The 56227-nt window shown below is 45.2% G+C and carries 62 protein-coding genes (1 of these 62 running past the window's edge); 33 read left to right on the top strand and 29 right to left on the bottom strand.

The features are described 5' to 3' along the window. Positions 1-7, top strand: partial view of a hypothetical protein gene (locus AC4EG4_RS06255; RefSeq protein ID WP_490987269.1) — the end only. The gene continues 281 nt to the left of window position 1, outside the view; only the last 7 of its 288 coding nucleotides appear in the window; its start codon lies beyond the left edge, outside the window; the stop codon is at positions 5-7. A gap of 47 nt (positions 8-54) precedes the next feature. On the opposite strand, the gene AC4EG4_RS06250 is transcribed toward AC4EG4_RS06255, so the two are convergent. Then, entirely contained in the window at positions 55-672 is a 618-nt protein-coding gene (locus tag AC4EG4_RS06250) for an NUDIX hydrolase (protein WP_490987268.1), read from the bottom strand. Positions 673-823: 151 nt separating this feature from the next. Between AC4EG4_RS06250 and AC4EG4_RS06245 the strand changes: the two genes are divergently transcribed. The 6 genes from AC4EG4_RS06245 (at position 824) to AC4EG4_RS06220 (ending at position 4812) form a co-directional block, all read left to right on the top strand. Further along, positions 824-1240: a GNAT family N-acetyltransferase gene (locus AC4EG4_RS06245; protein ID WP_490987267.1), complete on the top strand. Its 417-nt coding sequence runs from the start codon at positions 824-826 to the stop codon at positions 1238-1240. A gap of 270 nt (positions 1241-1510) precedes the next feature. Beyond that, entirely contained in the window at positions 1511-1984 is a 474-nt protein-coding gene (locus AC4EG4_RS06240) for a GNAT family N-acetyltransferase (RefSeq protein ID WP_490987266.1), read from the top strand. A gap of 22 nt (positions 1985-2006) precedes the next feature. Further along, on the top strand, positions 2007-2924 hold the full coding sequence (locus AC4EG4_RS06235) for an alpha/beta hydrolase (protein WP_490987265.1): 918 nt from the start codon (positions 2007-2009) through the stop codon (positions 2922-2924). A 2-nt stretch (positions 2925-2926) separates the two neighbouring features. Continuing rightward, positions 2927-3295: a hypothetical protein gene (locus AC4EG4_RS06230; RefSeq protein ID WP_490987264.1), complete on the top strand. Its 369-nt coding sequence runs from the start codon at positions 2927-2929 to the stop codon at positions 3293-3295. 173 nt (positions 3296-3468) lie between these two features. Then, entirely contained in the window at positions 3469-4380 is a 912-nt protein-coding gene (locus tag AC4EG4_RS06225) for a DUF5996 family protein (protein ID WP_490987263.1), read from the top strand. A 150-nt stretch (positions 4381-4530) separates the two neighbouring features. Next, positions 4531-4812, top strand: a complete 282-nt coding sequence (locus AC4EG4_RS06220; RefSeq protein WP_490978440.1) for a hypothetical protein — start codon at positions 4531-4533, stop codon at positions 4810-4812. A 130-nt stretch (positions 4813-4942) separates the two neighbouring features. On the opposite strand, the gene AC4EG4_RS06215 is transcribed toward AC4EG4_RS06220, so the two are convergent. Continuing rightward, complete coding sequence (locus tag AC4EG4_RS06215; protein ID WP_490987262.1) at positions 4943-6034, bottom strand: FAD-dependent oxidoreductase; 1092 nt, start codon at positions 6032-6034, stop codon at positions 4943-4945. Between the two features lie 17 nt (positions 6035-6051). Continuing rightward, positions 6052-6633, bottom strand: a complete 582-nt coding sequence (locus AC4EG4_RS06210) for a CDP-alcohol phosphatidyltransferase family protein (RefSeq protein ID WP_490987261.1) — start codon at positions 6631-6633, stop codon at positions 6052-6054. Positions 6634-6806: 173 nt separating this feature from the next. Between AC4EG4_RS06210 and AC4EG4_RS06205 the strand changes: the two genes are divergently transcribed. The 6 genes from AC4EG4_RS06205 to AC4EG4_RS06180 are packed head-to-tail and all read left to right on the top strand — an operon-like array spanning position 6807 to position 13396. Further along, a complete protein-coding gene (locus AC4EG4_RS06205; protein WP_490987260.1) occupies positions 6807-8690 on the top strand; it encodes an FAD-dependent oxidoreductase in 1884 nt (627 codons plus the stop codon). After that, complete coding sequence (locus AC4EG4_RS06200) at positions 8687-9343, top strand: TVP38/TMEM64 family protein (protein WP_490987259.1); 657 nt, start codon at positions 8687-8689, stop codon at positions 9341-9343. The genes AC4EG4_RS06205 and AC4EG4_RS06200 overlap by 4 nt, the downstream gene beginning before the upstream one ends. Before the next feature lie 36 nt (positions 9344-9379). After that, positions 9380-10627 carry an ABC transporter substrate-binding protein gene (locus AC4EG4_RS06195; RefSeq protein ID WP_490987258.1) on the top strand — a complete coding sequence of 416 codons (1248 nt, stop codon included), beginning with the start codon at positions 9380-9382 and terminating at the stop codon, positions 10625-10627. Then, positions 10611-11495 carry an ABC transporter permease gene (locus tag AC4EG4_RS06190; protein WP_490978434.1) on the top strand — a complete coding sequence of 295 codons (885 nt, stop codon included), beginning with the start codon at positions 10611-10613 and terminating at the stop codon, positions 11493-11495. The genes AC4EG4_RS06195 and AC4EG4_RS06190 overlap by 17 nt, the downstream gene beginning before the upstream one ends. Beyond that, positions 11495-12310, top strand: coding sequence for an ABC transporter permease (locus tag AC4EG4_RS06185; RefSeq protein ID WP_490987257.1), 816 nt, complete (start codon positions 11495-11497; stop codon positions 12308-12310). The genes AC4EG4_RS06190 and AC4EG4_RS06185 overlap by 1 nt, the downstream gene beginning before the upstream one ends. Positions 12311-12322: 12 nt before the next feature. Further along, on the top strand, positions 12323-13396 hold the full coding sequence (locus tag AC4EG4_RS06180) for an ABC transporter ATP-binding protein (RefSeq protein WP_490987256.1): 1074 nt from the start codon (positions 12323-12325) through the stop codon (positions 13394-13396). Between the two features lie 122 nt (positions 13397-13518). Here the strand turns inward: AC4EG4_RS06180 and AC4EG4_RS06175 are convergent, their stop codons facing one another. Both AC4EG4_RS06175 and AC4EG4_RS06170 read right to left on the bottom strand, forming a co-directional pair. Further along, entirely contained in the window at positions 13519-14805 is a 1287-nt protein-coding gene (locus AC4EG4_RS06175; RefSeq protein ID WP_490987255.1) for an NAD(P)-binding domain-containing protein, read from the bottom strand. 86 nt (positions 14806-14891) lie between these two features. Next, a complete protein-coding gene (locus AC4EG4_RS06170) occupies positions 14892-15209 on the bottom strand; it encodes an ArsR/SmtB family transcription factor (protein WP_490987254.1) in 318 nt (105 codons plus the stop codon). Between the two features lie 174 nt (positions 15210-15383). Here AC4EG4_RS06170 and AC4EG4_RS06165 point away from each other — a divergent pair, with 174 nt between their 5' ends. The 7 genes from AC4EG4_RS06165 to AC4EG4_RS06135 all read left to right on the top strand — a co-directional run bounded on the left by AC4EG4_RS06165 (position 15384) and on the right by AC4EG4_RS06135 (position 21126). After that, positions 15384-15731, top strand: a complete 348-nt coding sequence (locus AC4EG4_RS06165) for an ArsR/SmtB family transcription factor (protein WP_490978429.1) — start codon at positions 15384-15386, stop codon at positions 15729-15731. Between the two features lie 45 nt (positions 15732-15776). Next, positions 15777-16196 carry an arsenate reductase (thioredoxin) gene (arsC, locus tag AC4EG4_RS06160; protein WP_490978428.1) on the top strand — a complete coding sequence of 140 codons (420 nt, stop codon included), beginning with the start codon at positions 15777-15779 and terminating at the stop codon, positions 16194-16196. 20 nt (positions 16197-16216) lie between these two features. Then, a complete protein-coding gene (gene arsD, locus AC4EG4_RS06155; RefSeq protein ID WP_490987253.1) occupies positions 16217-16594 on the top strand; it encodes an arsenite efflux transporter metallochaperone ArsD in 378 nt (125 codons plus the stop codon). Next, positions 16591-18363 carry an arsenical pump-driving ATPase gene (arsA, locus tag AC4EG4_RS06150; protein WP_490987252.1) on the top strand — a complete coding sequence of 591 codons (1773 nt, stop codon included), beginning with the start codon at positions 16591-16593 and terminating at the stop codon, positions 18361-18363. The genes arsD and arsA overlap by 4 nt, the downstream gene beginning before the upstream one ends. Positions 18364-18377: 14 nt before the next feature. Next, a complete protein-coding gene (locus AC4EG4_RS06145; protein WP_490978425.1) occupies positions 18378-18650 on the top strand; it encodes an iron-sulfur cluster biosynthesis family protein in 273 nt (90 codons plus the stop codon). 173 nt (positions 18651-18823) lie between these two features. After that, positions 18824-20416 carry a long-chain-fatty-acid--CoA ligase gene (locus AC4EG4_RS06140; protein ID WP_490987251.1) on the top strand — a complete coding sequence of 531 codons (1593 nt, stop codon included), beginning with the start codon at positions 18824-18826 and terminating at the stop codon, positions 20414-20416. Between the two features lie 152 nt (positions 20417-20568). Then, entirely contained in the window at positions 20569-21126 is a 558-nt protein-coding gene (locus AC4EG4_RS06135; RefSeq protein WP_490987250.1) for a DEAD/DEAH box helicase family protein, read from the top strand. A gap of 23 nt (positions 21127-21149) precedes the next feature. Here the strand turns inward: AC4EG4_RS06135 and AC4EG4_RS06130 are convergent, their stop codons facing one another. The 3 genes from AC4EG4_RS06130 to AC4EG4_RS06120 form a co-directional block, all read right to left on the bottom strand. After that, entirely contained in the window at positions 21150-21680 is a 531-nt protein-coding gene (locus tag AC4EG4_RS06130; protein ID WP_490987508.1) for a DinB family protein, read from the bottom strand. Then, the gene (locus AC4EG4_RS06125; RefSeq protein ID WP_490987249.1) at positions 21677-21889 is read right to left on the bottom strand and encodes a hypothetical protein; all 213 of its coding nucleotides are present in this window, start codon (positions 21887-21889) and stop codon (positions 21677-21679) included. The genes AC4EG4_RS06130 and AC4EG4_RS06125 overlap by 4 nt, the downstream gene beginning before the upstream one ends. Positions 21890-22343: 454 nt before the next feature. After that, a complete protein-coding gene (locus tag AC4EG4_RS06120) occupies positions 22344-23159 on the bottom strand; it encodes a DUF1835 domain-containing protein (protein ID WP_490987248.1) in 816 nt (271 codons plus the stop codon). Positions 23160-23384: 225 nt separating this feature from the next. On the opposite strand from AC4EG4_RS06120, the gene AC4EG4_RS06115 reads away from it, so the two are divergent. The 7 genes from AC4EG4_RS06115 to AC4EG4_RS06085 all read left to right on the top strand — a co-directional run bounded on the left by AC4EG4_RS06115 (position 23385) and on the right by AC4EG4_RS06085 (position 30809). Continuing rightward, positions 23385-23828 (top strand): ASCH domain-containing protein, encoded by a 444-nt coding sequence (locus AC4EG4_RS06115; RefSeq protein WP_490987247.1) that lies wholly within the window; start codon positions 23385-23387, stop codon positions 23826-23828. A gap of 227 nt (positions 23829-24055) precedes the next feature. Beyond that, positions 24056-24565 (top strand): hypothetical protein, encoded by a 510-nt coding sequence (locus AC4EG4_RS06110; RefSeq protein WP_490978418.1) that lies wholly within the window; start codon positions 24056-24058, stop codon positions 24563-24565. A 12-nt stretch (positions 24566-24577) separates the two neighbouring features. Then, the gene (locus AC4EG4_RS06105) at positions 24578-25138 is read left to right on the top strand and encodes a dihydrofolate reductase family protein (protein WP_490987246.1); all 561 of its coding nucleotides are present in this window, start codon (positions 24578-24580) and stop codon (positions 25136-25138) included. Positions 25139-25274: 136 nt separating this feature from the next. Next, complete coding sequence (locus AC4EG4_RS06100; RefSeq protein ID WP_490987245.1) at positions 25275-26483, top strand: Bcr/CflA family efflux MFS transporter; 1209 nt, start codon at positions 25275-25277, stop codon at positions 26481-26483. A 389-nt stretch (positions 26484-26872) separates the two neighbouring features. Continuing rightward, on the top strand, positions 26873-27622 hold the full coding sequence (locus tag AC4EG4_RS06095) for a TerC family protein (protein ID WP_490987244.1): 750 nt from the start codon (positions 26873-26875) through the stop codon (positions 27620-27622). Between the two features lie 38 nt (positions 27623-27660). After that, a complete protein-coding gene (locus tag AC4EG4_RS06090) occupies positions 27661-29064 on the top strand; it encodes a phenylacetate--CoA ligase family protein (protein WP_490987243.1) in 1404 nt (467 codons plus the stop codon). Positions 29065-29207: 143 nt separating this feature from the next. Beyond that, complete coding sequence (locus tag AC4EG4_RS06085) at positions 29208-30809, top strand: pyruvate oxidase (RefSeq protein ID WP_490987242.1); 1602 nt, start codon at positions 29208-29210, stop codon at positions 30807-30809. Positions 30810-30860: 51 nt separating this feature from the next. On the opposite strand, the gene AC4EG4_RS06080 is transcribed toward AC4EG4_RS06085, so the two are convergent. Together AC4EG4_RS06080 and AC4EG4_RS06075 are read right to left on the bottom strand one after the other, a co-directional pair. Further along, entirely contained in the window at positions 30861-32963 is a 2103-nt protein-coding gene (locus tag AC4EG4_RS06080; protein WP_490987241.1) for a putative bifunctional diguanylate cyclase/phosphodiesterase, read from the bottom strand. Between the two features lie 149 nt (positions 32964-33112). Beyond that, positions 33113-33925 (bottom strand): helix-turn-helix domain-containing protein, encoded by an 813-nt coding sequence (locus AC4EG4_RS06075; protein WP_490987240.1) that lies wholly within the window; start codon positions 33923-33925, stop codon positions 33113-33115. Positions 33926-34154: 229 nt separating this feature from the next. Here AC4EG4_RS06075 and AC4EG4_RS06070 point away from each other — a divergent pair, with 229 nt between their 5' ends. Beyond that, entirely contained in the window at positions 34155-34541 is a 387-nt protein-coding gene (locus tag AC4EG4_RS06070) for a VOC family protein (RefSeq protein WP_490987239.1), read from the top strand. Between the two features lie 763 nt (positions 34542-35304). Here the strand turns inward: AC4EG4_RS06070 and AC4EG4_RS06065 are convergent. Continuing rightward, complete coding sequence (locus tag AC4EG4_RS06065) at positions 35305-36537, bottom strand: MFS transporter (protein ID WP_490987238.1); 1233 nt, start codon at positions 36535-36537, stop codon at positions 35305-35307. Positions 36538-36676: 139 nt separating this feature from the next. Then, a complete protein-coding gene (locus tag AC4EG4_RS06060) occupies positions 36677-37000 on the bottom strand; it encodes an ArsR/SmtB family transcription factor (RefSeq protein WP_203339970.1) in 324 nt (107 codons plus the stop codon). Between the two features lie 161 nt (positions 37001-37161). Here AC4EG4_RS06060 and AC4EG4_RS06055 point away from each other — a divergent pair, with 161 nt between their 5' ends. Next, entirely contained in the window at positions 37162-37389 is a 228-nt protein-coding gene (locus tag AC4EG4_RS06055; RefSeq protein ID WP_490978408.1) for a hypothetical protein, read from the top strand. A 54-nt stretch (positions 37390-37443) separates the two neighbouring features. Beyond that, a complete protein-coding gene (locus AC4EG4_RS06050) occupies positions 37444-37605 on the top strand; it encodes a hypothetical protein (protein WP_490987237.1) in 162 nt (53 codons plus the stop codon). 76 nt (positions 37606-37681) lie between these two features. Here the strand turns inward: AC4EG4_RS06050 and AC4EG4_RS06045 are convergent, their stop codons facing one another. The 5 genes from AC4EG4_RS06045 to AC4EG4_RS06025 form a co-directional block, all read right to left on the bottom strand. Next, positions 37682-39685, bottom strand: a complete 2004-nt coding sequence (locus AC4EG4_RS06045; RefSeq protein WP_490987236.1) for an ABC1 kinase family protein — start codon at positions 39683-39685, stop codon at positions 37682-37684. 93 nt (positions 39686-39778) lie between these two features. Next, positions 39779-41041: an MBL fold metallo-hydrolase gene (locus tag AC4EG4_RS06040; protein ID WP_490987235.1), complete on the bottom strand. Its 1263-nt coding sequence runs from the start codon at positions 41039-41041 to the stop codon at positions 39779-39781. Positions 41042-41276: 235 nt separating this feature from the next. Beyond that, positions 41277-41792: a P-loop NTPase family protein gene (locus tag AC4EG4_RS06035; protein WP_490978404.1), complete on the bottom strand. Its 516-nt coding sequence runs from the start codon at positions 41790-41792 to the stop codon at positions 41277-41279. Further along, on the bottom strand, positions 41789-42238 hold the full coding sequence (locus AC4EG4_RS06030; RefSeq protein ID WP_490987234.1) for an SRPBCC family protein: 450 nt from the start codon (positions 42236-42238) through the stop codon (positions 41789-41791). The genes AC4EG4_RS06035 and AC4EG4_RS06030 overlap by 4 nt, the downstream gene beginning before the upstream one ends. Positions 42239-42253: 15 nt before the next feature. Beyond that, positions 42254-42706: an SRPBCC family protein gene (locus AC4EG4_RS06025; protein ID WP_490978402.1), complete on the bottom strand. Its 453-nt coding sequence runs from the start codon at positions 42704-42706 to the stop codon at positions 42254-42256. Between the two features lie 187 nt (positions 42707-42893). Between AC4EG4_RS06025 and AC4EG4_RS06020 the strand changes: the two genes are divergently transcribed. Then, entirely contained in the window at positions 42894-43085 is a 192-nt protein-coding gene (locus tag AC4EG4_RS06020; protein ID WP_490987233.1) for a hypothetical protein, read from the top strand. A 53-nt stretch (positions 43086-43138) separates the two neighbouring features. Here the strand turns inward: AC4EG4_RS06020 and AC4EG4_RS06015 are convergent, their stop codons facing one another. The 7 genes from AC4EG4_RS06015 to AC4EG4_RS05985 form a co-directional block, all read right to left on the bottom strand. After that, the gene (locus tag AC4EG4_RS06015) at positions 43139-43435 is read right to left on the bottom strand and encodes a TIGR04104 family putative zinc finger protein (protein WP_490987232.1); all 297 of its coding nucleotides are present in this window, start codon (positions 43433-43435) and stop codon (positions 43139-43141) included. Positions 43436-43477: 42 nt separating this feature from the next. Next, complete coding sequence (locus AC4EG4_RS06010) at positions 43478-43699, bottom strand: hypothetical protein (protein WP_490978400.1); 222 nt, start codon at positions 43697-43699, stop codon at positions 43478-43480. Between the two features lie 186 nt (positions 43700-43885). Further along, entirely contained in the window at positions 43886-44479 is a 594-nt protein-coding gene (locus tag AC4EG4_RS06005; RefSeq protein WP_490987231.1) for a histidine phosphatase family protein, read from the bottom strand. 231 nt (positions 44480-44710) lie between these two features. Then, complete coding sequence (locus tag AC4EG4_RS06000) at positions 44711-45082, bottom strand: nuclear transport factor 2 family protein (protein ID WP_490987230.1); 372 nt, start codon at positions 45080-45082, stop codon at positions 44711-44713. Positions 45083-45382: 300 nt separating this feature from the next. Continuing rightward, a complete protein-coding gene (locus AC4EG4_RS05995) occupies positions 45383-47296 on the bottom strand; it encodes a PTS fructose transporter subunit IIABC (RefSeq protein WP_490987229.1) in 1914 nt (637 codons plus the stop codon). Next, positions 47293-48225 (bottom strand): 1-phosphofructokinase, encoded by a 933-nt coding sequence (pfkB, locus tag AC4EG4_RS05990; protein WP_490987228.1) that lies wholly within the window; start codon positions 48223-48225, stop codon positions 47293-47295. The genes AC4EG4_RS05995 and pfkB overlap by 4 nt, the downstream gene beginning before the upstream one ends. Beyond that, on the bottom strand, positions 48222-48974 hold the full coding sequence (locus AC4EG4_RS05985; protein WP_490987227.1) for a DeoR/GlpR family DNA-binding transcription regulator: 753 nt from the start codon (positions 48972-48974) through the stop codon (positions 48222-48224). The genes pfkB and AC4EG4_RS05985 overlap by 4 nt, the downstream gene beginning before the upstream one ends. Positions 48975-49166: 192 nt before the next feature. Between AC4EG4_RS05985 and AC4EG4_RS05980 the strand changes: the two genes are divergently transcribed. Together AC4EG4_RS05980 and ptsP are read left to right on the top strand one after the other, a co-directional pair. Beyond that, entirely contained in the window at positions 49167-49436 is a 270-nt protein-coding gene (locus AC4EG4_RS05980) for a phosphocarrier protein HPr (RefSeq protein ID WP_490978394.1), read from the top strand. After that, positions 49433-51151, top strand: coding sequence for a phosphoenolpyruvate--protein phosphotransferase (ptsP, locus tag AC4EG4_RS05975; RefSeq protein ID WP_490987226.1), 1719 nt, complete (start codon positions 49433-49435; stop codon positions 51149-51151). The genes AC4EG4_RS05980 and ptsP overlap by 4 nt, the downstream gene beginning before the upstream one ends. 46 nt (positions 51152-51197) lie before the next feature. Here ptsP and AC4EG4_RS05970 read toward each other — a convergent pair whose 3' ends face one another. From AC4EG4_RS05970 to AC4EG4_RS05950, 5 genes are all read right to left on the bottom strand, one after another. Further along, the gene (locus AC4EG4_RS05970; protein WP_490978392.1) at positions 51198-51917 is read right to left on the bottom strand and encodes a 3-ketoacyl-ACP reductase; all 720 of its coding nucleotides are present in this window, start codon (positions 51915-51917) and stop codon (positions 51198-51200) included. 271 nt (positions 51918-52188) lie between these two features. Continuing rightward, positions 52189-52440 carry a hypothetical protein gene (locus AC4EG4_RS05965; protein ID WP_490987225.1) on the bottom strand — a complete coding sequence of 84 codons (252 nt, stop codon included), beginning with the start codon at positions 52438-52440 and terminating at the stop codon, positions 52189-52191. 4 nt (positions 52441-52444) lie between these two features. Next, complete coding sequence (locus tag AC4EG4_RS05960) at positions 52445-53389, bottom strand: MBL fold metallo-hydrolase (RefSeq protein WP_490987224.1); 945 nt, start codon at positions 53387-53389, stop codon at positions 52445-52447. Positions 53390-53621: 232 nt separating this feature from the next. Then, complete coding sequence (murJ, locus tag AC4EG4_RS05955) at positions 53622-55142, bottom strand: murein biosynthesis integral membrane protein MurJ (RefSeq protein WP_490987223.1); 1521 nt, start codon at positions 55140-55142, stop codon at positions 53622-53624. A gap of 58 nt (positions 55143-55200) precedes the next feature. Continuing rightward, positions 55201-56220, bottom strand: a complete 1020-nt coding sequence (locus AC4EG4_RS05950) for an ATP-grasp domain-containing protein (protein WP_490978388.1) — start codon at positions 56218-56220, stop codon at positions 55201-55203. Between the last annotated feature and the right edge of the window lie 7 nt (positions 56221-56227).

Genomic DNA, 56227 nt, shown 5'->3' with positions numbered 1-56227 from the left:
GGAATGAGTTCTGGATTAGAGAAATAACAGGTCTTAAATTTGTGGGTTACCAAATTACTCAAAAACTGTTGGTTTTGCCGGATTTCTCTCGAAGTCAAAAAGCAGCTTTATCTGGGATGCGATATTTCGATTTAATGAAAGGTCAGGTAAGTCATCTTCAGGAAAGAAATCTACTCCTTGCGTTTCGACACCGCTTTTAGCCTCACCGCCCACAATTTCGCATCGAATGAAAATTTTGTAATAATGAAAGGGTTGCGGAGGATGCGCGTGTTTCCTCATATCCAGCAAAGCCAGTATTTTTGTCGGAACTACGATAAAGCCGGATTCTTCTTCAATTTCTTTAGTAATGTTCTCTGATGGAGACAAGCCGATGTCGCAATATCCACCAGGCAACGCCCATTTGCTGTCAATTTTTTCTCGTACCATCAGAATTTTTCCATGTTGAAAAACAGCACCGCGCACATCCATTTTTGGTGTCTGGTACCCTTTCTCCACCGCAAATAAATCTTTCACCTGCTGCATTTCTATTCCTGTGTGCTCTGACATAATTTCCACACTGATGCTACGCAGCTCCTCGTATCGTTCCAGATCATGTACATCGGTTGCGAAAGTCAATCCAGATTGAGAAAGCGCTTGGATCCGTTGCGCCCATTCCAGCCATTGTAAACTCATTTTCCAGCCTCCTAAAAAATTTGTTTTTATTATCAGACGTTCTATGACCTGCTTGCATCTTATTTAAATATTCTATCGTAACTCACCGAGTTTTAACAATTTCATAAATTCAGTTATTATAAGAAATAAAGAATACTCTTAGGAATTAGAGGTGAGAATTATAAAGGAAATCAAAGCTGCGCAACTTGAGTCGGACTTGGCTGCACTATTTTCATACGTAATACCTGACGACAAAATTGCACAAGAATATGATCAGTATATCTCTTTAGAAAATCGTAAATTATACGGATTTTTTGTTGAAAATATTTTTGTAGGAATGATCGGCATCGAGTATATAACTTTAAGTCATTGTGAACTTAAGCATATTGCTGTGTCTCCAATTCATAGAAAGAAAAGAACAGCAAGTTGCATGATTGACTTTGTGTGCCAGACGCATTCGTTCGATACCCTAACGGCGGAAACAGATATTGAATCTGTAGGATTTTATCGGAATTATGGATTTGATATAACTAGTTTAGGAGAAAAATATGCAGGTGTAGAAAGATTTTTGTGCACATTAAAAAAATGAAGTAAAAAAGGTTCAGTCAATGCGCTGACTTGCTTCTAGAGATGAGGAGACACTTATAGAAAAAGAAGAATTGTTGTCTTTGGTGAGGAGTAATTTTCCGGATTTATCGATTAACGAAATACGCGAGAACAATAGTGGTTGGGATAACAATATCTTGATTATGATTGGGACACTGCCTTAGCAAAACTCTCTCTGCTCCAAGGCAACTATTTATGTGTAAGCGACTTCTTGCGCAATAAAAATAATCCGTAATGGTCAAAGATAGGAGTAATGACAGTGTTATATAGATTTCACACTATGTCACAACAGCAAGCAGAAGAAATCGCCACTTGCTGGCGCTATGAAGGAATATATGCCTTTTACAACATGGATGCAGATCCAGAAGACCTTCAAGAGTTTCTGAATTCCAATGAAAGAGGAGATTCTTATTTTACAGTTACAAAGCAGCAAGAAGTTATAGGATTCTTCAGTTTTAGTCTGTTGACTGACAACAGCGTAGACATAGGGCTTGGAATAAAACCTAGTTTAACAGGACAAGGCAAGGGGTTAGAGTTCATGAAAGCGGGACTCGACTTTGTCAATTCAACTTATCAACCAGAAGAAATCTCACTATCAGTAGCTACTTTTAATGCGAGAGCCATAAACGTCTATAAAAAAGCTGGCTTTATAGAAGTTGCAAGATACATACAGGCCACAAATGGAAACAATTTTGAGTTTATGAAAATGATTTATCAACAAAAATAATGTTTACTGAAAGGAATGGAGAATGAATCAATTTATAGACGTAAACAATAAACGACTGGAAATATCTTTAAAAGGAACGCGAGGGATTCCAATTCTTATTCTTTCCGGTATGGGTTGTTCATTTGAAGAGTGGTTTGAAGTGACAGAACTTCTTGGCCAGTCGAACAGAACGATCATGTTCCATCGGCCAGGTCTTGGAGAAAGTGAGATAGGTGGAGAAAAACGCACTACTTTACAAGTAGTCGAAGAAATCAATCAAGTGTTGCGTATTCTGCAAGTAGAAGAGCCTGTTATTTTACTGGGCCACTCGTATGGTGGACTGTGTGCACAGCATTTTACCAAGCTTCACCCTGAAAAAGTGATGACACTTTTTTTGATAGACGCTACCTCGGTAGAACTGGAACGACTCGATACTTTGGATTTACCCGTACTTAACCAAAGTTCTTCAGATGAGGAATGGTTAGAAGCATGTAAAAAGTACGCTCTGTCAAGTGAACAAGAACTAAAGAAAATGGTTCATCCTGTATTATCGGATGCTCAAAAAAAGTTGCCGCACTCTATACAAACCCAATTAATAGAGTTCCAGCAAAAACCAAACTTATACAAAGCGATGAAATCCGAAACAGAAAATTGGAAAGCAGATGCCAAAGCGATAAAAAAACTAAAGTCCCTATCGGATCCATTGCTGGTTGTGATGGGCCGTGACAAAAAGCATGTGATTCAGCATGGAATAGATGAGGGGTTGCCAGAAACAGAGTTAACTCTGCTCGAAGACACCTGGGAACAATTGATTTTAGAACAGGCAGTGCTTTCAACGAATAATAAAGTCATTTTTGCGGAAAATGCATCGCATTCCATCCATCTGGACCGACCCGATCTTATAATTAAAATAGTTAAAGAAATTACAAACAAGTTTAATAAACACGAAATGGATGTGTGATTTTGAAATTAAGCGGTAAAAAGATAGAAGCGAAATTATTGGCTTGTGATTACATTGATGCAGAATTAGAAGAACTAAATTACGATTATGAAAAACACAGAGTGACAATGAAGTATACAAATCAAACTGGTTCAGAGAGGATGGACTATGAAATTTTATTCGAAGGCTGCTTTACGGCAAATTTCAATGTTTGGCTGGAAGGAATAGAAGGATCTGTTCCACAATCGCCACAAGAGTCCACTTTCTTTTTTCATGAAATATCTATTAAAGAGCTTGAGATAAATGGCGTGATGCTTTACCAATGTAAAATGATAATCCCAATGATGGATTGTCTAATTATCTGTAAATCGATTGCAATAAGTAAAAAATGATTCCACTTGTGTTACAGAAGTTTTCGAAGGGGTAAAGAGGTCCAATAAGTAGGAATTTCCAAACCAATGTCGAATACAAAGTGAAAGAAATATCTACCTGTCAATTTCAAAAGAACATATTTTCAATCAACGGCCATGGACATCATCACCAAATAGTTCAGGGAGGCGATTACATGACATTGGATATTATCCGGCATTCCGAGTGGGCAGAAACCAAGTTTACTTTGCATTTGATTTCACAGATTTTAGGGAAGATTAAACTGGAAACGGCGCAGCAGGAACCTCAATGGGCACATGTCGCACTGACGGTTACAACCGATGGGTTTTCAACAGGGTTATTATTTGTTCAAAATACTTCTTTTCAAGTTGAAGTAGACATTCAGAACAGCCGAATCCTTGTAAATGTCGAAGGGGATGTTCAGACGATTAGACTGGAGACAGCTAAATCCATAAAGGATTATTTTGAAGAGATATTTGGAGCGTTAAGCCGTCGCGGGATAAACATAGCGATCAATCCAAAGCCGCAAGAAATGGCTTATAAGAACAACTTGAATGAAGACACAGCCCCTTTACAGTTTGATCAGCAGCAAGCGATGAGAGGGCTGAAACTATTGCAGTTTGCACTGCGTGAACAGTCCAAATTTGTAGGTCCGCTGCGCTGCAGAAAAGTAAAGCCGGCGCTTTTCTGGGGAACCTTTGATGTGTCACTGCTCATCCTTCACGGCATCATGGAGCCATTTCCAGAAGACAAAGTCATTGAGAAAGCCGCTTTTGATGAACAGATGATCGAATACGGATTTTGGTTGGGCGATGAACAAGTGGATGTCCCCACATTTTTTGTTTTGCCATATCCTTTTTTATACAAGGATTTAAACAGCAATGCCTTAAAACCAACTCAAGCCTATTATGACCCTGCAAAAAGCGAGTTTTTTTTAGATTTGCAAAGCATAGCTGATTCTGCTAATTTGAGCGACACCGTACAGGAATTTTTCTATTCCAGTTTCAATCTCTTAATAGAAGAACTGGGATGGGAAGGCTGCGCGGCATATTTTATTCCATTACAAATGAAGAAACAAAAGTATTAGCCGCAGAGACACTGCATTTCAGCACATCGTAATCAAAATATGCTGAAACGCAGTTTTTTTCATTAAATTGAAAGAAAATTCGCTAATTTATATACGGAATGCTGATAGATTGATATACTAAAATATGGAATAAAAGAAAGGAAGATGGAAATGAAAATCATTTGGCAATCATTGCTTGGAGCTGCAGCGATTCATATCCTCTATTTTGCGGCAGCGATGTCTGTTGGATATGTTCAAACCATCACATACAAACCCAATTTTTCTGCTGCCTGGGAACATGCCGAAGCCTTGCCAAATGCAGTGGCGTTCGGCTCTTCAACTTCTCCTGTATGGTATGCTGGCACATTTTTAGCCGCGGCGATTGTTTGTGGACTGTTGCTCGTTGGGTACAAAAAACTGACCACCCAGCCCTTGCGTATAGAAAAGCATTAATGTACCGAAGAAAATTTTACAAATTAATATTTAGTTGAGAGTGATCTAAATTTCGAACGAGATGTTTACTGGGAGACTCATTTCTACCGATTTCATAATGTAAAAAAGCTGCCAACTGGCAGCTTTTCATTTACTCATAAAGATCTTTATAGCGCTTCATAAACTTCCGGTCGATACGCTGTTTAAGCTTCCAGGCAAACGCCCCGTGAAAATGCTTCGTGCCATAAGACAGAAAAGCTTCGCCTCCACCTGTAGACAGGATGGAGACATAGCGTTTCTGCGGTGCAAACGGGAACAGCTTATTATTGGACAAGCTGTTTTTTAAATTCTTCCACAAGACAGGTCCTTGGCGTACTGCATAGACGCCATTTTTAGCGAGATCTGGATAACGGTCTATGGTGATGCAATCGCCGGCCCCAAAAATCTCTGGCCATTGAATGCTTTGCAGCGTCTCGTTGACCAGCAAAAATCCATCTGTATCTGTCGGTAAGCCCGAAAGCTTAAACAAAGCTGCACTTTTGGGTCCAGTTAGCCAGAGTACATCGGATTGCGGATAGGAATGGCCATTACTGGTTGTAACACCCACTTCATTGATGGACTGAATAGAAACCCCTGCGAAGAAAGGGAGTGATTTCTGCGCAGCGATGGCTTCGATTTTTTTAGAGGCTGACTCGCCCTGTCCTGCGAGCAGGGAAGTCGAGCTGAATAATGCGAGGTTCAGTGGCAGACTGTGCTGTTTTCTCCAAGCCAGTATCGAAAATGCCAGTTCAACACCTGAAGCTCCGCCACCGACAATCGCAGGCTGTGCCGATTCGCGCATCTTTATTAATTGCTCTGGAAAATGATAGTTGGGTTTGATGGACCTTACATATTCTATTGCCGTTTCCGGAATATTGCTTTGCGATCCAATATCAAACGATACCAAGTCATACCCATAGGTTTCACCCGAAGTACTTGCCAACACTTGATCTTCTGCTCTGACCGCCACGATTGAATCTTCTATAAAGCTAACATTTGCTGTCTGGCAAAGCCTTTTCAAATCAATTCGAATGTCCTCCAAATTATAAATGCCTTCCGTAAACCCCGAAAACATTCCAGAATAATATTGATAACGTGAGGGAGAGATGAGCAGGACACGCCAGTTTTCCGGGAGGCCCTGTTTTAATTGTTCCAGGCAGTGCAAATGTGCATGTCCGCCGCCAACCAGCACAAGGGTCTTCATCTGATGTCACCCCCCATCTATTTTAAAATCCGTCGCGCTTCAGCCATGCGCTGAGCAATCGTCACAAGTTGAACTGCAAAAAATACCAGTGTGATGGCAGTTAAATGCGTTGAAAAAACAATCATTAGGGTAAACAGAATAAAGCCTTCTGTTCGCTCTGCCAGGCCGGCTTGGTAATAAAATGACTTCATGCCTTCTTTATCGGAAAGTGCGCCAACTGTCAGAAACACGGTCATCGCAACAATGATGGAAACGCTCAGCAGCAGCAAAGCCCACATCGAATCGGGAAAGCGGAACGCCAGCCCCAAAATAACGCTGATCTCGACCAGCCGGTCAAAGCTGATATCGAGCAAAGTTCCCCACGAAGAAGGTTTTGTTTTTCGTGCCATGGTTCCGTCAACCACATCCAAATACCCTGACACCCATAGAACAACGACCGCCCAAAAAGGCTGATCCAAATAAATAAAGAGGCCTGACGACAGCCCGATTGCAAAGGCAATTTTGGTTACGCCATCCGCGGTAAATCCTAATTTCAGCAACCTGTCAGCTGTTTTTTCTACAATTGGTTGAACGTGCTTTCGTGCATGAGTATCCAACATCGTGTTCACCTTTTCGTTTTCAAGATAATTTCAGTATATAATAGGATCCAACTGCTGACCCGTAATCCCACTCATTCAATGAAAATTAGAAGAATCGAGGGCGATTAAGAGAAAGTCAATTATGTTTTTTGTTAAGATGAACTTAATTCAGGAAAAGAGAGGAAATGGTAAAGATGGTTAAAAAATATGATATCGCCATAATTGGAGCCGGCGCTGCCGGACTGACTGCTGCTTTTACAGGAGCGGGGTTTTCAAAAAGCGTAGTGCTGATCGATAAGAACCTGCCAGGAGGAGAGTGTACCTGGTCTGGATGCATCCCAAGTAAATCGTTGATCAACATCGCAAAAGAAGTTCATCACGCCAAAAAATATACGCCCAATTTGGAAGTGGATACTTCGGTTGTTCTTAAAGACATCCAAGACGTGATTCAAAAAGTTTACGCTGGTGAATCTCCAGAAGTGCTGAAACAAGCGGGCATCGATTTTATCAATGGCTACGCAAAATTTGTAGGACCACATGCCGTGGAAGTAGACGGCGAACGCATTGAAGCGAAGAAAATCATTCTTTCTACCGGTTCTTCTCCGATGGTACCGCCAATCGATGGGTTGGACAAGGTATCGTATTTAACGAATGAAACCATTTTTAAGCAAAAATCTTTTCCAAAAACGATGACCATTCTTGGTGGTGGCGCAATTGGCGTTGAATTGAGCCAAGCGTTAAACCGCATCGGTGTCAAAGTGACGCTTGTGGAGAAATTCGAGCGAATCCTGCCGAAAGATGAAGAAGAGCTAGTCTTAATGATTCAGCAGCGTCTAATTGATGAAGGTGTAACTATCCATACAGGTGCTACTGCTGTCAAAGCCGAACAAAATGGCGGACAGATCGCGTTAAAAATCGAAAAAGACGGCAATGAACAAACCATTTCAAGCGAAGGCCTCTTGGTTGCACTTGGTCGTCAAGCAAACGTCAAAGGCTATAATTTAGAAAGAGCGGGCGTTAAATTCGATTCGAAAAGCATCCAAGTGGACGATCATTTAGAAACCACTGCCAAAGGCATTTATGCGATTGGTGACGTTGTCGGTCCATACCAATTGTCGCATATGGCAAATGCTCAAGGAATCACAGCAACGCAAAACGCCATTTTGCCAATTAACCGAAAAATGGACTATGAGCATGTTACGTGGTGTACATACACCGACCCTGAACTGGGCAGATCCGGTATGTCCGAAGAAGAAGCGCGCGAGAAACATGGTGATTCAATTCGCGTTTATGAACATGACTACGCGGACATTGACCGTGCCAACACGAAAAAAGACAGCATCGGCAAAGTGAAAATTATTTTGGATAAAAAAGGCTTTATTTTAGGAGCTAGTATTCTGGGTGACCGCGCGGGTGAAATTATCAGCCAAATCCAGACGATCAAGTCCTTGCACATTAACTTAGGCAAATTATCGGGCGTGATTCATCCGTACCCGACTTACAGCGAAGTCTTGGTGAAGATCGGCAAGAAAGTCTATGTCGACAACCTGCTCAATCAGCCCGTTGTCAAAACCTTTAACCAAGCAAAAGCAGGCGAATTGCCAGCAGGCAAAATTGCCAGTTATGGAGCAGCAGCTGCAGCTGGCATCGGCATTGCCAATATGGCGATTAAAAACAACGTTAAACCCAAATTGGGCGTGGAAAATGGGCGATTGAAAAAAATGCCTTCCACACCAAATGCCGTATCGTCGCAATCTATACCAAAAGATAAATACGTACCTGCATTGCCATACAATGGCACCAAAAGCGAAGCGAAAAAGAACTTGATCGGCATGCTGAAAGGCTATGAAGGGGTCGAAATTGTTCAAAACGATGAAAATTATGTTTACGCAGTTGCCACTTCCAAAAAGATGAAATTCAAGGACGATATTGAATTTTACTTTAACGACGCCGCTCAGTGGATCGAATTCCGTTCGGCTTCGCGTGTCGGTTATTCCGATAACGGTGTGAACCGCAAACGCTATGAAGAAATGAAAAACCGTTACAACAACATCTCACGACATACCCGCAACTCATGAACCCAAAAACGCTTCAAATCGGAAAATGGCTGCTGATTGCCGTTGCAATTGGAGTGGTCATTTGGCTCAGCCAATCGGTTTTTGAAGTCGATGCCAATGATCTTCGCAACTGGATTTTGTCCTTCGGTCTGTGGTCACCTGTAATCTACATCTTAATCTACACCATCAGGCCTTTGATCCTATTTCCGGCTTCTGTCTTATCAATTGCTGGTGGATTGGCCTTCGGTGCTTGGCTGGGTACACTTTATACGATTATTGGGGCTACCTTGGGGGCAATGCTGTCATTTTATGTGGCCAAAACCTTGGGCAAGAGCTTAGTCCGCAAAGAGTGGACCGGCAATGCCGCAAAAATCCAATCCCAAATGGAGCAAAATGGCTTTTTGTATGTGCTGCTGTTCCGTTTCATACCAGTTATTAATTTTGATTTGATCAGTTACACGGCTGCTTTTGCCAAAGTGCGTTTTTCTTCTTTTGCATTGGCGACGTTAATTGGCATCATACCCGGTACGTTTGCCTATAATTTCTTGGGCAGCAGTTTTGTCAGTGGAAACCCACAGATCATCGTTTTGGCTGTAGTAATTTTTATCATCTTGACGGTGGTCCCGATTGTCATTCGAAATCGCTGGATGAAAAAACAACCACAGGACAAATAGGACAGTGGTTATTAACGGATTTAGGAAGTGAAACAAATGAAAAAATCTTTAGCAATAGTGCCCGGTATCCTTGCACTGTCGATCGCCGGGTGTTCATCAGAAACGGGAAGCGATGCAGTTGAGAGTGCTGACAGCTTGCTGACTGCCGATTGGCAGGAAGTAGCTGAGGCTTCATCAGGGCAGGAAGTCAATATGTACATGTGGGGCGGCAACGACAACATCAACCGTTACCTCGACGAATGGGTGGCTCCCCGCTTGAAAGAAGAACACGATGTTGAGTTGAACCGCGTGCCGATGAACGATTCGCAAGACATCATCAATCAGTTGGTGGATGAAAAATCTGCCGGTAAAACCGATGGCAGCATGGACATTATTTGGATCAACGGTGAAAATTTCAAGGCTGCCAAAGATAATGAGCTGCTGTGGGGGGATTTTACCAACCAGTTGCCGAATTTTAACGACTATATCGATCAGGAAGCTCCCGAAATCTCGGCTGATTTCGGTGAACCTGTTGATGGCTTAGAAGCGCCGTGGGGAAAAGCACAATTCGTATTTGTCCATGACGAAAATAAATCAGCAATGCCGCCAAAATCAATGGAGGAACTGGCCGAGTGGGTCCAGGACAATCCCGGACAGTTTACATATCCGGCGTTGCCTGACTTTACCGGCAGTGCGTTTATTCGCCACGTGCTTTATGAAACAACTGGCGGCTACGAGCAATACCAGCAGCCAGCGGCGGACATTGCCGATTTAGAAGAACGATTGGAACCGATGTGGCAATATTTAAATGATATTGAACCGTACTTGTGGCGCGAGGGAGAAACCTATCCGGAAAGTTTGGCCAAGCAAGATCAGCTGTATGCAAGTGGTGAAATTGGCATGACCATGAGCTACGATCCGGCGCTTGCTGCCAGTGAGGTGTTGAAAGGCCGATTCCCTGAATCGACCCGCACTTTTGTTCTGGACGAGGGGACACTCGCCAATACGCATTTCTTGTCAATTCCATTCAATTCTTCTGCAAAAGCGGCAGCGATGGTAGCCATCAATGACCTGATGTCGCCAGAAGCACAAACCGCGAAATTGTCTCCTGAGAACTGGGGAGACTTATCCGCATTGGATCTGGAAAAATTGTCGCCAGAGCAGCAGCAAGCAATGAACGATGTGGATTTGGGTGAAGCCACATTGCCGCTGGAAGAGCTGGAAAGCCACCAATTGCCGGAATTATCGGCAGATTACATTGAGATTCTCGAAAAAGGATGGATGGAACATGTGGCGAAAGACTAAACCGTATCTTTTGCTGCTGCCAGCCATCGGCACCATTGTCCTCCTGTTTTTTGGAGGACTTTTTGATGGATTTTTGAAAAGTCTAGGCTATTTCCCGGCTATCGGTGAAACAGGCTTTGAATTGACGGCTTATACAAACCTGTTCCAATCACCTGATTTTTGGGAATCACTCAGTTTGACATTTCGAGTAGCCGCCCTGTCGTCAGTGATTTCGGCAGTGCTGGGAGCAGGAATCGCAATCTCGCTGTTTATGCTGAATGAATCTTCAAAGTCAGGCGCTGCCCAAGTGTGGCACCGGCTGTTTCAATTGCCTTTAACCATTCCGCATTTGGTGGGCGGCTATGTCATTGTGCTGCTCTTTATGCAAAGTGGTTTTTTGTCAAAAGTACTTGCTTCTGCTGGCTTGATTGATGAAATTACAGATTTCCCGGTTTTGGTCAATGACCCATTCGGCTGGGGCATTATCTTCACCTATGCTTGGAAAGAAGCTCCTTTTGTGTCTTTGTTGATCTATCCCGTGTTGGCCCGAATACATCGATCGTGGCGGGATGTTGCGCGTGTTTACGGGGCAGGCAACTGGAATTTTGTTCGTGAAATTGTTCTGCCGGCCGTACTGCCAGCCTGGACAATTGCGACTTTTATTGTTTTCGTCTTTACCTTTTCAGCTTTTGAAGTGCCATTTTTGCTGGGGGTCACGTATCCGAGCATGCTGCCGGTTTTCTCTTATCAGCTGTATACGAGCGGGACTTTAACTGACCGGCCAGAAGCACTGGCTGTCAACATCATACTTGCAGCACTGACCATATTATTGGGTCTCGTCGTTTACTACTTCAGCAAGCGCTGGAATGTGCTAAAGGGGTGGGATTGATGCAAAGTCCGCGCCGTTTACTGAATTCAGTTTTATTCTTTCTGGTATTTGCACTGATAGCATTGCCTTTTGTTCCGTTGATTTTGTCGAGTGTGTCTTTTGGCTGGCAATGGCCAAATGTTTGGCCAGAATCCTTCAGCTTCCGTGCGTGGACCTATGTTCTGTCCGGAAGCGCGGGAACCTGGTCGGCAATTGGAGCCAGCTTATTGATTGCGTTTGTTGTCACAGCTCTAAACGTACTGTTAGCTGTACCTGCTGCGAATGCACTGGTTCGCTATTCTTTCCGTGGAAAATGGCTGATGGAGGCAATTATTTTCGCCCCGATTGTGATTCCGCCATTTGTCGCTGTGATGGGCATCCATTTGACCTTTTTGCGCCTCGGTTTGACCGAGACAATCTTTGGGGTGGTACTGGCACATATTTCACCAACTTTGCCGTACATGGTGCGCGCCATCATGATCAGTTATAACACCATGTCGGTAGAATGGGAGAATCAGGCACGCATGCTTGGCGCTGGGCCAATTTCCCGTTTTGTTCATATCGTCTTGCCCCATTTGTTGCCGGGCATTGCAGCGGGAGCAAGTTTGAGCATCCTGATTTCTTTGAGCCAGTACTTGATCACGTTTATCATTGGCTCCGGACAGGTTGTCACACTGCCAATTTTGTTGTTCCCGTTTATCAGTGGAGGAGATCCTGCCGTAGCTTCGGCATATTCTTTGCTGTACGCAGGCATCGCAATACTCACGCTGCTTGGAATGGACGTTGCTTTAAAGAACTACTACAAAAATAAGAAATCCGCTACAATGGACGGCTAAAGGAGTAAAAACATGAGTGACTTGCGCATTATCGACATTGAAAAGCATTACTCGCAAACCAAACAAGAAAATGCTACTGCCTTTTCTCTGAAGCCGGTCACGCTGACCATCAACGAAGGGGAATTTTTTTCCTTGTTGGGCCCTTCCGGCTGCGGAAAAACAACCTTGCTGAAATTGGTAGCCGGGTTGTTGCCTGCAGACAATGGGGAAATCTGGGTGGGGGAAGATAACTTAACATCAGTTGCTCCAGAATTCAGAAGGTTCGCTATGGTGTTTCAGCAATCGCTGTTGTTTCCGCACATGACAGTAGAAGATAATGTGGCATTTGGGTTGAAAATGCAAAAAGTCAGCAAAAAAGAACGGCTGACCGATGCGCGCAGTATGCTCCAGCATGTCGGGCTCAATGGATTCGGTGAACGGTTTCCGCACCAATTAAGCGGCGGCCAACAGCAGCGCGTAGCTTTGGCACGGGCATTGGTTGCTAAACCGCGGGTGTTATTAATGGACGAACCGTTCAGTGCACTGGACCCGAGCCTCCGTGAAGAAATGAGAGAGCTGCTCAGCCGCATTCAAAAAGAATTTCAAGTGACCGTCCTGTTTGTTACCCACGACCGTGAAGAAGCATTTTATTTGTCGGATCGCATCGGCGTGATGAGCGAAGGAAAGCTATTGCAAGTCGGCAAACCAGAAGAACTATACGAACGGCCCATAAATACCAAAGTCGCTTCATTTTTGGGACTGAAAAATATTATTGAGGGAACCATTACAAACAATCGCTTTGTATCTAATAATCAGGGATTTGAATTTCACATTCAACATTTTATTCCAGAAGGCTCTGGTGCATTGGTTATTCATCCGGAGTCTATTCAATTAGTTTCAGAGGAAACTGATGAGTTGGATTCTATTCATTTCAAAGGAGTTATTCAACAGAAGAATTTCAATCATGGTTTTTACTCTGTTAAAGTAGAAGTGAGCGATTATACGTTGATATGCAGTTTCACCAGTCGGGAAGTTCGAGGAGTAGAGCCTGGTCAAAGGATTGACTTAATGGTAAGTAGTAAGGATATTTTGTTTTTGAATAGCTGAATAAAAAAAGACTTGCAGTCATTTTGACATGCAAGTCTTTTTTTATTTAAATTATTCATTCATAACACCCGCTCAAAAAATGAATGAATATGAATAGAATATAAAAATGAATGGTTTGAATTTTAACAACAACTGTTTCCAGCCCCTGTCCCGGAAATAGTGAATACTAACGGCCGGCTGTTGCAGACACCGGTTTCTGGAAGATCCAGTTCGACACGTTTTGCGGCTTGGAAATCGCCTGCTAAGTGAGCCACTACGGAACGTGCTTGTTCAAAGCCTGTTGCCATGAGGAAAGTTGGGGCACGTCCGTAGCTTTTTGCACCAATGATGTAGAAGTCTTTTTCTGGCTGCCGCAATTCCTGCTCGCCGTGTGGCCGAACCGTGCCGCAGCTATGGACATTTGGATCAATTAGCGGCGCCAGCGCTGGCACACTTTCAGTAGCTGGGTCAAAAGCATAGCGAATCTCACGCAAAAAATCGAAGTTCGGGTGAGCACCGGTATTGGCGATCACCCGATCGAATGGACCAAGCTCCATCGCAAGGCCGTTTTGTTGAGCATGCAACACAATTTGCTCTTGATCTATCTTCAAGGATCTAACCAAGCATGCCGTTTTTACATCTATTTGTCCGTCATCCAGCAAAGCTTTGACTCGTTGTCCTAGAGCACCACGCTCGGGCAATTGGTCTGCATCACCTCCGCCCAGTGCTTGTTCAATGGATGTTTTTCGGACCATCCAGGTGATTTGCGTCTCCGGAAACACATCCTTCAGTGCAACAAGCTCCAACAGGGAATTTAAAGCGGAATGTCCGCTTCCAACCACAGCAACACGTTTGTTTTCAAAGCGCTTTTGGTCGGCTCCTAAAATGTCTGGAATGCCGGTATCCACCCCTTCTGTTGCTTCATTTGGGCCACCGGACACAACCGGGTTGGGGTTTTGCCACGTACCGGTCGCATCGATCACTCCCCGTGCAAGTATCGTTTCTCTTGTACCTGTCTCATTTTCAAAAACGAGTTCAAAAGGTTTTTCCTCACGATTGGCTGACTTCATTTTATCCAGTCCTTGCCGCTGAATGTGAATGACCCGGCTGTTTAGGTGAATAAACGGCTCCAGCTCGGGGAGTTGTCCCAGCGGCTGCAAGTACAGTTCAGCAACTTCTTTGCCAGTAGGCAGTTCGTTGGGATTGGGCAATGCCAGTCCATGCTGCTCAAATAGTTTTTTGGATGCCGCATCGATATTGTAACGCCAAGTCGAGAACAACCGGACGTGGCCATATTCAAGGAAATGAGTCCCAAGTGTGGGACCAGATTCAACTAACACAAAGGGTTGCTGGTACTGGACCAGATGGGCAGCAGCCGCCAGTCCTGCAGGTCCGCCGCCGATGATCGCTACGGGCAAAGTGGGGGTCATTGTGAAACACTCCTTCTATGATTAGATTTCATTTGTGAGCACTGTTTCATGTCTTTTCGATAACTGCAGTTTGAAAAGGAGGTTTGCTAATCGCGGCTGATCATCCGGAAGAGCTCTTCCGGCAACAACCGATCGATTTCAGCTGTTTTTAACGCATAATAGCTCCACGTGCCTTTTGTTTCCTTCGTCACAAGACCAGCAGTCAATAAGATTTTCAAGTGATAGGACAGTTTTGATTGGGGCATGGCCATTTCGTCTACCAGGTCACATACACAGACTGATTGTTTCCGTGCAATCAATTCCAGTAACTCCAATCGTTTTGGATCGGCCAAAGCTTTAAATTTTTGAGCATAAGCTTTGTAAGGTGCGTGAATCGCAGCTGTCTGTTCTGTTTGTTGAGCCATTCCAGTTTCCTGCTTTCTGTTAATCAATTTTATTTGATGAAATAAGCATAGCCTTGATAAGTTCTTGTTGCAAGAATTAAATCAAAAAAAATTGATTTAATCTAAATGTTGTTTTATAACGATTGACTTATATAATCATAACGTTATATACTAGGCGCGAAGGAGTGGATCCGAATGAAGACCTTAACCAAACCATCTGCAGCTGACGTTACCGTTTGTTTAAAAGCAGTGAGCGATCCAACCCGCTTGTTCATGATGAAGCTGGTGGAAGCCGATGAATTGTGCGTCTGCCAATTTGTCGAAATGTTTGACATGAGCCAGCCGGCCATCAGCCAGCATTTGCGCAAGTTAAAATCTGCGGGACTTGTAACAGAAAACAGAAAAGGGCAATGGCGGTTTTATTCCATGAATCAGGAATCTGTTCATGCACCGCTGCTGCAGGATATTTTAAGTCATATTGAAGATACCGATCCACAACTGCTGGCATTGCGTGCAAAAGAAGCGCCCGTGGATTGCTGCTAGAATGCGTTTAACTACTATAGGACGATAAAAGGAGAACTTATACTCATGACGAAAAAAACTATTTATTTTTTATGCACAGGAAATTCATGCCGCAGCCAAATGGCTGAGGGCTGGGCAAAACAGCATTTAGCAGGTGAATGGGATGTTTACAGTGCAGGAATTGAAGCCCATGGATTAAACCCGAATGCGGTAAAAGCCATGAATGAAGTGGACATTGATATTTCTGCCCAGTCTTCAGACATCATCGATATGGACTTGTTGAACAATGCGGATTTCGTGGTTACGCTTTGCGGGGATGCAGCTGATAAATGCCCGATGACTCCACCTCACGTGAGACGTGAACATTGGGGCTTTGAGGATCCGGCAAAAGCACAAGGAACCGATGAAGAAAAATGGGCCGTATTCCAAACGGTTCGAGATGCAATCGGCACACGCATCGAAACTTTCGCTAAAACTGGAAACTGAACGTTAAAGGAGAATGACCGATGACAAAAGTGACGATATACGATCCAGCGATGTGCTGCGATACCGGTGTTTGCGGACCTGTTGTGGATCCGAAACTGACCGCTGTAGCAGCTGCTGTTTTTTCGCTTGAGAAAAAAGGCTTTAGCATCAAACGTTTTAATTTAGGGAATGATCCAGCTGCTTTTGTGGAAAACAGGAAAGTCAACGCCCTGTTGTTTGATAAAGGCGTCGAGTCGTTGCCAGTGGTTTTGGTTGATGGCGAAGTCGTTAAAACCGGAGATTATCCAACGGCTCTAGAATTTTCTGAATGGTTCGGAGTAGACGCAGCGGAATTGCAGACGGGTAAACAGCCAAGCAATCCATTGAACGTCACAATTGCATCATCAGGTGCGAAATGATGAACGGAACATTCCAACCAGCTCACGTCAGCTCCACACCCTTTCTGTTCTTCACTGGAAAAGGCGGAGTCGGCAAAACGTCAACTGCTTCAGCGACAGCTGTTGCTTTAGCTGACACAGGCAAGCGCGTGTTGCTGGTTAGCACAGATCCGGCGTCCAACCTGCAAGACGTCTTTGGCATGGAATTAACCAATGAACCTCAAGCTGTTGATGGCATCCAAAATTTATTTGCCTGCAACCTCGATCCAGAAGAAGCGGCACGTACGTATCGGGAGTCGGTTGTAGGGCCCTACCGCGGCAAATTGCCGAAAGCAGTTGTCGACCAAATGGAAGAACAACTGTCGGGTGCTTGCACGGTTGAAATTGCGGCATTTGATGAATTCACCAAGCTATTGGCAGATGAGAAGGTTATGGACGATTATGACCACATCCTCTTTGATACGGCACCTACTGGCCATACCTTAAGGCTGTTAAAGCTGCCAACTGCCTGGAGCGGCTTTTTGGATGATTCGACTCATGGTGCCTCTTGTCTTGGCCCACTTGCAGGACTGGATGCCAAAAAAGACCTTTATGCCAAAACGGTTCAGGCATTATCAGATTCAACTCAAACCACACTCGTCCTGGTGGCGCGTCCGGATACGGCTTCTTTCAAAGAAGCGTCCCGTGCGTCTCAAGAACTCGAAACCATTGGCATTGAAAATCAGGTGCTGATCTTAAATGGGGTTTATTCACCGGTTCAAAACGGAGACAAAGTGTCTGGCGCATTCGCACACCAGCATGAACAAGCATTAAGCGAAATGCCCGCCCATTTGAAGACCTTACCAGCATACAGTTTGCCATTTGTTGCGTTTTCGTTGACCGGCATAGCCAATTTGCGGCGTTTGTTCCACGAGCCGAATTGGTGTCCAGCGGCGATTGAAAACACGGTTCATTCTCTTGCTGAACTGGATAGTTTAAAGGACATGGTGGACTATTATTCATCACAGAACACGCGTGTCATTTTAACTATGGGCAAAGGCGGTGTCGGCAAAACGACGGTTGCTTCACTGCTTGCTGTGGGGTTGGCTGAAAAAGGCCACCACGTGCATTTAACGACGACGGATCCGGCGGCTCATCTGGCAGACCGCTTTGAAGGGACTGGTGGAGACCACTTGACGGTTTCGCGAATCGATCCGGAGCTGCAAGTAGAAGCATATAAAGAACAAGTGATGGAAGCGGCCGGTCCACTGGACAACGAAGCACGTGCGTATTTGGAAGAAGATCTGCGTTCTCCGTGCACCGAAGAAATCGCCGTATTTCGTGCATTTGCAGAAGTGGTGGCCAAAGCGGACAAGGAGATTGTTATCATCGATACCGCTCCGACGGGCCATACATTGCTGCTGTTGGATGCCACGCAGACTTATCACAAGGAGTTGGAACGCTCAACCGGCGAAATTCCGGAAAGTGTCCAAAACTTGCTTCCGCGTCTGCGCAATCCGAAAGAAACCGATGTCTTGCTTGTCACGCTGCCAGAAGCAACCCCGGTGTTTGAAGCAGCACGTCTGCAGGAAGATTTAAAGCGAGCGGGCATTCAAGCAAAAAACTGGATCATTAACCAAAGTCTTGCGGGCACTGGCACAACCGAGGCGCTTCTGCAGGCAAAAGCTTACAGTGAATGGCCATGGATCCGTAAAGTCAGCCATGAGTTGGCTGAACAGACCGCGTTAATTCCGTGGCAGTCTCAAGACAGCATCGGCTATGAAAAAATGAAACAACTTGTTGCTAAATAAAAGGGGGATTTTCAATGAACATCACACAACCAGCGAAAGAAATGCTTTTAGAATCAATGAAAGAAAAAACGGCAGAAGGCATTCGCCTTTATTTCGCCGGACAAGGTTGTTGCGGACCGCAATTCGGCTTATCGATGGACGCACCGGAACAAGGCGACGTAATCAAAGAAGTCAACGGCATCCGTGTGGCGCTGGATGAACGCGTCAGCACCATGGTAGACGAAGTATCGCTGGATTTTAAAAATGGCGGCCTGGTACTGGAAGGCCTTCCCGAAAGCAATTGCTAATTGAATAGTCCATAGGTGCAAAAAAACCGGCTGCTCACAAAAAAGAGGAGCCGGTTTTTCTTGATCTGCCTGAATTGTCAATCCATTCCGAAAACTGTGTTGACACAGATTCCGGGGCTACCTATACTTGATCTATAACAGTGAACGATTTTAAAGACGAAAGGGGCCAAACTATGCTTGCACCATTGACACCCATCGATTGGAAGCGCCGAGCCGTTAAGTATTATCCAGAAAAAGTGGCCATCATCGATGAAGAAAAAACATTTACATACAAAGAATTCGGTGATCGGTCAGACCGCCTAGCATTTGCTTTGCACCATTCAGGCATTCAAGAAGGCGAACATGTCGCGGTTATGTTGCCTAACACCCATTACATGCTGGAATGCTTTTATGGAATTAGCCAGATTGGCGCGGTCATGGTGCCGCTCAATTACCGGTTGGCGGCAAAAGACTTGGAATACATCATTAACCATAGTGACGCTAAAACCTTAATCGTTGATGCCGAGTTCGGCAAACTGATCGAAGACATTCAGGACAAACTGCCGATTGAAAAATTTATTGTGGTGAAAGTCGATGGCCACGAGTCAAACATCGACGGCATTTCTTATGAAGATTTCATTCTGGTAGACGAAGGATTCATGCTGCCGGATGTAAGGATTGATGAAAACCAAATGCTGACACTGAATTATACGAGCGGCACCACTTCTAATCCGAAAGGGGTCATGCTGTCGCATCGCAGCAATTACTTGAATGCGGCCAACTTCCTTTATCATTTGAAAGTGATCCACGATGATGTCTATTTGCATACCTTACCAATGTTCCATGCTAATGGCTGGGGCGGCGTGTGGGCCATTACAGCAGCGGGCGGTACGCATGTCTGCCTGCGAAAAGTCGATCCACCGCTCATACTCGAACTATTTGAAACACATAGCATTTCCGTGTTGTGCGGTGCACCAACAGTTGTCAATATGCTCGTCAATGAACCAAAAGCGAAAACCGTCAACATCACCACTAACCCGCGTATGGGGACTGCCGGCGCTCCGCCTGCTGCTGCATTGATCGGCAAAGCCCAAGATCTGCTCGGGTTGAATATGATGCATGTTTACGGATTAACGGAAACTTCGCCATTCATTTTGTACAACGAATGGAAAAAAGAGTTTGATGGCAAAACTCCGGACGAACAAGCAACCATTAAAGCACGCCAAGGCATTGAACTGGCGTTTAACGGTGAAACCAAAGTTGTCAATCAGGAAGATGGCAAAGAAGTCGAATGGAATGGCAAAGAGTTGGGCGAAATTGTCACACGCGGCAACGTCGTCATGAGCGGCTATTACAAAGATCCGGAAAAAACCGCAGAAGCGATTCGTGATGGCTGGTTTTATACGGGGGATTTGGCTGTTACGTATCCAGACGGTTATATTGAAATCCAGGACCGGATCAAGGACATGATCATTTCCGGCGGCGAAAATATTTCTTCTACGGAAATTGAAGGGGTCTTGTACAAACATCCGGATATTATGGAAGTCGCGGTCATTGCCGTACCCGATGAAAAGTGGGGAGAAGTGCCAAAGGCCATCATCGTCCTGCAGCCGGGAGCAACCGTGACTGAACAGGAAATCATCAGCTACACCCGCGACAACATGGCGCATTTCAAAGCACCGAAGTCGATCGAGTTTGTCGAAGTGCTGCCAAAGACAGCTACGGGCAAGTTACAAAAGTTTCGCTTGCGTGAAATGTATTGGAATGGACCGAAGAAAGTGAATTGAACTGGTTGAATCGTGTTACTAATCTCCTGCTGTTACATGCTTTGGTGCATGTGACAGCAGGAGATTATATATAGGTGCTGATTGATGCTTCTTAATATGGTATGTTGTAGTGAAAAAATGGCGTGGAAAAACGGATGTTATCAGGAGGTATTATGAAGTTTATACTGCTATTCGGTCCTCAAGCTGTGGGAAAAATGACAGTCGGACACGAACTGGAGAAAATCACGTCTTTAAAACTGTTTCATAATCATATGACAATCGATATGTTGCATCCGCTATTCGGGTTTGGTGCTGAAACATGGCGATTATCCACTATTTTTCGTGAAGAGATATTTAGATCAGTCGCCCAAAGTGATGGAATAGGTATGATTTTCACATATGTTTGGGCATTTGATATGGAAGAAGATTGGGCTTTTGTGAAAAAGACACAGTCTATATTTGAAACTGTCGGTGGGCAAGTTTATTTCGTCGAACTGGAAGCAGATATTGAAGAGAGACTGCAACGCAATAAATCTGTGCATCGACTTGAACACAAACCAACTAAGCGTAACGTAGAAGAATCAGAGTCGGAACTAATTGAATCCATGAGTAAACATCGTCTAAATTCATTGCCAGATGAGATAAAAGAGAAAAACTACATACGAATTAATAGCACGAAACACGATGCAAAAACAGTTGCTAGCTGGATTAAAGATCATTTTCATTTGTAGGAATATAGAGCTGGAGCTATTTATTACCAATCCATGTTTTTATTTCGCAAAAGTCGCTGAATCGTCCGAATCTGTCCTCGATGACTGATTTCATCTTCCATCACATGAAACCATAAGTAAAAGTTATTATAGGGAACGCCATTCTCCCACTTGTTTTCTTCAAATAGCCAGCTGTCTTGTTTAGACGCCAATTGTTGCAGCGTTGTCTTTCGAACTTGTAGCAACTCATTTATGTAGTAGTGAACAGAGCACTCTTTGATAGCTGTTTTTGCTTCCGTGCCCAGTTCCAATGCGGTTTTCCATTTTTTAGTCTCATTTTCGGTCAAGTCTCTATGTTCGAACGATCCGATTTGATGGACGAATTCAATTGAGGCAATATGCAGCAAGAGAGAGGCAATTGAATTTGAACTGTTATTCGGCAAATAGTCGAGCTCTGCTTGAGTTAACTTCGAGATTTCATACAAGGTAAGGTTTCGGGTGTGTTCGAGCATTGAAACTAGTTCGCCGACTTTATTGGCATACGGATTAGTAGATACAATTCGATAATCAATTATTTATTCACGGCCTTTTTTAATTTATGGTATTTATAAACGAATGACAGGATCATGCATCCAGTAGCGACGAGCGGCAGATAGAACTTAACAAATGGATTCCCTTCGTAAGTATAGGCCGCAATATACAAAAGCAGCAAAGCCCCGCAACCTCCCCAAAGAGAGCGGACGAACTTTTCACGATCGCTTAAATTCCAATAAAAGATTTTCATCAATCACACGTCCTTTTCATTGCATGAAGTTACCATTCAACTTATTGCCAATCACTGCATAAGTAAGAGTTTTTTTATAAGTCAGGTGTATAAAAGAAAAAGGAAGCAATCGAATGTTTTGGATTGTTTCCTTTTTTTGTGCTACAGTCTTTTCACAAAACGATTTTAGGCTATCTGTTAGGCAGTTAAGAGCTGTGTTGATTTGTCAGGTGCCATCAGTAAAAGCGTTAAGCTGCCCTACATAAAGCTTGTGATTACAAATGAGCGTTAGATCACTCGAACTGTCAAGGTGAATGTTCTTTCCTCCTAGAGACAAAACTCGGGGAAGATGATTATCAAAAAGATTGATTATTCCCATTATACATTATTTATTGGAAATTAAATGGCTAGTTAAGAAGAAAATGGATATAGTGAAAGAAAGGATCTATAAGCAAACCACTCCTTTTCAGATGGTTTACGAGGGAACTTTGACCTGATACGTGCACATAGAGTGAAGGTCACCTTGATAAGCTAATTGACCGCTCTTAATCAAAGAACGAATCCGGTAATCGATCCAGACATCCGAAAGCGACTGATCTGATAAACTGAGAACCTCACCAACGATGCGAACAGTTTTCACATAGTCGTTTTCTAGTGATTGGTCCAGGTTTCTTTGGATGCATTCGAGTATAAATTTATCTTCTCGAGTTTCTTCGTCTTCTACAATGTTGTTTTGTTTCCAAGAGCGGAGCAAGCCATTGCTGTCAAGCAGTTTTTCTGCGTCATTTTCTAAAGCACCTCTCATTTGTTTCGTAATTGCCATGGAGGAATATTTGTAGAAATGCGCCAGTTGTTTGCTGCAGCATTCACCCGAATGCCGTAAGATTTGCTGCATCTCTTGGTCTTTAAAATAGTCATCTATTGCATGTTGTGTGTTTACCATGTAGAGCTCGACTTGCTTTGTCTTGAGTAAAAAGCAGGAGATCCTCAGTCCAATTTGTTCTGCTGCATTGTCGCAGGTCCAGATGGTCACTTGTTGTGAGTCTTTCGCATTTTGCAATGCTTCTAAAGAAGTGAGGTATAAGTTCTGGTTTTCAATCGAGTGGTCTTTAATGGGATTGAAAGAATGCTCTATCCAGTCAAATCGAGTTGAAATCCCTCTTTTTTGATGGATTTGTGCGATGGGACCGACAGAAAAATCAACAGGCAACTCAATAACCGGTTGGTCCAACCGATGAAAAACAGATCTTAAACAGGCCGCAGCCGATTCTCCAGTGACAACATGAATCATATGAAAACCCCTTTTGTTTAACACATTTTATCTAACTATCAAGATCGTAGCACAGCTTATTCAAGAATGGAGCAAATAAATGAACAATTCACCCGAATGTTATTTAGCTAAGTATTTTAATGGTCTGGTATTATGAATATAACCAATGCATTTTTAACTGCGATAGAGAAAGAATAGATTTAACATTTAAATATATGAATAAAAATGAATAGTTGAGGTGTTTTTATGAATGAAAAAACAGGCGGTTTTTGGAATGAATATTGGATGCGGCAAAGCAAAGAGCCGCCAGAAGAATATGACGCTTTTCAGTTTGGAGCGGATGCTGATCGTTTAGCCCAACTCGTTGCAGTGGGTAAGAAAACCGCTACGTGTTCGGCGGCTGTTCTTTATGAGCTCGAAGGTGAGGCGATGCCAAAAGTTGGTCAATACAGCATCGTGTTAAACTCTAACGATTTGCCAGTTGCCATTATTCAAGTGACCAGCGTTGCTTTGATTCCTATGAACAAAGTTCCTGAAGAATTTGCGTTGGCAGAAGGCGAAGGAGACTATCGATATTGGTGGGAGGCACACAAAGATTTTTTCACACAGGAATTGGCTGTACATGAACTGAGCTATTCTGAAGATCTGCTGCTCGTATGTGAGCGGTTTAAAGTTGTTCACCGAGCTTAAAAGGCCGTTTTTTAATAGAAATGTAGTTATCTACTTAAGGATTTACCATTAAAAATCAAAACCGTCAACAACAAAAGAAAAAAATTGCCAACTTACTCGTAAGACAAAAGAGGAACAAAACAACTACTCACCGAATAGTATTAACTAGAATACCCAAAAGAGCTTTAAAGCGATGAAAAAAGACGTCTGAGTGTTACTATTTTTGCACTAAGAATGGAGAACGATAAATGGAGAGAATGGAGCAACAATTTACCATACTGTTTTCGGATGAACAAAGCCCATATTTTCAAGTGGATTCCACACTGCGCTGTGTTCTTCCTTTAAGTAAATTAAAAGGAAGGACTTTTTTCCAGAAATCTTTCATCTTGTTTTTGTTTGCCGATCATGGCCAAATCGATCTTACTTTTTTAAAATCCTATGCCAACGGGACTAACAAGAACTTTCGCAGCTTTGAAAAGCAATCCTTGCACCACACCATCCGTATTCAGAATTGGCGCGAGGATGTTGTACACAAAAAAGATGACACTGTCCAAATTAGATGCGTAACGATACAAGATATCGCCGCAAGCGAAGTTCTGGCCTACATTAAATCAATTGCGCGTGGGAAAGCGCCGTCTTTTATTGCCTTTTACAATGATCGCTACTTGCTCACCGTCGACAGCGACGAGCTTGTCGTGATTTCCAAAAACCAAGACGATTCAAATGCCGTGCGGACCTTTATCCAAAAAAATCAATGAGGAGAGATTGCTATGGCAAAAGTATATTTTGGCATGATTGTTTCACTTGATGGATTTGTTAACGATCGCAAAGGGAAAATCGATACGTTGTACGAAAGCTACAAGCCGCACGCGGCGACTCAAAAAGCGGATGAAAATACAGGTGCTGTGGTCATGGGGCGCAACAGTTTTGAGATGGCTGAAGATACGGATGGCTATGCCGATCACTACGAATTTCAAGTGCCGTTATTTGTATTGACGCATACACCGCCGGCTAAGCATCCAAAAGAAAATGATCAATTGACGATCACCTTTGTCACAGATGGCATCGAAGAGGCGATCCGGCAAGCAAAAATTGCGGCGAACGGCAAAGATGTGTTGGTGTTAGGCGCCAATGTTTGCCAGCAATTGCTTCAGGCCAATTTGGCTGATGAATTGCAGATTGCTTTTGCCCCTGTGCTGCTTGGCAAAGGGGTCCGCTTTTTTGAACATCTGCAAGAACGTGAAATCCACTTGGAAAAAAACATGGTAATTGAAACCGAGCAGCAAGTTGAGGTTTGGTACAAAGTGCTTCCAAGTCACCCAATGAATTAAATGCCTTCTTCTTTAAAAGCCTGGGATCTGCTTGACACACGAAATCTTCTTCTTTTGTAAAGAGAGCTGACAGACATCGCACAAGTGCTGTATAGTGAGTAAGGATTTATTTAGAAGTGAAAGGTGTTTTCTTACTATGTTGCAGAACCCCAAAGGAAAAAAACGGCTCGGCTTGGCCTTGATCCTCAGCATGCTGGGAGTCTTGGCGCCGCTGAACATCGATATGTACTTGCCGGCTTTTCCATCCATCGCAGACGAGCTGGATGCGCATGTGTCGCTCGTCCAGCTCAGCTTGACGGCATGTCTCATCGGCCTCGCTGCCGGGCAAATTGTGGTAGGATCTGTCAGTGATGCCATGGGTCGGCGCAAACCTTTAATTGTTTCGGTTATCTTGTTTGCCCTGGCATCGGTTCTTTGCGCTGTCGCCCCGAATATTGAAACATTGATTGCGGCCCGATTTCTTCAAGGCTTTACCGCTTCTGGCGGTGTCGTGATTTCAAGAGCCATTGTCAGTGATGTGTTTACAGGACGGGAAATGACCAAATTCTTTGCCTTGCTGATGGTCATCAACGCAGTGGCTCCCATGGCCGCTCCGATTGCAGGGGGTGGCATCCTGGCTTTGCCGTTTGCAGGCTGGGAAACGATTTTTTATTTTCTGGGCTTGCTTGGACTCATCATGGTAGTGGTTGTGATGTTCCGGTTGCCGGAAACCTTGCCCCCGGAACAGCGTGTGCCAAGTTCGATTGGCCATTCGGTCCGGACAATGGGCAGTCTCTTCAAGGAACGTCCGTTTATCGGCTATGCGCTGGTTGTCGGGCTGATCCATGGGGGCAGCTTTGCCTACGTTGCCGGAACGCCTTTTGTTTACCAGGACATTTACGGGGTGTCGCCGCAAACTTTCAGTGTATTGTTTGGCATCAATGGCCTGGCCATGATTCTCGGCAGCTTCATCATCGGCAAATTTGGCGGCCTTGTTTCTGAACACCACCTGCTGCAGGGAGCCGTGATTGTTGCGGTCAGTGCAACATCGGTATTGTTGGTTCTGACGATCATCGAAGGGCCGCTCGCTTCTCTCGTCACGTCGATTTTCATCTACATGATCGCCATCGGGATGATTTTCACCAGTTCGTTTACATTGGCCATGCGCGGACAAGGGCACCGTGCGGGTAGTGCCAGTGCGGTGGTCGGTATGCTGCCTTTGGTCATTGGCGCGATGGTCTCTCCACTTGTCGGCATTAACGAAACATCGGCAGTTCCCATGGGGGCTATCCTATTCGGCACATCCGTCCTTGGCACCATCGCCTTTTTCAGCCTGACCGGACACAACAAAAAAATCGCTGACTAACTGAATGGGGTTATGCAGTAAAACATAAGTATCCGTTTTGCTATCAAATAAGAGCTGGAGGCGCAATCTTCCGCTCTTTTTTTCATTAAAAATAACTTGTTTTTGGGGTTTAACAAGAAACCCAATGGTGGTATAAACTAATTAAAGAATTCAGTGGATGCAGTAATTTTTCAGCCCGTGAAGTGAGATACAGTTGTTTGGTACTGTGCAAACTGAATGGATTGCCCTCAGCCAAGGGGGAGTAGCTGGAGGAACACCTCTTTCACAATCGTCAGGACATGATGATGCGTCATCATCGGTTGTGATGGCAGATTACATGCTCAGCGAGACCTTTGCCTAATCAGTTAGGCAGGGGTCTTTTTTGTTTGATGAAAAGGAGGAGAGGAGCCATGGAAGTTCTAGTGTTGCAATATGCCTGGATTCTGTTGGTGCTGGTCGGATTGGAAGGTCTGCTTGCCGCGGACAACGCCGTGGTAATGGCAGTGATGGTGAAGCATTTGCCAAAACCGCAGCAGAAAAAAGCATTGTTTTACGGGTTATCGGTGGCGTTCTTGTTTCGGTTTTTGGCTCTTTTTGCGATTACCTTGCTGGTGAACATCTGGCAAATTCAAGCCCTCGGTGCTCTGTACTTGCTGTTTATTGCTGGCAAGAATCTGCGGGATCAGAACAATCACCAAAAGCAATCGGGTCATCAACCGCGCAAACAATCCGGTTTCTGGCTGACGGTGCTAAAAATCGAAGTTGCCGACATCGCTTTTGCGGTGGACTCGATGCTCGCGGCGGTCGCCTTGGCACTGACACTGCCGCATTGGGGAGACTTTACCATTGGCGGCATTAACGGTGGGCAGTTTTCGGTCATGATTGCCGGTGGCTTGATTGGGGTAGTTTTGATGCGCTTTGCGGCTCATAAGTTTGTTCTTTTGTTGGAACATTATCCCCAGCTCGAAACCGCCGCGTTTGTTTTGGTGGGTTGGGTCGGTGTAAAACTGGCTGTTTTGACCCTGTCGCATGAAAAAATTGGCGTGCTGCCGCATGACTTTCCGCACTCGCTTTTATGGAACGTCATCTTTTGGTCCGTCATGATCGGCATTGTTGCTGCCGGTGCTTTGATGAGCGTCAAACGAAGCCAAAACCATTGAATAACCTCACCACTTGTTTGTAGAAAGGAGAAATCTGTATGAAAGGCATCGGGCTTTTTCGCGCTTTGCGTATGACTTACCGTTCGCAGTCATTCACGCGGCAGCAACTAACCGAACTGCAGCAAGAGCGCCTCGCACAGTTAGTCGGATACGCCCAAAAAAACAGTCCTTATTTCGAAAAGCGGCTGAGTCACCTGAACAAAGCGGTGCGCTTAAAGGACTTGCCAGTCACCGAAAAAAAGGACTTGCCAGTCACCGAAAAGCATGAGCTGATGAATCATTTTGACGATTGGGTTACCGATCCGTCCCTCACAAAACAAGACATTGAGCACTTTATGGAAAACACCGACAACATCGGCCGGAAGATAGAGGGGCGCTACTTGGTTAATACAACTTCCGGTTCCACGGGGCATCCAGCCATTGTGCTGTATGACAAAACCACGATGAACGTCGTATCGGCCATCGTCGTGTTGCGGGGCGTGGCCCGGCGCGCGGACTTGCTGACTTTCTTGAAAAACGGCAAACGCACGGCCGGCTTGTTTGTGGATGGCGGCTTTTACTTGGGCAATGGCACGGTGCGCTGGAACCAGCGGCGCATGCCGTGGAGAAAAAACCAAATCATTGTCGATGTCCGGCAAGACACCGACAGCATTGTCCAACATTTGAACGACTTTCAACCGGTGCTGCTTGGCGGCTACCCGACTGCCTTAGAACTGCTGTTGCCTTATCAGCAAAACGGCTCGCTGCAAATCACACCGGTGCTGATTATGGCCGGTGGGGAGCACTTGAGTGCGGAACTGCGACGGAAACTCCAGCAAGCATTCGGCTGCACTGTGCAATCCACGTATGCTTGTACAGAAGCCGGAACCATGGCGTGTGAATGTTTGGAAGGACGCTATCACCTCAATGAAGACTGGTTGATTGTCGAAGCCGTCGATATTGATTTTCAGCCGATTCCAGACGGATTTCCCGCAGAACAGCTGTTGATCACCAATCTGTTTAATTACACGCAGCCATTCATCCGCTATGTGGTGACAGACCGTGCGACGATCCACAGCAATCCGTGTCCTTGCGGCAGAGCAACCCGGTGGATCGAACTCGAGGGACGTACCGATGACATTCTGCGCTTTGCAGGCGGTGTGAAAGTCGCCCCGCTGTCGCTTCAGTCGCTGATTGCGGAAAGTGCCCCAATTGAGCGGTTCCAACTGATTCAGCACAGCGAAGACAAACTGGAGCTGCGCTTGCAGGCACCAGACCGGGAAGCAGCATTTGCCGCCGCTAAAAGAGTGCTGCAGTCGTTTTTCCGTGATCACGGCCTGCAGGTGGATGTGTTCTTGTCTGACCGATTGCCGCACGTTCATCCGAAGAGCGGGAAATTCAAGCACATCTACGCACATCCGGATTACCTGCCGGAAACATGTACCTCCGATGACAAAAGCTGAGCCAAGTAAACTGAAGAGCTCCGCTACGGCGAAGACGTCTGAGCGGAGCTCTTTTTCATGGCCGCACGTTTAACTCCACCGAGCGGGAGGTATGAGCTAGAGATAAGGCCAGTACGAAACTTTAGAAAGCGGGGAATGTCCAAATGTTTGAACAGACAGCAGGAAGCCACGTGGTCGAATTGTTGAAAGCGTGGAACATCGACCACATTTACGGAATGCCCGGAGACTCCATCAATGAATTGATGGAAGAACTACGTAAAGAAGACGACATCCGGTTTATCCAAATCCGCCACGAAGAAACCGGTGCGCTCGCAGCGTCCGCTTATTCCAAATTGACCGGCAACATTGGCGTTTGCCTTTCCATTGCAGGACCGGGGGCCATTCATTTGCAAAACGGCTTGTACGACGCCAAAAAAGACAAAACGCCCATGCTCGCCATTGTTGGCCAGGTCAGCAGCGAGTTGGTCGGCACGGACAGTTTTCAAGAATTAAAAATGGAGTCATTGTTTGAAGAAGCCACAGTCTACAACCGGCGTGTGCAAAAAGCGGAGCAGCTGCCGGATATGCTGAATCAGGCGATCCGGACGGCCTATGCCGAATCCGGCCCCGCAGTGCTCATTGTCTCTGATGATTTGTTTGGAGTGAAGATTAAGCGTGACAAGGCGTTGACATCTCCGGCTTACGCCAGACCGAATATCCGGGCTGGTGAGGAAGACTTGCAGGCGGCTTTGAAATTGCTGCAGGCGGCGAAAAAACCGGTCGTCTTAGCTGGAAAAGGCGCAGCAGGCGGTGTGGCACAGGTGCTGGCATTTGCCGAAAAATTAAAAGCGCCGCTCGTGGCCTCGTTTCCGTCAAAAGGACTGATTCCCGATGACCACCCGCAGAACCTGGGGCAATTGGGGCAACTTGGCACCGATCCGGCAGAACAGGCGATGAAAGAAGCAGACCTGTTGATTTTGGCGGGGACTGCGTTTCCCTACCGCGAGTATTTGCCGGATGACGTGCCCGCCATTCAAATCGATATCGATCCGAAAGCCATCGGCAAGTATTATCCGGTGCTGGTCGGTTTGGTCGGAGAACTCGCGCCAGCTGCTGCATGGCTAACGGCGCACCTAAATGACAAAGAAGACGACTTCTTGTTGAAATACCAGGAAAAACGCAAAGCGTGGCACGACACCTTGCAGCGCGACATGGCAAAAGAAACCGAGCGATTGCAGCCGCAACACGTCATTGCAGAAGTGCAGGCCATTTTGGAGCGGGATGCGGTTGTCTCACTCGATGTCGGCAGCGTGACCTTATGGGCGGCGCGTTACTTGCAGCTGACTCAGCAGCAACTCGTCGTATCGGCATGGCTTGGCACCATGGGGTGTGGTTTGCCGGGTGCAATTGCCGGAAAACTGGCGTATCCAGACAAGCAAGTGGTGTCGCTCCTCGGTGACGGCGGCTTTTCCATGGGCATGCAGGACTTTGTCACGGCGGTCAAATACGACTTGCCGATGATCCTGGTGGTGTTCAACAACCAGAAAATCCAATTGATTGAACACGAACAAGAAGAAATGGGCAACAAAGCAACTGAAACCGATCTGGCCAATATCGACTTTGCGGCATTTGCGCATGCTTGCGGCGGGGAAGGCTATACGGCAAAAACCCGCAGTGAGCTGAAAGACGCATTGGCAAAAGCCAAGCTTAGCCGGAAACCGGTCGTTATTGATGCCTATGTGGAAGACAGTGCACCGCCTTCTTAAAAACATATAAGGAAGAGGCGACCGAATAAATTCGGTCGCCTCTTTTTATCATCATGTTGTAAAGCGGATAGACAAATCATGCAGTTCTGCAGGCAATGGCCGGCCAAAGTAATAACCTTGGCCTTCATCGCAGTGATTCGCTTGCAGAAACTCCAATTGGATATGGTCTTCAATGCCTTCTGCCACAACGGTCATGTTCAGCTGATGCGCAAGTGAAATAACGGTTGCTGTGATGGCTTTGCCGTTTCGGTTTTTGCTGATGTCTTCGATAAAACTGCGGTCAATCTTGACGCGGTCAAATGAAAATTGCCGCAAATAACTAAGAGAGGTGTAACCGGTGCCGAAATCATCAATGGACATGGAAACGCCCAAGTCTTTTAAGCGTTGCAAACTGCATTTAAGCAGGTCCGTGTCCACCAATAAAATACTTTCGGTTACTTCCAGTTCCAGCCACTTGGCAGCCAGTCCGGTTTCTTGCAAAATCGCCTTAACGGTTTGGACAAAATTGGGCTGCTGCAGTTGGATGGTAGAGATGTTCACGCAAATTTTAATCGGCGGATGGCCTTGGTCTTGCCACGCTTTGTTTTGCGTACATGCGGTATGCAGGACCCAGCGGCCGATCGAAACGATTTGTCCGGTTTCTTCAGAAATGGGAATAAAGCGGTCCGGCGGCACCAAGCCCAGTTCCGGATGATTCCAGCGGATCAGCGCTTCCATGGCACTCAACTGACGGGTCTTCAAATCCGTGATGGGTTGATAATGCAGCACCATTTCTTGCTTGGTCAGCGCTGACTTTAATTCTCTTTCAATTGTCAGGCGGTCCGCCGATTGCTGGTCCAGTTCTTCGGAATACACCGTGTATGGATTGGTTTTGTGTTTTTTGGTGTAGTACATGGCAGCGTCCGCTTTTTTGATCAGGGCATCCATGGCTTCTTCTGTTCCTGTGCTAAAGGCGATGCCGATGCTCGCCGAGATGGTTACCACATGGCCCTGCGTTTCAAATGGTTTGGCCAGTGAGTGATGGAGCTGTTCCGCCAATTCAAAAACGTCTTGCTGGTCCCGGTTTGACACCAACACCGCAAATTCATCTCCTGCAAACCGTCCCACGGTATCGTCTTGTTCGACGGTGTTCAAAAGCCGGTGGGCAATGTCCTTCAGAAACTCATCGCCAAACTGGTGGCCAAATGAATCATTGATGAATTTAAAACGATCCAGGTTTAACGACAGTACGGCAGTCGGACGTTTTTTCTCTTTGGTCTGTGCAAGGACCTCTTTTAACCGCTCTTCAAATAATTTGCGGTTTGGCAAACGGGTCAAGGGATCAATAAAGACCAATTCTTCAATCAGCTTTTTGTAGTTGACTTTATCGGTGATGTCTTTGGCAATGCCATAAGCGCCGATGATGCTTCCGCCCGCTTTCATCGGGAAATTGGTTACCAAAAGATGGCGCTTTTCACCGTCTTTACGGACGATGGTGATTTCATAGGTATTGGCGATGCCGTTTAACGCGTTGCCAAAATGCAGGTGTGCGGTCGGCAGATCTTCTGGAACAATAAAAGGCGCAAAGGTCAATTGGAGAATTTCTGCAATGGAATAGCCGGACAATGTTTCACATCCGGGATTGGCGGCAGTAAAATTCCCTTCAGTGTCAAACGTGAAAACGGCATCTGGATTGAACGTGAACAGGGAATTCAGCCGCTCTTCGTTTTCTTTTAACCGCAAATTCGCGGTGACTTCTGCGGTAACGTCTATTACCGTCCCGAACAGAATGTTTTTGCCTTCCCGTTCTTTTTTGTTCGAATGGATTTCAACGTGGCGCAGCTGCCCGTCGCTTCTGTACACCCGGACGCGGTAACGTGCATAGGTATCCTGGACGGCGTAGTCAGATAAAATTCGTGCTTGGATAACAGCCAAATCATCCGGGTGAATCAAGGTGCCGGGGGTGACGCGCCCACTGAGCATCTCTGCTTCGCTATAGCCCATCAACTCACAAAAATGCTGATTGACATACGAATACGTCCATCCATTTAATATGTACATGCTGACGGGAGCGTTGTGGACCATGCCGTCAAATAATTCTTCATAGAGCAGACTTGTCGAGATGGGCAGGCTCTTGTTAGTGGAGGTTTTAAAACTATTTTTTTCGTTTTCCACGATTAGGACCTCCTAGCAATTCAATAGTGCAAATACTCGTCGTTCGTCATAAGAATCGGCTCTCTATCTATGATGATAGAGTATTTTTCAAACTAATGCCAATTTTATTTTTATTTAACAAATTAAAAATAATTCCTAAAAAGCACCGATTAGTTTGGAACTCTCATTCGGTACTCCCTGGGTGTTATGCCGACTGCATGTTTAAACGCTGCTTGGAACTGCGTCACGCTTTTGTAGCCTATGGTGTGTGCAATAACAGATACTGGGGTTTTTGATGAGCCCAATAAGTGTTTTGCTGTGCCGATGCGGCACGCGATAAGATATTGAAGCGGACTGGTGCCGGTTTGCTGTTTAAAAAGACGCGCCAACTGGTACTTGTCCATGTTGAACTTAGCGGCAAGATCTTCTAGCAACAGGGAGCGGCAATGGTTTTCTTCCATGAAGTGCTGCACTTCCAAAATCAGATCAGCAGGTGAACGCGAGACCGGTTTGCAACTTGGCAACGAGCGATTTACCAATGCCAATAGCAGGGCAATGACGTGTTGGGCAACACGAGTGCCATCTTCATAAAGCTGCGCGGTTTCTGTTTGCAATTGAACAAACAAAGCTTCCAGCTGGGCCGGATGGCTGATTGGGATAACCACTGGGAAGCCGTTTTCAGGCAAGGACATTGCCGAAGGGGTCCGCATAAAAGACAAACCATATCCGCTTTGCTGCGATGCTGCAGGGTATTTCAGTTCATGCCAGCTGCCTGGCTGGATAAGCAAAATGCTCCCAGCTTTGACTAGGTGAAGGTTGTTATCAATTTGGCATTCGATTGTTCCTTCCGTTATCAAATGCAATTCCACTGTTTCAGGGTGGCGGTGGAGCGGTTGATGCTGCGCTTGTCCTTTTGGAACGATAAAAGAATGGGTGCGCTGAAAAAGAAGGGGATAAGCTACTGTATCCGGGAATGTAGGCAAAGAGATCGCTCATTTCTGTTTTCCTTTAATATTATCAAGAATCAATAAGTAAATCTGTATAATATCGGTATATCTTAGATAATAAGAATTTTTTTAACAAGAATTAATAATTTCCCTTAGTTTCTGCTAAAACAACAAAGCTTTAGCTCTAATTGGAGAGTTTTGCTATGAATATTCTGATAATTGGACTAAAATTTAATGGTAGGAACGCATAAGGAGGTGAAACATTATGAAAGAATTATGGATCAACTTGCCAGTTAAGGACTTAGGAAAAGCAACGACGTTTTTTCAGGACATTGGTGTAAAAATTATGGACGGAGGTGCAGAAAATAACCAAATGGTGGGAATGGTCGTAGGCGATCATCAGGTGCACGTGATGCTGGTTCAAGATGAGCGGTTCGAGAGATTTACACGAAATGCGGTGACAGATACCGAGCAGTCGACAGAAGCGTTATTTTCGATATCTGTGGGCACCAGAGAAGAACTTGAGGAGATCATTGGCAAGGTAAAACAAGCAGGTGGATTTGTTTTTGGCGAACCTGCAGAAGTTGAAGGATTGTATGGCGCAGGATTTGCGGATTTGGACGGACACCGGTGGAATTTGCTGGTGATGTAGTTTAGCCGAAAAAATAAAGCCGTTAAGCAAATTCTCCATAGAAATTCTCAGTTCAGTTGAAATTCATAGAAATTAGCATATTGGATCTGACGATTCTAAATTACTGAAGAATTTTTGTCGCTCTAAAAATTCTTCAGTAACAGATCCATGTAGAAAATGCTTGAAAAAGATAACAATGCAGCTAAACACACACAAAGATAAAACGCGCAAAATATGCCCAAAATAGACAAAAAATCCGTTTCGTCTCACTGTCATGAGTATACTTAATGAACGAAACACTACTTCCGATAATTTATATTATGTAAACTTAAATAGAAATTCAAAGAAAGTAGCCAAGTTCCACCAACTCTCCTCTTGCTCTGATCTCCTAAACACATTTAGCAACCAACCTAAATAAATGCTGCGCCTAACCTCATTCTTTATTCATTCACCTGTAAATTTAATTTAAAACTTGTCGCACATCTTTGTAGTCCGCAGCAATTTCTTTCTGCATAATCCGTATCCATAATAATCATTCCATCCAAACTTTGAAATCTTATTCATGTTCTTACTTAGCAATTTTTAATCTAGTTGCCATTTCTATTCATGATTTACTTTTTCGCTTAAATTGCTGTTGTTCTTTGTATCGCTGATGCTATGCTAAGCATGCCCATCGACATCAGCAGCAAAAATTCCCTCAAATTACTTTAGAACAGTAAATCAGCTTCACTTACCATCTTTATAACAAAAAAACACCCAGCACTATGCTGAGTGTCAATTTGCCTTATAATCCCGAACCTTGGTATGCGGGTTTTTTTACGGTTTCTTCTTTTTGATCCAACCGGTAGCTGATAAATGCCAGTCCCGATGCAATCAGCGCACACAGTCCGCCGACCCACGACAAGTGAACCAAACTGGCGTTTGCGACTACATATCCGCCAAGTGTTGCACCAAGCGCAATGCCAATGTTAACAGCGACTGGCGTCAATGATGATGCGAAATCTTTCGCTGCAGGAAAATACACAGCTGCCAAGTTCATCAAGTACAGCTGGATGGTTGCGTTCATGACGTAGATCATGACGGCCATCAGCATGATGCTGATGAGTCCGGCAATGGTCGATTGCATCGTAAAGAACAGCGAACCTAGGATGATGGCCTGCGCGATAAACACAAACCGCAGCTTGCTGATGCCGTTATGGCTGGCAATCTTCCCTGCCAAGACATTGCTGAGGATGGAAAACGCACCATAAGCCAACAGAATGATGCTGATGTAGCGGGTTGGAACTCCGAGTCCTTCTTCTAAAATCGGAGTGATATACGTATAAACCGTGTAAGTCCCCGCAATAGCGAATGTTGGAATAAAGAATGCCAACACCATCCTCGGATTGGTTAATAGTTTTAATTGTTCTTTCGCAGAGGCTTTTTCGACCGGCAAGTGCTTCGGAATAATAAAGATGCTAATGGCTAAACTGATGACACCCAATAGCGCGGTAAACCAAAACGTCAGCTGCCAGTTCCCCAGCTGTCCAATAAATGTCCCTAAAGGCACGCCCAAGACATTGGCAATCGTAAATCCGGCAAACACCAAGGCAATCACGGATGCTTTTTTAGCTTCAGGCATCGTGTCGCTTGCAATGCTCATCGAGATGGCAATCAGCACACCGCTGACGACTGCCGTGATGATGCGCGATACGATCAACAGTTCATATGATCCTGACAACGCACTGATGACGTTGCCCACAATAAAGATGGAAATGAATAAGAGCATTAACGGGTATTTGGGAAACCGGCTGACGTAAGCGGTCAACAACGGTGTGCCGATTGCATATGCGATGGCAAATCCCGATATTAACGTTCCGGCAGTAGCCAAGGTGATATTTAGATCACTTGAAACTTCTGTCAACAATCCAACGATGACAAATTCACTCGTTCCCATAACAAAGGTCAATAAGGTTAACGTAAATGCCAATACTTTTTGCTTGGTGCTTAATACATCTTCTTTCGCTCGTGCAGCCATAAAACAGTTCACTCCAACTTCATAGTTTATTTGTTGTGCATGTTCCCCATCCTTTTACACCAGTCAGGAATCTGTAAATATTGATATATCTAGAATAATCGATATGGAAAGTACACAGAGATTTGATCCCATAACGGAATCAAATCTCCTGTTTCACGAATTCTGCAATTTTAGCCAAAGTCTCTTCGTTCCGTCTGTAATACGTCCACTGGCCATAGCGTACAGCTTCTAGCAACCCTGCCTTTTGCATAAGTGACAGGTAATGCGAAACCGTGGATTGGGATAAATTGACCTTGTCCTGTATATCCCCAACACAAACGCCACCTTCGATGCTTACCTCCTTCGGCAAATGCGCTTGCTGTTTTGGGAAGTTCTTTTCAGGCTCTTTTAACCATTTCAGTATATCCAGACGGGTCTTATTCGACAAAGCTTTAAATACATCCAACTCATTTAAATTATCCATAGACGCATTGTATATCGAATAAGTTCGATATGTCAATGAACTAAGCTTAACCAACATGGGAATGGTTTTTCATTCAGTGTAATATACAACCCAACTATAGCTGGGTTTAAAAGTATGATAAGGTAAAACTATGTAAAATTCTAGAAAGGATGAGGTTCCTCGTGTTAGGAAAATTCAATATCGGTTTGGCATTGTTGGTTTTACTGGTTGTTTTGCTGGGGCTTTTCAATGATCGCTTCGCCCTTTCGCCTCAATTAATGTTTGGGTTACTTTCCCTTTCTTTCTTATCCTTTGGGGTGGAAAAGCTCCAGACTGGCATGAAGAAAATGGGAATTCTTTACCTATTTGTTTTCTTTGTTGCTTTTGGAGCTGCTGTTTCATCTTTGTAGATTTGGAGTGCAGGAATTTTTTACAGGGAGCCCTGATGAAAGGATGAGAACCTATTGATGCTGTATTTTCTTTTACTATTTGCAGTGGTCTTTGTCGCTATTTTCCTCATCAGTTTGGTAGTCAACAAACTGGTGGGCACAAAGGGAGAGTTTCAATGGCTGGTCTCCATCATTATCAGCATTGTGTTCACCCTTCTATTTATCGCATTCTTGTAAATTATAGATTAACAAGTAAGTAAATCTGTATGAATCACCAATAAAAAAACTGCACCCCTGAAAAGGATGCAGTTTTTTAGGTGGTGCTTCGTTTCATATCGCGTATCGCCTGGATGGACAGCCTGACCAGCAAGATGACACATAAGAACAAGCCTGTGTAAGCGGCTGTATTCAAATAGATGGCGTATTCGGTATTGATGAATTGGGCAATGGCCAGTAAGCCTGCTGACACCAATCCAAAGGTGATGCCGGACATCAGCAGCACGAATCGGGAGAACAGCTGGAGAACGAAGTTGGCATTGTGCTTATCGGAAAAGACATCGTGATGCAGAATGATTTTTCCGCCTTCGATGCGCTGGATCAATTGATCTGCGCGTTTAGGCAATTTCATTATTTCCGGAATCAGCAAAGCCAGTTCTTCTTCCAAACGCTGTTTTGTTTCACGCGGTTCGGTAAACGGTTTTTTTAGCACAGCCGTTTTGTACTTTTTCGCAAAGACCTTGGCTTCTGTAAACATATCAAATTTGGGGTCTATGGTGTGCAGCGTACTGTCTAAGCTGATTAAGGACCGAAGTGCCATGCCGACAGAAGGATAAAACGCCAAGCCGAACTCGCGGACAATATCGAACATCGCGTGAATCAGTTCTTCGGTTTGAATTTTATCGACGTATGCAATCTTCAACAGCAATTGGCCAACTGCCTGTTCAAGTTTTTGGCGGTCGATTTGGCTGCTGTCTTCCACCAAGACATGAATGGCGTCACAAATGACTTCTGCATCATTTTGCTGGACCCCTATGATAAACAAATTCAATCCGTCCTGTTGTGGAGCGGCGAGCCGTCCGACAGCACCAAAATCCAGCAGAATCGGTTTTCCATCCTGTTGGTCGATAAAGATATTGCCAGGATGCGGATCGGCGTGAAAAATACCGGAAAACAGCATTTGTTCAAAAAAGGAAAACAGGACGGTGCGTCCGAATTCTTTTTGGTCCACACCAAACTGGTCAAACACGGCTTGTCCTCTGGAAACACTTTTCCCTTTAAAATACTGCATAACGATCAAGTTGTCGTTGCTGTATTCCCGGTACACATGTGGAATTTTAACCGGATAATCGCTTTTCTTTAAGGCATTCGCAATTTGGATGGTGTTGCGGGTTTCGATTTCAAAATTGATTTCTTCCCGCAAGCCATTTGCAAAACCAACCGCCAGTTCGCGGAATCCAATATTTTCAGCCCACTTCGATTTGCTGGCTACCCAGTCAGCAAATTCGACCAAAATATCCAAATCATTGCGCATAATGCCTTTGACTTCAGGCCGCAGCAATTTAATGACAACGTCTTCCTGGGTTTTTCTTAAAACGGCCCGGTGCACCTGGCCAATCGAACCGGCAGCCAAAGGTTCCATATCAAATTCCGAAAAAACATCTTCAACGCTCGCCGATAACGAGTTCTTTAAAATCGCCGTTACTTGCTCACTGGACAGCGGTTTGACATCCTGCTGCAAGGTTTCCAATTCTTCGATAAAAACCGGAGAAAACAGCTCTGTGCGCGTTGACAACACTTGCCCGAACTTGATAAAGATCCCGCCGCTTTGTTCCAGCGTGTCGCGAAACGCAATGGCAAAATCCCGGTTGCTTTCCCGATGGCGGGCATACCGGATGGTCCGTGAAAAGCCGTTTCGAACAGCAATTTCCAGCACCTGGCTCAGGCGTTTTTGGCGTCGCCACCGATGACGCAGCCGGTGGTAAATAAACTTCTGGCCAGTGATGCGTTCTCCCCGTTCCCCGAGTTCAATGGGGTCGAAGAGTTCAAAAAACAAGTAAAACAGCATCGAAATAAGCAGCATGCTGCCAATCCAGATAAGCGAACTGGCGTCCAGAACGGCGAACACAATGTTTTCGCTTAAAAAATCCGTGTAGCGCAAGTAGGAGTACCAATAAACAAATGTAGTCAAACTCACACCCAACAAGACCGAAAGAATTCGTTTAGTGAAATTAACTTTAGATCCCATTAAACGCCCACTGACGTAATAAATGAATAGCGCCACGACAAACAATTCCAGCAACATAATGAAAAAATTCATGGAGGGCATTTTTTCCTCAACACCAATCCTGACCGGCAATAACCCGGTTTAATTTCTTCAGTATACCAAAATTTTGCCAAATATTCTTTCCCATCATTTGCTCGGTTTCACAAGGTCCGGCAACTTCTGGATGAGGTCATATAAACCGACCGGATATAAAGTTGTTTCATCCAGCGCCAACTCTTCCAAACTGACCCATTTTGCTTGGGTGACTTTGCTGCCTTCGGTGACGTCAAACTGCTCGCGAGCGAGTAAGCGGGCATCTTCAAATTCAACTTCATACACAAGGGTGATTTCATGGAAGACCTGACTTTTTAATGCGAAGATGTTTTCCACCACATCCAAATAACGCACAATGTGGATGTCGGTCCCGATTTCTTCTTTAAACTCTCGTTTTAATGCACTGGCGGAAGGCTCTCCCAGTTCAATGGTGCCCCCGAGCGGCCGGTAAAAAGGACCGGATCCACCTGAATGAGCGGCAAATTGCTGTTCGAGCAAGATTGCATTGCCTCTTCTTAAAATCCCCAAGGTATTGGCCCGGGGCTGCAAATGCCGAGCCATTTTAGCATCGTAATCCGCAACAACAGATGAAACAATGTGGCAGGTATCCCATTCCCCTTCTGAAAACGGGACGATGGGGTATGTTTTTTGAAAAAGCTGTTGATTGATGTCGCGTGGGTGCATCCCTTCTTTGTAAAGTTCGATAATGTCTTGCTGGAGGCTTTCCAAATGCGTCAATTTTTGTTCGAGCAGCATGCGCCCGTTTTCCAAAAAACCCGCATGGCTGCAAAACACCGATTGAAATGGCAGTGCCAATAAGGTGCGCAAAGATGACGCGATGAGCGAGACGGACTCGCTTTTCATCATGACGCGTGTTTTTGGCGATACAAACAAATCACCTGCAAACAAACGCCCAGAATCTTTGTGAAATAAAGCCACGTGGTCCTCTGCATGGCCAGGTGTATGAATAACTTGCCAATCGAGTGTGCGGGAGCGGATTTGATTGCCGAGCGGACGAGCTTGAAACGCTTTCCGGTTGCCCCAAGTGGTTTTCCGATAAGCTGGGTAGTCTCCATCTGCTTCGAGCACCTCAATGCCCAGTGGATGGATATAAAACGGAATATCCTGATTTTGCTGCAGCCACGACGCATTACCGGTGTGGTCTTCGTGATGGTGTGTCAACACTACTTGATCAAATGAGTGGTTGTTCAAAAAATCTATCAGCTCTTCTTGCAGTTTTTCAGCGCCTGTATCGATGAGCATCCCATCTACCAGGTAGACAAATACTTTGCTGCCGGTTTCTTCAAGAACACCTTCCACGCACAAGACTTGCTCTTTTTCATAAACCTTAATCACATTTGATTCCCCCTGCCTGTAGTTGTCGAACTATGTGTTTTTTCTTAATGATACAAAATTTAACAGTCTCCTGCCATCTAGAACTTTTTTAAAGCCTAAATTTTTAGCACAAAAACTATCTAACTTTTTGTGTTGATTTATTTGCAGAGTTAAATCTATTTTTTTGTTGATAGCGTTTTTGATTTAAAATCTAATACCTTATGTAGTTATTTACATAGTAAAAGGTGAAAAGAAATTAGGCACGGTTTTTAGCGATTCGTGCCTTTAGCGCTTCGATTTGCTTATTGTTTGCAAGCACTGCGGTTTTGTCTGGCATCGTTTTCAGCTGCTGCAACAATTGCACTTTTATGGTTTCTTCAAAATAACGGTTCCACCCAAACATTTTTTTGAGCATAACCAGGCTCGGTCTGTAGTTGGAAGCCTCCTTCCCCACCTTCTGCTTCATGTACCGTAAAACAAAACGGCAACTTCTTGTGTGGTACGGAACATCTAAAAATACAACAAGGTCCGCTTCTTGAAAAGCTTTTTTCGTCCATCCGATATGCACCCCTTCGATGATCCATTCATCTTGCTTGGTCGCTGAAATAAACTGTTCGTCTCTGGCAAGCTCCGTATTGCGGACATCCCCGCCTCGTTGCCGCTGCCAGACAAAATTATCTGTTTCAAAATGCGGAATAGCCAATTTGGCTGAAAGCTGCCGTGCCAATGTGGTTTTGCCGCTCCCTACGGATCCAATAATATAGATTTTCACGCTTCGGCCACTTCTGCGACCCGTGCCATCAGATCCTCCACTTCCTGCTTGCTGCTGTTTTGCTGATCCAGTTTCAGCAAGGTGCGCCCGACCAGATTTGCCCCTGTAGTAGAGCCGCTATAGACAAATAAGGTCTTTTCGTCATCTATGCGGGAAAGCACAAAGCTCAAGCGAATATTAAATAACCCGGCCGCGACAAACCCGATGTCTTTTTGCTTTTGCACGGGCGTATCGACGTAAGCTGTGATTTCCATGACGTAGTTGACTACTCGTGGGCCGATTCGGTTTTGCTGAGCGTATTTAGAGCCGACTCCATTCGGCGGCCCTTCAACCAACTGATGCTTTTCCAGCTGCGGCATAATGGTCTGCAGCCGCTCATCTGAGAACAAATCCCATACTTTTTCAATCGGTGCGTTGATCACGCGTTTCTCGCTCCACTGGACCATCCTAATTCCCCCTGTTTATAATTTTAAGGCTTCGTCCTGCACCCGCTTCATAAATGCCGTGACAGTTTGCTGACGCGCCTGTTTGCTGCCAGACAGCAGCATGGCTTTGCCCATCAAGCCTTTTCCTTTATTGGTTCCCTCGTAAATGAATTTTGTCCGGTTTTCACCTTCTTTGAGAAGTGTAAACGAATAAAAGACATGAAAGCTTTGCCCCATGTCGAATTGGGTTTGCTTGAGCTTCTTATCCGGCAAATCTTCATAGCCGACTGTTTCAATAATATAGGTTTGCAGCTGGTTGCCTTCATGGTAGCTTTGGGCATGTTTGGCGCCTAGTTGATCCGGGCTGTTTTCAAGCAGAATGTGTTCTTCCACTTTCGGCATAAGTTTTTGGATATTTTCATCTTTGAACAAGCTCCAAACCTTTTCAATTGAAGCATCGATCATCATTTCCTCTTTCCATTTAACCATTTCTATTTCTCCTCTGCATCTGACTGTCTCTTTGTTATTATCCCATGACAGCGTCGAACATTCACGCCTCATTGTCTCGGTTCGTAGGATCGATGGGATTTTACCGTTGTTAGCTTGCCTGTGTAGACAAAGGCTTGAATTTATCGCCAGCATGTCTCTATAATGAGAAAAGAAACGGAGTGATTGAATGAAGACTACCACTATTTTGATTTTGCTCATCGTCCTGATGCACGCAATCACTGCAATAAATACGTTGGTTTTTAACGGCGTGCTGGCTGATTTGGTTTTTTGGTTTAATTCAGCTTTATTTATGGCAGCACTGGCCATTTATGTATATCGCTTAGATAAAGACAAGGCAGCTATTGAGAAAAAAGGATAAAATACACCCCGGTTTGAGAAGCTCTGGCTTTTCAAACCGGGGTGTATTTTATATCACCAAAGCGGTTCTTGCTCGTTTGAAAGTTTGATAGTAAAAGGAAGAAGCACCGATAAGAAAACAACGAGCAAAATTCCTAAACCACTATACATTGCCATGGATAAATCAAAGAGCGGACCTGATGCTAATAGGATTACCAATGGGATCATATAGAAGAAATAGGGGCCTTTTCTTGATTTCATAGAAACATATTGCCTCTTTTGGCAAGATGAGCATCGTTTGCTGCTTTTAACCCCCATTTTGAATGTCTCTAACCAACTCCATTGGTAATTGCAATTTTGGCAGTTTGGCATGTTGCTCACTCCTTTCACTCACGCTTCTATTGGCAACTAGAACTATGCAGAATCCCACTTTCTCTGGGTAAGATAAAGAATGCCCAATACAGTTGGTGGGATCATCGGCAGAAGAGGACCTAAATGATTAAAGAACAAGAGCGGAGCTAATAATGCGCCACCACCCGATAGTGTTAGCGCCAGCGACTTATTCTTCATGCCACGAAACACCATAATGATACCCGTTATGCTTAGTATGGTGAAAAATAAGATAAGCCAATCCATTCTACTCTCTCCTTCCTATCCGTCTATCTTCATTGAACAGAATGTTCCGTCAATCCTTCTTGATTTTAGTGTAACCTTTTTCCAGTAAAAATCCAAATGTCCCTTTTCCTTGAAAAAAAAACTAGACTGACAGAACTTAAATCTGTAAGCTAGCTGTTTAATATTCTTATATGAAAGCTAAAAAATTTAAATCTGCCGCTGACTCAGTGAAGGCTCTAAATGGCTCACTTGGTTGTAGTTTTGAATAACCCAATGGTTTTGATCAAATTGAATGTGGCTAAGGCAAGCATTCAATAAGCGTGTTTTACCGGAGCCGATTTCTCCGGCCGACAACTTCGCCAGAATAGCATTGATAACCCCTCCGTGGGAAACCAAGAGAACGCGCTTGTTCGGATAACGGTCATGGATGATTTTCAGCCCCGCTGCTAAGCGCTCATGGAAAAAATCGTTGTCCTCTTGATTTGGGTAAAGCCGGTCCGGAAAAGTTAAAGCCCGCTCTTCAAAAGTTAGCCCTTCAGCGTCACCGAAATGTTTTTCTGCAAACTCTTCCATTTCGACGAGCGGCAGATCCAAAATTTCATTGACAATTTCAGCGGTACGACGCGCTCGCTGCAGTGGACTCGTAATAATTAAGTCCCAGTCAGAAGCGGTTAAATATACCCCGCATTTTTCAGCTTGCTGGGCTCCGATACTATTCAAAGGAATATCGGTTTTTCCCTGGATCTTCCCCAATGCATTCCAATCCGTTTCACCGTGGCGAATCAGGCAAACGATGGTCATATAAAGTCACTCCTCGAATTATGGATATTGTTTTCATATTAGCACAAATGCTAAATCAACTCACTCGAGAAGTTTGTGCACTCTTCTTAACTTAATAACTGATTTTGAACTTATTTTTTTATTCCTTATGTAAATTGTTACATTTATTAAACTCTCCATCGTTTATCTTTTATTTAGTATTTTTACCCGCAAAAAAACCCCAGTCTTCAGCTGGGGTTAAAGTTTATTCTGTCACTCTTTTATTTCAATGACGAAAGTCGTCAGTTCTTTGACTTTTTGTCCGCTTTCCGCGTCCATTACATAAAAGTCACAATAAGCGTAAACTTTTGGCTCATCTGCAGTTCCCTTCTTTTTCATCGTCCCTTTAACTGCTGCTTGCCCATTGGCAGCAACAGAAAGATCAATTACAAAATCGACATCCTTATAACCGTCCTCCACACCAAATGCAGCGTCAAGAAAAGCTGATTTTCCGATGATGGGTTCTGAACCGACAATGGTCCACATCACATCCTCTGAAATATGTTCTTCGATAAATTGTCGATCTCCGTGAAAGAAAGCCTGATTGAAGTGGCAGAAAAAATCCGTGTTTTTTACCATGTTCATTGCCAGCAGCTCCCTCCGGTCGTATTATTCCTTTCTAAAATTTGTACCTTGCTTGATCACTTGCCGTCAAATGAAACACCCGATGAATCCCTCAGGTTCCCCCTTGTATATGATGATCGGCTTTTTCACCTCTTCCCCCTCTTTTATCCCTGTATGGCTTCAAATCCGCGGCTCCAGCTGTAATTATTCAATACCCAAATTCAATGGAAATCAGACGTCATTCTCCTCTTCTATGAAATTTTTTTCGTTTATTCAAAAAAAAAAACCGTTTCAGGATTTTGGTCCTGAAACGGTCGGAGATTATGCGGCTACTGCCACACGTTTTTTCAATGTACCAGCTACAAGTGCAGTGACAACCGCACCGGCTATAATGGCCACAGCATACATCAAGATACTGCCAACCCCGCCGTCAACAAGACCGACAACAAAGATGCCGCCGTGAGGAGCGCGCAGCCCGATGTCAAACAGCATCACCAAGGCTCCAGTGACGGACGCTCCTGCTACTGTAGCCGGAATGACACGAGCCGGATCGGCTGCAGCAAACGGAATCACACCTTCTGTGATAAAGCAGGCACCGAGGACGTACGCCGTTTTGCCGGCTTCACGCTCCGGTTTGGTGAATTTGTTTTTAAACAACGTCGTAGCAAGTGCCAATCCTAGCGGAGGAACCATTCCGGCCGCCATGACCGTTGCCATGAAGTTGAAGTTTTGCGCATCCAGCATCGCAATGCCGAATGTATAAGCTGCTTTGTTGATAGGACCACCCATATCAATCGCCATCATGCCGCCAAGCAGCAATCCGACAAGCACCAAGTTCGTGCCGCCCAAGCTTTCAAGGAAAGAAGAAATCGCTGTGTAGACTTTCGTCAACTGTGGATTCACAAGCATCATGACAATACCCGTAATGGCAATGGCAAAGACCGGGTAGAACAAGACCGGTTTCAGGCCTTCCAAGGAATTTGGCAATCCGGAAAATACCTTCTTAACCCCAAGCGTTACATAACCGGCAAGGAAACCAGCGATCAATCCGCCGAGGAATCCGGAACCGCCGTTTGCTTCTTCAACACCGGTAACCGTAATGGCAATCAAACCACCGATCATACCTGGCGCAAATCCGGGCCGATCAGCAATGCTCATGGCGATAAAGCCGGCAAGTACAGGAACCATTAAGAAGAAGGCATTGCCGCCGCCGATGGTATTAAGCATGGCAGCGAATTCGTTGTATTCAGGGCTGTCGGGATTTGAGGCGTTGATGCCCCAGAAAAATGAGATGGCAATAAGGATACCACCACCGACCACAAACGGCAGCATATTGGATACGCCGTTCATTAAGTGTTTGTAAAATCCGCCTTTGGTTTCACCCGTATCGGCTTCGTCTTTTGATTTGTCGTGCTTGTAGGTCGGTGCATCACCCGTCACAGCACGGTTCAACAAATTGTCCGTTTCGTATATCGCTTTGCCAACGCCCGTTTGGATGACTGGTTTGCCATCAAAACGGCTCATTTCGACTTTCGTATCTGCCGCAACAATAATGGCATCTGCTCCGGCAATGTCTTCTGCAGTCAAACGATTTTTCACGCCGCTCGACCCGTTGGTTTCCACTTTTAAAGCGATGCCCAGTTCTTTGGCGCGTTCATTTAGTTTCTCAGCCGCCATATACGTATGCGCAATGCCGGTTGGGCAAGCGGTCACCGCTAAAATTTTCTTTTGAGTGCTATCAGCCGGAATATTTTCCGCTGCTGTTTCCGGTTCTTCCACAGAAGCCTCTTTCGCAGAGACTACTTGGAGCACTTCCTGCTTTGACTGAGCGGCAAGAATATTGGTTCGGAACTTGTCGTCCATTAAGAAGGTCGCAAGGCGTGACAGCGCCTCCAAATGATCGTCATTGGCGCCTTCGCTTGCGGCAATCATAAAGAACAAGTTAGCCGGCTGGCCATCGAGTGACTCAAAATCAAGTCCGTCAGTAGCACGACCGAATGCGATGGCTGGCGATTTTACCGCAGATGACTTGGCGTGTGGAATGGCGATGCCGTCCCCGATGCCGGTGGTGCTTTGGCTTTCACGCTCCAAAATTGCGGCCGTGAATGCACGTTTGTCGGATAATTTGCCGGCGCGGTCCAATTGGGACGCCAGTTCTTCCAGCACTTCTTGTTTCGTTGTTGCGGAAAGATTCAAGATAATGGTTTCTTCTGTTAAAAGTTGAGTGATTTTCATAGTGTCACATCCTTTTCTTCATATGGGTAAATCTGTACTTCCTCCAGTAATTTCTCAACGTCTTCTTTGCGGCATAAATCTGATCGGAAGGCGGTCGCACTGCCGCTTGCGACACCGTAGCGAAATGCCAGCGCAGAATCTTGTTCTGTCGCGTAGGAAGCGATAAAACCAGATACCAGCGAATCACCTGAACCAACGGTATTGACAACATTCCCTTGTGGCGCCTTCGCAATCAACGCCGTGTCTTTTGTCACGAGCAGCGCCCCGTCTCCACCCATGGAAACAACCACATGTTCCGTGCCCCGCGCCACCAACTTGTTGGCGTAATGGAAAGCATCCGCTAGACTGGCAATCTCCACACCAAACAATTCACCCAGTTCCTGCTGGTTGGGCTTAATGAGGAAAACCGGCGTGTCGATCAGGCTCTGGAGTGCCGGTCCAGACGTATCAAGTACGAAACGGACTCCGTTCGCCTGACAGATTTTCGCCAGTTCCAAAAAGTAAGCTGCCGGAATCGAACTTGGCAAGCTGCCAGCGAGAACAAACCAGTCATCGCCATTCATCTGGCTTACTTTATCGGTCAATGCCTCAAGCTGTGCCTGATTGAGTTCAGGTCCTGGACCGTTCAACTCGGTTTCCTTATCAGACTTGATCTTAACGTTGATGCGGGTAATTTCAGCCGTTTGAATAAAATCAGCGTCGACGCCTTCATTTTTTAAAAACTCTTCTATAAAATTGCCAGTAAAGCCCCCAGCGTAGCCAATTGCTTGATTGGAGATGCCTAAACGCTGTAGGACACGGGAAACGTTAATGCCCTTCCCTCCAGGGTAGTAGTAGACCTCTTCCGACCGATTCAGTTTCCCGCTTTCAAATTCGGGTACATATACTGTGTAATCGATGGAAGGCGTAATCGTACAGGTGTATATCATGGTGTCACGACCTTTACTATTGTCTTTTTTTGGAGCCCAGCATTGGCTTCTTTGGAAATTTCATCTACAATTAAAGTGGCGCGATCCAAATCCATAATTTTGGCGAAACTGATTTTATGGGATTTGGAATGATCAGCGAGCGCATACGTTTTGCGTGCCAAGGAACTGGCCAGCTGTTTGACGGCTGCTTCTTCGGGATCCGGCGTCGTATAGCCATAGTCCGGATGAAACCCGTTTACGCCCAGAAAACAGACGTCAAACCGGTAATTTTGCAAAGCTTGGATCGTGTGGGAACCGACAAACGCGCCCGTTCGCGGCTTCATCAATCCACCCGTTAAATAAGTGGTGATGCCCTGTTCGTTAAGTGCATCGACGAGCGTCAGCCCGTTGGTCACAACCACCAGATCCTTGTCTTTCAAAAATGGAATGAGTTGAAAGGTTGTGGTGCCGGCATCCAGGAACACACTGTCTCCTTGTTGGACGAGCGAGGAGGCATATTCTGCGATCCTGATTTTCGCTTCCAGAAACCGGGTGGACTTATCGGAAATGCTGGGTTCCATCAGATTTCGCCCTGGCAGGATTGCACCACCGAAAACGCGCTCGAGTTTTTGCGATTGCTCGAGATCGGTCAGATCTCTTCGGATGGTTGATTCCGAGACACCTGTCGATTCCACCAGTTCTTGTATTTTGACTGTCTGCTTTTCTTCGAGCAGCCCCAAAATATAGGCATGCCGTTCGTTGGTCAGCAAGTTATCACCTCTTTTTAATAGAGTAAAAGTTCTGTTAAATAGATAATACTTGAAATCGCTTCCACAATCAATCATAATCGTTCATAAGCAATCAAAAAACGTCATTTTTTTATTTTCATTCAATCAAAACCCGTCATTACCGGTCATTGAGTGAACAAAAATGATTGCATCTACTAAAGGAGGAAATTAATCATGGTCGAAAAACAATTCACAATTACAGATGAAGCAGGTATGCACGCACGTCCGGCATCCGCATTAGTTGGAGCGGTGTCAAAATTCAAATCAGACATTACTATTGAACACAAAGGCAAGAAAGTAAACTTGAAATCCATTTTAGGCGTGATGTCTCTAGGCATTCCAAGCGGTTCTGAAGTAACCATCGCAGCAGATGGCGAAGATGAAAACGAAGCAGTTGAAAGAGCAGCTGAAGTGATGAAATCTGAAGGGATTTCAAACCAATGACACAAACAATGTCCGGAATAGCCGCATCGAATGGAATAGCCATCGCTAAAGCTTTTCGCTTAGAAAATCCGGAATTGAATGTGGACAAGCGGACAATTTCGGATGTCGACGGCGAATTGGCGCGGTTGACTTCATCGTTGGAAACTTCCATTGCTGAACTTGAAGTGATCCAGAAGAAAACAGCCGAGGCAATCAGTGACAAGGAAGCCGCAATTTTTGGCGCTCACCTATTGGTCCTGAGTGACCCTGAACTGGTCGGTCCGATCACCGAACGCATCACAACTGACAAAGTCAATGCAGAGTTTGCCTTGCAGGAAACTACCGATATGTTCATCTCCATGTTTGAAGCAATGGACAATGACTACATGAAAGAACGCGCCGCGGACATCCGCGACGTCAGAAAACGTGTATTGGCCCACTTGCTGGGTGTGACCATCCAGAGCCCGAGCATGATTTCAGATGAAGTCATCATCATCGCAGAAGACTTGACGCCTTCTGATACGGTTCAATTAAACGCCCAATTTGTAAAAGGCTTTATCACCGATATCGGCGGGCGCACTTCCCACTCGGCGATTTTGGCACGCACATTGGAAATTCCCGCAGTAGTCGGCGCGAAAACCGCAATGGCGGATATTCAAAATGGCACCATTGTCATCGTAGATGGGTTGGATGGGAAGATTTTAATCGCCCCTGAAGACAGCATCGTTGAAGAATACAAAAACAAACAAGCAGCCTATGACGAGCAAAAAGCGGAATGGGCCGTCTTGAAGAATGAAGCCACCGTTTCCGCTGACGGCCAGGCCGTTGAAATTGGCGCCAATATCGGCACACCAAAAGACATTGCAGGTGTCGTCGATAACGGCGGCGAAGCAATCGGCTTGTACCGTACGGAATTTCTTTACATGGGGCGTGACCAGTTCCCGACAGAAGACGAGCAAACAGAAGCCTATGCTTCTGTCTTAAAAGGCATGCAAGGCAAACCGACCGTTGTCCGCACACTGGACATCGGCGGCGACAAAGAGCTGTCTTACTTGGATCTGCCGAAAGAACTCAACCCGTTCCTTGGCTTGCGCGCAATTCGCTTATGCCTGGAAATGCCGGATATGTTCCGGACGCAGCTGCGGGCATTGCTGCGCGCGAGCGTCCACGGAAACTTGAAAATCATGTTTCCGATGATTGCAACGCTCGATGAATTCCGTCAGGCTAAAGCCCTGTTGATGGAAGAAAAAGCGAAGCTGCAAGCTGAAGGCGTAGAAGTGAGCGAGTCGATCGAAGTCGGCATCATGGTGGAGATTCCATCGACTGCCGTCATGGCGGACACGTTTGCCAAAGAAGTTGATTTCTTCTCCATCGGTACGAATGACTTAATTCAGTACACGATGGCTGCCGACCGCATGAACGAAAGCGTGTCGTATTTGTATCAGCCATTCAACCCGGCCATTTTGCGCCTGGTGAAAATGGTCATTGATGCATCTCACCGCGAAGGCAAATGGACCGGCATGTGCGGAGAGATGGCGGGAGACGAAATTGCGATCCCAATCCTTCTTGGCCTCGGCCTGGATGAGTTCTCGATGAGCGCTTCATCCATCTTAAAAGCCCGTTCTCAGATCAGCAAACTGTCAAAAGCTGAAATGGCTCAGCATACAGACCGCATTCTGGCTTTGAGCACTTCGCAGGAAGTTGAAGACTATGTAACAAAACTAACTGCCAACTAACAAAAAACGAGCCGAGAGATTTCTCTCTGGCTCGTTTTTCTGTGGTTTAAAATGGGTTGGTTGCCCATTGGCTGGATGTTGGTATAAAAATTCGGGGATGCAGCTTTAGCTGTGCCACCATGTATTCCGCTATATCCTCCGGTTGCATGAATTTTTCTTTGTCTTTTTCGGTTTCCCCTTCTTTGTACGTTAAGTCCGTAACGACCCGACTAGGCGTCAAGGCAAACACCCGAATGTTGTTTTTGCGGACTTCCTGTGACAGTGATTCTGTCATGCCGAGTACACCGAACTTCGAAGCACTATAAGCACTTGAACCTTCTGATCCCCGCAAACCCGAACTCGAGGAAATATTGATAATGTCTCCCCCGTTTTTCTTGATCATTTGCGGAAGTACAGTTCGAGTCACATAATACATGCCCATTAAATTGACATCAATCACTTGTTTCCACTCTTCCGGATCCAACTCTAAAAATGGTCCGTATTTGCCGATGCCTGCGTTATTGATCAAAATATCAGCCGTGCCGATTTCAGCTGTCAACTTTTCAACGGCCGCTTCCACTTGTTCCAAATTCGAAACATCCGCTACTGCATAAGCTACACGTCCACGCAATGACTTGATTTCTTTAGAAAGTTTGACCAAATCTGCTTCTGTCCGAGCGATCAGCCCAACATTGACTCCTTCGTTAGCCAATGCGAGCGCTGTTGCCCGTCCGATCCCTTTTCCCGCTCCTGTAATAAATGCTGTTTTTTCGGTCAATAATTGCATAATTAAAAATTCCACCTCTCGCTGATAACTTCCATTCATTAAACGCCCTCAAATTTTCAGATGTGGGTGAAAAATGTTTTTTACTTGTATGTTTTTTCTTTACCCTTAAAATGCGGACGCATAAACTGTTTCATTCACATTTAATGTGTTTTTAGTAATTGACTTACATGGATATTCATTTATTCAGCATGAATAAATGAATATCGTCTATGAATGAAAATCTTGCGAAAGCGGACTTTTTGATTCAGCTTCTTTATGATTCACGATTGTGTCAGTCATCAGAATCTTGCTTTTTTCTTGAGCTCTGTGCCTTGTCAGACTCCTCATCGTGCTGTTTTTCTGCTTCAAAATCTGGAAACTGATGTTCAGGGCTACCGGTAAACTCTTCGTTTGCCTCTTCTTCCCCGCTCTTTTTATCTTTAGTTAGCATGTTGTGCCACTCCCTATCAATGTCGTTACCTATTGAATACCCGCTCTGGATTTCTTTAATCCAGCGCGGGTATTCCGTAGAAATCCAATCCACAGGTTCACCTTTGTTTCGACAGTCTATCCAGTATTCCCATCGAACTGACTTGCATGTCTAAGCGGATATACGGATAAACCTCATGGGTGTCCTCCACGCCTTGGGTCTGCAAATAGCGCTGTACACGATGGAAGAGAAGGTCTGCCAGTTGTTGAGGAGAAAAATCGGCGGCGAATGCTTTATCTCCTTCTGCCACAAATACGTTCAGCCATTCCTGGACTTGGCGAAGGGCTTTCTCAGGCTGGTCGCTTTTGCTGTAATGCCCATAATATATAGCGTCCAATTGGGCCAAAGACATGCGTTCTATGGCCTGATGCATGGCCCCGGGATTGAATTGATTGGGAGAAGTGGATGGCAAGTACAGATCAATTCCTTCTTCCCCCAATTGCGCATAGCGTATGCCGACCGTGTCTCCGGCAAACACGCCGTTGCTGACAGGATCGTAAATGCTGAAGTGGTGGTTGGCGTGCCCCGGAGTATCCCAAAATTCCAGCCTGCACGCAGCACCAATTTCAAGATAGTCCCCTTCGGTTTTGATGAGCAAACGTTCTTCCGGAATTGCCACAATTGGATCAAACAATTGATCAAACTGCTCGCCGTAGACCATTCGCGCTCCGGCGGTCAGACGGCTCGGATCCGACAGATGGCGTGCACCTTTCGGATGGACCACGACCGTGGCGTTCGGGCAATCCAGAAGCAACAACCCCGCCCCACCGGAATGGTCCAAGTGGACGTGTGTGACAATTATGTATTTGATGTCGTCAAGTGTATGCCCTAAAGCAGCTAAGCCTTTTTGGATGTGTTTAACAGAAGGGCTCGGACCGGTGTCCACAAGCGTCAGGCTTTCTTCAGCAATAACGTACGTGCCGGTTCGCTCGGGCAGCCCCATATCAAATCCGTCAATGATGTGCAAACGTTCAGACAAGCGAACAGGTTGTTTGTTTTCCATATTTTCCATCCCCTTTTTATTATGGCCAGCAGCCTTGTTACCAACAGTCTACCATTCTTTGCGGCTTAGCAAGTTGGCTCTCACACATTAGGCTTTTTAGCGGCCGGAATTGCCGCCCATCTGAAACTTAATTTTAGGAAAGATAACTGCCACTTATACCGGTTATTGCATAAAAAAACTTCCTTTCAAAGAAGAAAAGGAAGTTTTGACATACATCAGGCTAGTCCAGCTTCTAGCGCTTTACAATTTTCCTGCGCAATCCCGCAATCAACTCGTCTACATCTTCTATTTTCATCATAGAGACGAGCGCGAAGTAGACTGCTACTGCAAACAAGATTGCTGCAATGAGCGACAAATGTAAACCGGCTGCGGGCAACAGCAATTCATACAGAAGCTTTGCGGCTATGCCCATGGCCAGCGAAGCAAATGAAATTTTTACAAAAGGCAGGGAGATGGTCTTCATATCCAGTGGACCGATTTTTTTCCGTAAACTGATAAACAGTAGCGCAGTCCCGAAAATGGCCGAGATACTGGTGGCTAATGCCAAGCCCCCGATCCCTAAGTATTGGGACAGAATGAAGTTCAGGACAATGTTCAGCAGCATGGCAATTGCTGCATTGATCATCGGCGTACGCGTGTCCTGCATGGAATAGAACGCGCGTGACAGCACTTCCCGCAAGCCGTAGCCGATCATGCCGATCGAGTAAAAGAAAAAAGCCGCAGAAGTCATGGCAACGGCCTGTTCATCAAAAGCTCCCCGGCCAAACAGCAAGGCAACAATCGGTTCTGCAAAGAACAGCGAACCGATTGTTGCGGGAATAACCAGCAAATTGATGCCGGTGATCGCTTGTGCCAGCGCTTTTTTCAGGCCATCCAAATTGCCTTTAGACGCCATTTTCGAGATCAGCGGATACATCACCGTCGAAATGGAAACCACAAACACTCCCTGTACAAACAAATTGAGCGTATTGGCGTAGTTCAATGCCGAGATGCCGCCGACCGAAATTTGCGAAGCCAATGTGCGATCGACCAATTTGTTGATTTGATTGACGGAAGATCCGATAATGACCGGAACGGCCAAAAACACCATGTTTTGGATGTGTTGATCCTTCAAGTTGAAAATAAACTGATAGCGGAATCCTTTCCGATAGGAAAAATAAAGCAAAATCAGAAACTGGATCACGATGGCTGCGACATTGCCAATAGCCAGCAACAAGATAAAATCGTAGCGGTCACTGAGGACAATCGATGCGATGAGCACAATATTCAGCGGCAAACCAATCAGCGTCGGCACCACGTAATACTTTTTCATGTTCAAATAAGCACTCAAGATACGAATGGCCATTGTAAAGTATATGCCGACAATGCTGATGCGCGTAAAGGTAATCGCCAATTCAAGAATGTCGCCAGTAAAACCGCTGGCAAACAACTTGACCAGTGTTTCTGTGAAAATCAAACCGGCAATGACCACAAGTGTTGCAAATGCAAACAAAATATTCAGCAGGTTATTGGTATAGGCTTTGCTTTGCCGCTCGCCTTCTTTTTCTGCTATCCGGCTATACATCGGAATATAGCCAGTTGAAATGCCGGTGGCGACAAAACCGAAAATGACTGTTGGGATTGTCAATGAAATCAAATAGGCATCACTAACTCCAGAGGCTCCATAAAAATACGACAAGGTGATGTCTCGGAAAAAACCGATGAACTTAGAGAAAATCGTTAACACCATAATAAGTATGACTGCTTTTTTCATAGGAACCTCAATTCGACCATCTATCGTTTAGTTGGCAACTTTGTTATTCGGCTGCTGGTTAATCTTCGTGGATAAAGAAATGATCCCGAAAACGAATCATTCGGGTATTCCACCTCGGCTCCACTTCTACAAGCTCATTCAGCACATTGTACTGAAGATACAAATACGGAAAGTTGACACCGGCTCCGAGACTCATCACCTGGCTGCCGCAAAAACGGGCGTTGACGTCCGTCAATTTATAGCCAGTGTCTGTTTTAAAAAATTGCAGGTTTAAAAACCCATTGTCCGCCAGCACTTCTGAAATGCGAGTTGCAGCTTCGATCAAGTCTTTATTAAACAACACTTTGCCATCCAATACAATTCCGCTTGAAACGCCTGTCCGCTCTCGTGGAATCGCTGCTACCACTTTCCCGTCATGGATCAGCACGTCGACACTGTATTCTTTGCCAGCTAAAAACTCCATCGCAATTCGCCGATTGCTTCGGTCAAGGTCGCAATAATCATCTGCATTGACGAACTTATTTTTGCCTGCCCGCAAAGCCGCTAAATAGTTTTCTCTGTTGGTCACTATAGAGAAACCCATGGACCCATAGCCAGTCACTTCTTTCACGACAACATATGGCTCGCCTGGAAATGATTCTTTCAGTATTCTATGTATGTGTTGTGTCCCTGTAAAACCTACATATTGGGGAATATATTGAGACAAGCCATGCTCCAAAAGAAACTCGTACGTTTTTTCTTTGTCATTCAATACTTCAAAGTTGTTGCTTTCCGGCAAAGCCACAAGAACGTCCAGTTCGCTTCGGAACTCATGGTATAAGGCAATCTCTTCATGGAGTGAGGGAAATATGACATCAATTTTTTCCTCTTTCACAATCTTTAAAATCGCCTGCTTGTATAATTTCACATCAGTAAATCGAGGAATTTGATAGGTCTTGTCGCAAAATTGGTTGCCGGATGTTAGCGGGCGGCGGTCTGCACCGACAGCATAGACGTCGTCCTTCTCCTGAAAACCGCGCAGTAGCCCTTGTGCTGTCGGCCCGCCTATTCCGGTTACCAGTACATTAATCGTCTTCATCTTCAAT

This window comes from Planococcus sp. TJ-201, assembly GCF_058268495.1.
Note: the sequence above shows the minus strand (reverse complement) of the source record. Positions and strands in the feature narration are given on the sequence as shown.

What these genes read in the sequence shown, in the direction of transcription:
- AC4EG4_RS06250 (WP_490987268.1), bottom strand. Translation starts at nt 672, where the DNA reads ATGAGTTTACAATGGCTGGAATGGGCGCAACGGATCCAAGCGCTTTCT.
- AC4EG4_RS06240 (WP_490987266.1), top strand. Translation starts at nt 1,511, where the DNA reads ATGACAGTGTTATATAGATTTCACACTATGTCACAACAGCAAGCAGAA.
- AC4EG4_RS06235 (WP_490987265.1), top strand. Translation starts at nt 2,007, where the DNA reads ATGAATCAATTTATAGACGTAAACAATAAACGACTGGAAATATCTTTA.
- AC4EG4_RS06225 (WP_490987263.1), top strand. Translation starts at nt 3,469, where the DNA reads ATGACATTGGATATTATCCGGCATTCCGAGTGGGCAGAAACCAAGTTT.
- AC4EG4_RS06220 (WP_490978440.1), top strand. Translation starts at nt 4,531, where the DNA reads ATGAAAATCATTTGGCAATCATTGCTTGGAGCTGCAGCGATTCATATC.
- AC4EG4_RS06215 (WP_490987262.1), bottom strand. Translation starts at nt 6,034, where the DNA reads ATGAAGACCCTTGTGCTGGTTGGCGGCGGACATGCACATTTGCACTGC.
- AC4EG4_RS06210 (WP_490987261.1), bottom strand. Translation starts at nt 6,633, where the DNA reads ATGTTGGATACTCATGCACGAAAGCACGTTCAACCAATTGTAGAAAAA.
- AC4EG4_RS06205 (WP_490987260.1), top strand. Translation starts at nt 6,807, where the DNA reads ATGGTTAAAAAATATGATATCGCCATAATTGGAGCCGGCGCTGCCGGA.
- AC4EG4_RS06200 (WP_490987259.1), top strand. Translation starts at nt 8,687, where the DNA reads ATGAACCCAAAAACGCTTCAAATCGGAAAATGGCTGCTGATTGCCGTT.
- AC4EG4_RS06195 (WP_490987258.1), top strand. Translation starts at nt 9,380, where the DNA reads ATGAAAAAATCTTTAGCAATAGTGCCCGGTATCCTTGCACTGTCGATC.
- AC4EG4_RS06190 (WP_490978434.1), top strand. Translation starts at nt 10,611, where the DNA reads ATGTGGCGAAAGACTAAACCGTATCTTTTGCTGCTGCCAGCCATCGGC.
- AC4EG4_RS06185 (WP_490987257.1), top strand. Translation starts at nt 11,495, where the DNA reads ATGCAAAGTCCGCGCCGTTTACTGAATTCAGTTTTATTCTTTCTGGTA.
- AC4EG4_RS06180 (WP_490987256.1), top strand. Translation starts at nt 12,323, where the DNA reads ATGAGTGACTTGCGCATTATCGACATTGAAAAGCATTACTCGCAAACC.
- AC4EG4_RS06175 (WP_490987255.1), bottom strand. Translation starts at nt 14,805, where the DNA reads ATGACCCCCACTTTGCCCGTAGCGATCATCGGCGGCGGACCTGCAGGA.
- AC4EG4_RS06170 (WP_490987254.1), bottom strand. Translation starts at nt 15,209, where the DNA reads ATGGCTCAACAAACAGAACAGACAGCTGCGATTCACGCACCTTACAAA.
- AC4EG4_RS06165 (WP_490978429.1), top strand. Translation starts at nt 15,384, where the DNA reads ATGAAGACCTTAACCAAACCATCTGCAGCTGACGTTACCGTTTGTTTA.
- arsC (WP_490978428.1), top strand. Translation starts at nt 15,777, where the DNA reads ATGACGAAAAAAACTATTTATTTTTTATGCACAGGAAATTCATGCCGC.
- arsD (WP_490987253.1), top strand. Translation starts at nt 16,217, where the DNA reads ATGACAAAAGTGACGATATACGATCCAGCGATGTGCTGCGATACCGGT.
- arsA (WP_490987252.1), top strand. Translation starts at nt 16,591, where the DNA reads ATGATGAACGGAACATTCCAACCAGCTCACGTCAGCTCCACACCCTTT.
- AC4EG4_RS06145 (WP_490978425.1), top strand. Translation starts at nt 18,378, where the DNA reads ATGAACATCACACAACCAGCGAAAGAAATGCTTTTAGAATCAATGAAA.
- AC4EG4_RS06140 (WP_490987251.1), top strand. Translation starts at nt 18,824, where the DNA reads ATGCTTGCACCATTGACACCCATCGATTGGAAGCGCCGAGCCGTTAAG.
- AC4EG4_RS06135 (WP_490987250.1), top strand. Translation starts at nt 20,569, where the DNA reads ATGAAGTTTATACTGCTATTCGGTCCTCAAGCTGTGGGAAAAATGACA.
- AC4EG4_RS06125 (WP_490987249.1), bottom strand. Translation starts at nt 21,889, where the DNA reads ATGAAAATCTTTTATTGGAATTTAAGCGATCGTGAAAAGTTCGTCCGC.
- AC4EG4_RS06120 (WP_490987248.1), bottom strand. Translation starts at nt 23,159, where the DNA reads ATGATTCATGTTGTCACTGGAGAATCGGCTGCGGCCTGTTTAAGATCT.
- AC4EG4_RS06115 (WP_490987247.1), top strand. Translation starts at nt 23,385, where the DNA reads ATGAATGAAAAAACAGGCGGTTTTTGGAATGAATATTGGATGCGGCAA.
- AC4EG4_RS06110 (WP_490978418.1), top strand. Translation starts at nt 24,056, where the DNA reads ATGGAGAGAATGGAGCAACAATTTACCATACTGTTTTCGGATGAACAA.
- AC4EG4_RS06105 (WP_490987246.1), top strand. Translation starts at nt 24,578, where the DNA reads ATGGCAAAAGTATATTTTGGCATGATTGTTTCACTTGATGGATTTGTT.
- AC4EG4_RS06100 (WP_490987245.1), top strand. Translation starts at nt 25,275, where the DNA reads ATGTTGCAGAACCCCAAAGGAAAAAAACGGCTCGGCTTGGCCTTGATC.
- AC4EG4_RS06095 (WP_490987244.1), top strand. Translation starts at nt 26,873, where the DNA reads ATGGAAGTTCTAGTGTTGCAATATGCCTGGATTCTGTTGGTGCTGGTC.
- AC4EG4_RS06090 (WP_490987243.1), top strand. Translation starts at nt 27,661, where the DNA reads ATGAAAGGCATCGGGCTTTTTCGCGCTTTGCGTATGACTTACCGTTCG.
- AC4EG4_RS06085 (WP_490987242.1), top strand. Translation starts at nt 29,208, where the DNA reads ATGTTTGAACAGACAGCAGGAAGCCACGTGGTCGAATTGTTGAAAGCG.
- AC4EG4_RS06070 (WP_490987239.1), top strand. Translation starts at nt 34,155, where the DNA reads ATGAAAGAATTATGGATCAACTTGCCAGTTAAGGACTTAGGAAAAGCA.
- AC4EG4_RS06065 (WP_490987238.1), bottom strand. Translation starts at nt 36,537, where the DNA reads ATGGCTGCACGAGCGAAAGAAGATGTATTAAGCACCAAGCAAAAAGTA.
- AC4EG4_RS06060 (WP_203339970.1), bottom strand. Translation starts at nt 37,000, where the DNA reads ATGGATAATTTAAATGAGTTGGATGTATTTAAAGCTTTGTCGAATAAG.
- AC4EG4_RS06045 (WP_490987236.1), bottom strand. Translation starts at nt 39,685, where the DNA reads ATGAATTTTTTCATTATGTTGCTGGAATTGTTTGTCGTGGCGCTATTC.
- AC4EG4_RS06030 (WP_490987234.1), bottom strand. Translation starts at nt 42,238, where the DNA reads ATGGTCCAGTGGAGCGAGAAACGCGTGATCAACGCACCGATTGAAAAA.
- AC4EG4_RS06025 (WP_490978402.1), bottom strand. Translation starts at nt 42,706, where the DNA reads ATGGTTAAATGGAAAGAGGAAATGATGATCGATGCTTCAATTGAAAAG.
- AC4EG4_RS06020 (WP_490987233.1), top strand. Translation starts at nt 42,894, where the DNA reads ATGAAGACTACCACTATTTTGATTTTGCTCATCGTCCTGATGCACGCA.
- AC4EG4_RS06015 (WP_490987232.1), bottom strand. Translation starts at nt 43,435, where the DNA reads ATGCCAAACTGCCAAAATTGCAATTACCAATGGAGTTGGTTAGAGACA.
- AC4EG4_RS06010 (WP_490978400.1), bottom strand. Translation starts at nt 43,699, where the DNA reads ATGGATTGGCTTATCTTATTTTTCACCATACTAAGCATAACGGGTATC.
- AC4EG4_RS06005 (WP_490987231.1), bottom strand. Translation starts at nt 44,479, where the DNA reads ATGACCATCGTTTGCCTGATTCGCCACGGTGAAACGGATTGGAATGCA.
- AC4EG4_RS06000 (WP_490987230.1), bottom strand. Translation starts at nt 45,082, where the DNA reads ATGAACATGGTAAAAAACACGGATTTTTTCTGCCACTTCAATCAGGCT.
- AC4EG4_RS05995 (WP_490987229.1), bottom strand. Translation starts at nt 47,296, where the DNA reads ATGAAAATCACTCAACTTTTAACAGAAGAAACCATTATCTTGAATCTT.
- pfkB (WP_490987228.1), bottom strand. Translation starts at nt 48,225, where the DNA reads ATGATATACACCTGTACGATTACGCCTTCCATCGATTACACAGTATAT.
- AC4EG4_RS05980 (WP_490978394.1), top strand. Translation starts at nt 49,167, where the DNA reads ATGGTCGAAAAACAATTCACAATTACAGATGAAGCAGGTATGCACGCA.
- ptsP (WP_490987226.1), top strand. Translation starts at nt 49,433, where the DNA reads ATGACACAAACAATGTCCGGAATAGCCGCATCGAATGGAATAGCCATC.
- AC4EG4_RS05970 (WP_490978392.1), bottom strand. Translation starts at nt 51,917, where the DNA reads ATGCAATTATTGACCGAAAAAACAGCATTTATTACAGGAGCGGGAAAA.
- AC4EG4_RS05960 (WP_490987224.1), bottom strand. Translation starts at nt 53,389, where the DNA reads ATGGAAAACAAACAACCTGTTCGCTTGTCTGAACGTTTGCACATCATT.
- murJ (WP_490987223.1), bottom strand. Translation starts at nt 55,142, where the DNA reads ATGAAAAAAGCAGTCATACTTATTATGGTGTTAACGATTTTCTCTAAG.
- AC4EG4_RS05950 (WP_490978388.1), bottom strand. Translation starts at nt 56,220, where the DNA reads ATGAAGACGATTAATGTACTGGTAACCGGAATAGGCGGGCCGACAGCA.